Here is a 49,451-nt window from a genome sequence, read left to right on the forward strand (position 1 = left end):
ACATGAACCAGACCCGGTTGGCTTCATCCAGGCACACTTCGATGAAGTGGTTGCCGCTGCCGAGCGTACCGAGGTGCCCGCGGTTGTTGGTGTTGGCCAGTTTCGGGTACTTGTCAGTGATCAATTTGAACCGTGGCTGCAGCCCCGCCCAGGCCTGATCGGCTTGCTGCGGGATCTCATCCCAGGCGCCCTTGTCGCGCCGCGAACGGGTCGAACTGCGGCCATGTGGCACCGCTTGCTCGATAGCGCTGCGCAGACCGAGCAGGTTGTCCGGCAAATCAGCGGCGGTCAGCGACGTACGCGCGGCAATCATGCCGCAGCCGATGTCGACGCCGACCGCTGCCGGAATGATCGCGCCGACTGTCGGGATCACGCTGCCGATGGTCGAGCCCTTGCCCAAGTGCACATCCGGCATGACCGCCAGATGTTTGAAGATGAACGGCATTTTTGCGGTGTTCATCAACTGCTCGCGGGCCTCGTTTTCCACCGGAACGCCTTCGGTCCAGAGTTTGATCGGTTTGCCGTTGGCGACTTCGAGCAATTGGTAAGTGTGATCTTTCATGTCTTTATTCGACTGCGTATTAAAGAAATTTGAGTTGGCCATCTTGACGTCTCGCGGGGTTTTGCTGTTCGTTGCGATAGACATAGCAGCGCCCGTGCCAGGTTTTCAATTCCCCCGAAAAAACTTCATAACTCTCTGTTTTAAATGACCTTTATTATCTATCGACTTTTTGAGTGTTTGAATTGACGACAAACCCTGCGTAGAAAAATTATCATTAGATATCGTTTTTTATCTTTTGAGATAAGCATGCAAAATAGACGTACCGTCGCTATCGGTTTTATCGGAGCCACCCTTGATCGCGTCGGTAAAGGCGCCAATCGCTGGAGCCATTGGCGGCCGAGCGTGGGCCTCTGCCAGCAGCCGGATGTGCTGATCAATCGGCTTGAGCTGATTCACGGCATCGACGCCCGCGACGTCAGTCTCGCCGAGCGGGTGCGCGCCGATATTCAGCAGGTTTCACCGGAAACCGAAGTGCGCCTGCACTCGATGGCGTTGCGCAATCCGTGGGATTTTGAAGAGGTCTACGGCGCGCTGCACGATTTCACCACTGCCTACACGTTCGACACCGAACACGAGGACTACCTCGTCCACATCACCACCGGCACCCACGTCGCGCAGATCTGCTGGTTTCTGTTGACCGAGGCGCGCTACTTGCCCGCTCGCCTGATCCAGACCTCCCCCGCCAAGCGCAAGAGCGAAGACGAACACGCCTGCGGCACCCATGCCCTGATCGACCTCGACCTGTCGCGATACGATCGCATCGCCTCACGCTTTGCCAATAAACGCCTTGAAGGTCTGGCATTTCTGAAGTCCGGCATCGCCACACGCAATGCCGCGTTCAACCGCTCCATCGAGCAGATCGAACGCGTTGCGGTGCGCTCGAAAGCCCCCATGTTGCTGATCGGCCCGACCGGTGCCGGCAAATCCTTTCTGGCTCGACGCATCTACGAACTCAAACGCAACCGCCATCAGATGCAGGGGCGCTTTGTTGAAGTCAACTGCGCCACCCTGCGTGGCGACGGTGCGATGTCGACCTTGTTCGGCCACAGCAAAGGCGCCTTCACCGGCGCACAGAACGCCCGCGACGGTCTGCTGCGTGCGGCCGATGGCGGCATGCTGTTCCTCGATGAAATCGGCGAACTGGGCGCCGACGAGCAGGCGATGCTACTCAAAGCGATTGAAGAAAAACGCTTCTTTCCACTGGGTTCTGACAAGGAGGTGGAGAGCGACTTCCTGATCATCGCCGGCACCCATCGCGACCTGCGCAGCCGGGTCGCTGAAGGCCTGTTTCGCGAAGACTTGTACGCACGCATCAACCTCTGGACGTTCGACCTTCCCGGCCTCGCCGGCCGCCGCGAGGATATCGAGCCGAATATTGATTTCGAGTTGCAGCGACATGCCCGTGAGCATGGGCAATTGGTGCGCTTCAACCTTGAAGCACGCCGCCGCTATCTGGCCTTCGCCAGCTCTAGCGAAGCGGCGTGGCTGGGCAATTTCCGCGAACTGTCTGCGTCGATCACGCGCATGGCAACATTGGCGGATAGCGGGAGAATTGATGAGGCGCAGGTGCAGGAAGAGATTGAGCGGTTGCGTTATGCCTGGGGCCTGACCCAAGCGGGAAGCAACTCAGAAGATTTGCCAGGGAATGAAGAGAGCATGGATCTGTTTGACCGCTTGCAGTTGCGGGCAGTGCTTGAGGTCTGCCGGCAAGCAGACAGCCTGTCAGATGCCGGTCGCCGCTTGTTTGGCATCTCGCGCCTGGCCAAGGCGCAGCCTAATGATGCGGACCGCTTGCGCAAGTACCTGGCCCGGTTCGGGATTGAATGGAGCCAGTTGGCGCCGTAGATCTCTTAGACGTATAACGCCTGGCCACCTTACTTGACCTGATGCCGCTGGTCTGATGTACCGCACCTTCGCCCTGTGAGTTCTTCCAATGCAGTACATCCCCGACCTGGAAGACAACCTCATGAACAAGCGAATGATTGCTATCGGATTGGCAAGCCTGCTTTCACTGTGCCCACTGTTTTCCCTTGCGGCTGAAAAAACAGGCGGCTCCTCAGTTCCAGCCACTGCGATTCCCGGCGTAAACCAAGGCGGATCCGAGTCAAAAGAAGACAAAGCCGACAAGAAAGGCGAGGAAGCATCAGGATCAAATTCCGGTGCCGAAGCACACGAAACACAGAAGGATGCCAACACCTCGAGCGATTCCGCAGATGTTAAAAAACCCAGCCAGTGAACCTCTGCTTTTGGCCGATGAACAGATGGTAGCGCCGAGCCATGAATGCTAACGTTCCCGGCCAACATTCAGGGATGGCGTGCCATGTTCAATCGGTTTCTGGCGACAACGGCAATACTGCTCACTTTCAGCTTTGCAGCACACAGCGCACCCTTGCCCAGCGAATATCTGGAAGAGTGCCAGCGAGTCGAAAATTCGGCCAAAGCCATCATGAAAGCCAGGCAAGGAGGCGTGCCCCTCTCCTCCGTCCTGGAACTGGCCGACAACGCAGGAAAGGAGAGCGAGTATGTGGGTAGTTTGTACAAAGCCTTGATCGGGCAGGCCTACGACATGCCTAGGGAGTCGGACGCGAGGAAGCAGGAGAAGGTGGTGGCTGACTTTCAGCAAACTTTTTATTCGCTTTGCATCGATTCGGCGCAGAAAACGGCGAGTGAAAGAAGCTGACGGGAATGCTCTTCTATAGAGAGCAAAAATCACTGCGCATGAAAAAGCCCAATCTTTTCAGATTGGGCTAAGTCATTGAATTATATGGTCGGGACGGAGTGATTCGAACACTCGACCCCTAGCACCCCATGCTAGTGCGCTACCGGACTGCGCTACGCCCCGACTGGCTTTGCAACTGTTCTTCACCTCGAAGAACGCTCAAGAATATAGCGCAAGCGTTTGAAAACTGGAAGTATTCAAACGCTGCTTTTTATTTCTTGAGAACCACCAGCACATCTTCCAATTCGGCAATCATCTGCCGAATCATCTGCTTGTATTGGGTCGTGTCGTCTTTGGCTTCATCGCCGGACAAGCGCAAGCGTGCGCCGCCGATGGTGAAACCCTGATCGTAAAGGAGCGCGCGGATCTGCCGGATCATCAGCACGTCCTGGCGCTGATAATACCGGCGGTTTCCGCGGCGTTTGACGGGGTTGAGTTGAGGAAACTCCTGCTCCCAATAGCGCAGCACGTGTGGCTTTACGGCACACAGCTCGCTGACTTCACCGATGGTGAAGTAGCGTTTGCCCGGGATGACGGGTAGTTCGTCGTTATGACTTGGTTCCAGCATAAGCCTCAACTCGGGCCTTCAACTTCTGCCCTGGACGAAAGGTGACCACACGGCGAGCCGTGATCGGGATTTCTTCCCCCGTTTTCGGGTTGCGGCCAGGCCGCTGGCGTTTGTCCCGAAGGTCGAAATTGCCGAAACCGGACAATTTGACCTGCTCGTTGTCTTCAAGAGCGTGCCTGATTTCCTCGAAAAACAGTTCTACCAATTCCTTGGCTTCCCGCTTGTTCAGGCCCAGCTCTTCATACAGACGTTCCGCCATCTCAGCTTTCGTCAAAGCCCCCATACGTCACTTCCTTAACGTGGCGTTCAACCTTTGTTCGAGCGAGGTGAGGATATTTTGCGTCGTCGAATTCACCTCATCGTCATTAAGAGTGCGCGATGGATGCTGCCAGGTCAAGCCAACTGCAAGGCTTTTTCTATCAGGATCAATGCCTTTACCCTGATACACGTCAAACAGCCTGAGATCCGTGAGCCATTCGCCTGCATTTTCACGGATTACGTCCAGTACGGCCGCGGACGCGACGTCTTTGTGCGCAATCAGTGCAAGGTCACGACGCACTTCAGGAAAGCGCGACAACTCGTGGAATTTCGGCATTTTACCGAGTGCCACTTCAGCCAGAACCAGCTCGAAAACGAAGACCGGACGGTCCAGACCCAAGGCTTTCGACAATTCCGGGTGAATGGCGCCGATGAAACCGACTTCACGCCCTTCGCGCTCGATGCGCGCGGTTTGACCCGGGTGCAACGCAGGGTGTTTGCCCGGAGCGAAGGTGAACGAATCCAGTGCACCGGCGAAGCCGAGCACCGCTTCCACATCAGCCTTGACGTCGAAGAAATCAACCGTGTCGCGACCTTGCGCCCAACCTTCCGGCAGGCGGCTACCGCAAACCACGCCGGACAGCATCGGCTCTTGCTTCAGGCCTTCGAGCTGACCAACGAAGCGCAGACCGCTTTCGAACAGACGCACGCGATCTTGCTGACGGTTGAGGTTGTGCTGCAGCGCCTTGACCAGACCCGGCCACAGCGACGAGCGCATGGCTGCCATGTCATTAGAGATCGGATTGGCCAGCAACAGCGGCTCGACGCCCGGACTGAACAGTTCGAACTGACGCGGATCGATGAAGCTGTAAGTGATCGCTTCCTGATAACCACGCGCTACCAGCAGGCGGCGCAGTTCCGGCAGATCGCTACGCGCTTCGGCTTTGGCTTGCGGCGCCAGACGCGCTTGCGGGTAACGAACCGGCAGACGGTTGTAGCCGTACAGACGCGCCAGTTCTTCGATCAGATCGACTTCCAGACTGATGTCGAAGCGATGGCTTGGCACTTCTACGCGCCACTGGCCTTCGCCATCGGCAGTAATACCTAGACCCAGGCCGCCGAGCAAACGCTCAACCTGGGCGCAATCCATTTCCATACCCAGCATCTGGGTGATGCGCTGGGAACGCAGAGTGATCGGCGCGATCGACGGCAGATGTTGCTCGCTGAGGGTCTCGATGATCGGGCCGGCTTCGCCGCCAGTGATGTCCAGCAGCAAGCCAGTGGCGCGCTCCATGGCTTCACGGGCCAGTTGCCAGTCGACACCCCGCTCATAGCGGTGCGAAGCGTCGGTGTGCAGACCATAGGAGCGAGCCTTGCCCGCGACAGCGATCTGGTCGAAGAAAGCACTCTCCAGGAAGACGTCGCGAGTGGTTGCAGACACACCGCTATGCTCGCCGCCCATGACACCGGCAATCGCCAGTGCGCGGGTGTGGTCAGCGATCACCAGCGTATCGCTGCGCAGGCTGACTTCTTGGCCGTCGAGCAGTACGAGCTTCTCGCCCTCTTCCGCCATGCGCACGCGGATGCCGCCGTTGATTTCGGCGAGATCGAAGGCGTGCAGCGGCTGACCCAGCTCGAGCATCACGTAGTTGGTGATGTCGACAGCAGCGTCGATGCTGCGCACGTCGGCGCGACGCAGACGTTCCACCATCCACAGCGGCGTTGGCTTGGACAGGTCAACGTTACGGATAACGCGGCCCAGGTAACGCGGGCACGCGGCTGGGGCCAGCACTTCTACCGAACGCACTTCGTCGTGCGCGGCAGGAATGGCCATGACCACCGGACGGGTGACCGGCGCGGCATACAGTGCGCCGACTTCACGGGCCAGACCGGCCAGGGACAGGCAGTCGCCACGGTTCGGGGTCAGGTCGACCTCGATGCTGGCGTCTTCCAGATCCAGGTACACACGGAAGTCTTCGCCCACCGGTGCATCGACCGGCAGTTCCATCAGACCGTCGTTGCCTTCACCGATCTGCAGCTCGGCTTGTGAGCACAGCATGCCGTTCGACTCGACGCCGCGCAGCTTGGCCTTCTTGATCTTGAAGTCGCCCGGCAGCTCAGCGCCGATCATGGCGAACGGAATCTTCAGGCCCGGACGCACGTTTGGCGCACCGCACACGACCTGGAAAGTTTCCGCGCCGTTGCTGACCTGGCACACACGCAGCTTGTCGGCATCAGGGTGTTGCTCGGTGCTCAGCACCTCACCCACCACCACACCACTGAAAACACCGGCGGCCGGGGTCACGCTATCGACCTCAAGGCCCGCCATCGACAGACGAGCAACCAGCTCGTCGCGATTTACCTGCGGGCTAACCCAGCCACGCAGCCATTGTTCACTGAATTTCATCCTGCTCTCCTAAGAATTCGTTACGACTAGCGAAATTGCGCGAGGAACCGCAAGTCGTTGTCGAAGAACAGACGCAAGTCGTTCACGCCGTAACGGAGCATGGCCAGACGCTCGACACCCATGCCGAAAGCAAAACCGGAGAACTCTTCCGGATCAATGCCGGACATGCGCAACACGTTCGGGTGAACCATGCCGCAGCCCATCACTTCCAGCCAGCCAGTCTGCTTGCAGACACGGCAGCCTTTACCGCTGCACATCACGCATTCCATATCGACTTCAGCGGACGGCTCGGTGAACGGGAAGTACGAAGGACGGAAACGTACGGCCAGCTCTTTTTCGAAGAACACCCGCAGGAATTCTTCGATGGTGCCTTTGAGATCGGCAAAATTGATGTCGCGATCAACCAGCAGGCCTTCGACCTGGTGGAACATCGGCGAGTGGGTGATATCGGAGTCGCTGCGATACACGCGGCCCGGGCAGACGATGCGGATCGGCGGCTGTTTCGATTCCATGGTGCGGACCTGTACCGGCGAGGTATGGGTGCGCAGCAGCATGTTGGCGTTGAAATAGAAGGTGTCATGCATCGACCGGGCCGGGTGATGGCCTGGGATGTTGAGCGCTTCAAAGTTGTGATAGTCGTCTTCGACCTCAGGGCCTTCGGCGATGCCGTAGCCGATGCGGGTGAAGAACTGTTCAACACGTTCCAGAGTCCGGGTCACCGGATGCAGACCACCAGAGGTCTGGCCACGGCCCGGCAACGTCACGTCAATGGATTCGGCGGACAGTTTGGCAGCCAGTTCGGCTTCTTCAAACAGAGCCATGCGCGCATTGAGTACGCCTGTGACACGTTCCTTGGCAACGTTGATCAGGGCGCCGACTTGCGGACGCTCTTCTGCCGGCAAATTCCCCAGGGTCTTCATCACCTGAGTCAATTCGCCCTTTTTGCCAAGGTATTGAACCCGGATTTGCTCCAGGGCATTGATATCTTCAGCGCTTTGCACAGCCTCTAGTGCTTGAGAGACCAGCGCATCCAGGTTTTCCATGTACAGACTCCAGATACAAAATAGGGGAAGAGCTTGAAGGCTCTTCCCCTATTTAAGACGTTTACCACCTGGCCCCACGGAAGTGAGGCCGGGTGATTGTCGGGGGTACTTAAGCCAAGGTGGCTTTAGCTTTCTCGACAATCGCAGCAAACACCGCTTTTTCGTTCACTGCCAGATCAGCCAGAACCTTACGGTCGATCTCGATGGACGCTTTTTTCAGGCCAGCGATGAAACGGCTGTAGGACAGACCGTTAACACGAGCACCAGCGTTGATACGAGCGATCCACAGAGCGCGGAACTGACGTTTTTTCTGACGACGGTCACGGTAGGCGTATTGGCCTGCCTTGATTACCGCTTGCTTGGCAACACGGAATACGCGGGAGCGTGCGCCGTAGTAGCCTTTAGCAAGTTTCAGAATTTTTTTGTGACGCTTACGGGCAATGACGCCACGCTTTACACGAGCCATGAGTTACTTCCTCTATTCTTGACTAAATTAACGAAGGCGCAGCATGCGCTCGACTTTTGCCACGTCAGACGGATGCAGCAAGCTGCTACCGCGCAGTTGACGCTTACGCTTGGTCGACATTTTAGTCAGGATGTGGCTCTTGAAAGCGTGCTTGTGCTTGATACCGTTAGCAGTTTTCAGAAACCGCTTAGCAGCACCACTTTTGGTTTTCATTTTTGGCATGTTCGGATACTCCGCATTCAGTTGATAAACATAATCAGAAGGCCTGCCGTGCCCTGTTGATTACTTCTTCTTTTTCGGGGCGATGACCATGATCAGCTGGCGTCCTTCCATCTTAGGATGCTGTTCGACCGAACCGTACTCGAGCAGGTCAGCTTCAACCCGCTTGAGGAGTTCCATCCCCAGCTCCTGGTGGGCCATCTCACGGCCGCGGAATCGCAAGGATACCTTGGCCCTGTCCCCATCACTCAGGAAACGTACCAGGTTGCGCAGTTTTACCTGGTAATCCCCTTCCTCCGTCCCTGGACGAAACTTGATTTCTTTTACCTGAATCTGCTTCTGGTTCTTCTTCGCCGCGGCAACCTGCTTCTTCTTTTCGAAGATCGATTTGCCGTAATCCATCACACGGCAAACCGGTGGGATTGCGTCTGCGGAGATTTCCACCAGATCAAGCTTTGCTTCTTCAGCAATACGAAGCGCTTCATCAATCGAGACGATGCCAATCTGCTCGCCATCAGCGCCAATTAACCGAACCTCGCGTGCCGAGATATTCTCGTTGATCGGGGCTTTCGGTGCAGCTCGTTTATCTTGTCTCATTTCACGCTTAATAATAATTACTCCGAATCTGGGCGACCACGCCGGGAAACCGCTTGCGCGAGAAACTCAGCGAACTGGGCGACGGGCATCGAGCCCAGGTCAGCACCTTCACGAGTACGCACAGCGACAGTCTGCATCTCGACTTCCTTATCTCCGATAACCAAAAGATAGGGAACCTTGAGCAAAGTATGCTCGCGGATTTTAAAGCCGATCTTTTCATTTCTCAAGTCGGACTTGGCACGAAATCCGCTTTCGTTGAGAGTTTTTTCAACTTCTGCAACAAAATCTGCCTGTTTATCAGTGATATTCATGATCACCGCCTGGGTTGGCGCGAGCCACGCAGGGAACGCACCTTCGTAGTGCTCGATCAGAATCCCGACGAAACGCTCGAAGGAACCGAGGATCGCACGGTGCAACATCACTGGGTGTTTGCGGCTGTTGTCTTCAGAGACGTATTCAGCGCCCAAACGGACAGGCAGGTTAAAATCGAGCTGCAGAGTACCACATTGCCAGACCCGACCAAGGCAGTCTTTCAGCGAGAACTCGATCTTCGGACCGTAGAACGCACCTTCACCCGGCTGCAGATCGTACGGCAGGCCCGCAGAATCAAGAGCTGCAGCCAATGCAGCTTCAGCGCGATCCCACAATTCGTCGGAACCGACGCGTTTTTCCGGACGAGTGGACAGTTTCATCTCGACATCGGTAAAGCCGAAGTCACGATAAACGTCCATGGTCAGCTTGATGAATGCGGCGGATTCAGCCTGCATCTGCTCTTCAGTGCAGAAGATGTGGGCGTCATCCTGAGTGAACGCACGCACACGCATGATGCCGTGCAGCGCACCCGATGGCTCGTTACGGTGGCAGGCACCGAACTCGGCCAGACGCATCGGCAGCTCGCGGTAGCTCTTCAGGCCCTGATTGAACACCTGCACGTGGCACGGGCAGTTCATCGGCTTGATCGCGTAGTCGCGGTTTTCCGATTGAGTGGTGAACATGTTGTCGGCGTAGTTGGCCCAGTGACCGGATTTCTCCCACAGGCTGCGATCAACGACTTGCGGCGTCTTGATCTCAAGGTAGCCGTTGTCGCGCTGGATCTTGCGCATGTACTGCTCAAGCACCTGGTACAGAGTCCAGCCGTTCGGGTGCCAGAACACCATGCCCGGGGATTCTTCCTGGGTGTGGAACAGGCCCAGACGCTTGCCGATCTTGCGGTGATCGCGCTTCTCAGCTTCTTCGATGCGTTGGATGTAAGCCGCCAGCTGCTTCTTGTCTGCCCAAGCGGTGCCGTAAACGCGCTGCAATTGCTCGTTCTTGGCGTCGCCGCGCCAGTAGGCACCGGACAGCTTCGTCAGCTTGAAGGATTTCAGGAAACGCGTGTTCGGCACGTGCGGACCGCGGCACATGTCGACGTATTCTTCGTGATAGTACAGACCCATGGCCTGTTCGTTCGGCATGTCCTCGACCAGGCGCAACTTGTAGTCTTCGCCACGAGCCTTGAACACTTCGATCACTTCGGCGCGCGGAGTGACTTTCTTGATGACGTCGTAATCTTTTTCGATCAGCTGTTGCATGCGCTGTTCGATAGCGGCCATGTCGTCCGGAGTGAAAGGACGCTCGAAGGCGATGTCGTAATAGAAGCCTTCGTCGATGACCGGCCCGATGACCATTTTCGCAGTCGGGTACAGCTGCTTGACCGCGTGGCCAACCAGGTGCGCGCAAGAGTGGCGAATGATCTCCAGCCCCTCTTCATCCTTAGGCGTAATGATTTGCAGGGTCGCGTCGCTGCTGATGATGTCGCTGGCGTCGACCAGTTGGCCATTGACCTTGCCGGCCAGTGTGGCTTTGGCCAGACCGGCACCAATGGATGCGGCGACCTCGGCTACGGAAACCGGGTGATCGAATGAACGTTGACTGCCGTCGGGAAGAGTAATAGTTGGCATGGCGCCTCCTCTCCTAGTGGTGACCCCTACCAAAGGTCACGTGGGTTGGGATGAGCCAGTACAAGATCCGATCCAGGCCATTCAATGACGAACGCCTGCCTTACAGCGGCAGGAGCCTTGCGGCCAACCGGAAAACCGAACCAGAGTGACTGGGATTCAAATCGAAAATATTCGCACGTTGACCGCTGCCGGGACTGAAGGTCATCCGGCGCCAGAGAACGCTTGAGCCCGGCATGCTAGCACAGATGAGCGGTCACTTATGCCTCTGTTTGATCAGAAGGCAAATCGTCTGTTTTTATGCCAGAGTGCTGAACTTGATAGGCCTTTCAGCCCTCAGATAACAAGACATTGACCCACAAGGAGCATCCTCGCATGCGTCTGAATACCCTGTTCGCCGTAGTCGCCCCTATCGTTATGCTGCTGCCACTGAGCGCCCACGCCGACTGGCCGAAGGGCGAGCGCGAGAAGTACATGGCGCAGTGCACCCAGGCGGCTACTCCGCAAATTGGTGCCGCCGCGGCCAAATCGCACTGCGCTTGTGGCGCTGATGCCATCAAGTCCTATCCTGCCGCCGATATTCAGGCGCTGATGGACAACAAGGCCACCCCTGAACTGCAGCAGAAAGCGCTGGGCCAAATCGCCAAATGCAAGGCGAATACTCCGGCGAAAAAGTAAGAAAAAAAGCGTCCTGACTCGGCCCAGCGCCCTTGAAAAGGGCTGAATTTGCGTCTTTTCAGACGTTTTATGCAGGTTTTACAGGTTTTTTTATCGTCTTTACGTTCCGCTAAAAGCCTTGTAAACCGGGGCCTTCAGCCGATAAAGGCAGTAAAGAAAACACGACTGATTGGCAAACAGCACGTCCGGGGGGCTACCAAAGCGAACATTTCGACTATGATACCCGGGTGTGCCCAGTTGGCCTGAGCAGCACAGTACTGAAAAATATATGTTTCTTGGAGATACACCATGTCTAATCGCCAAACCGGCACCGTTAAGTGGTTCAACGATGAAAAAGGCTTCGGCTTCATCACTCCTCAAGGTGGCGGTGACGACCTGTTCGTACACTTCAAAGCTATCGAATCCGACGGTTTCAAAAGCCTGAAAGAAGGCCAGACCGTCTCTTTCGTGGCTGAGAAAGGCCAAAAGGGTATGCAAGCTGCACAGGTTCGCCCAGAGTAATTTCTGCGCGCACTAAAAAAACCCCGTCCATGTGACGGGGTTTTTTATGCCTGCAATAAAAGCCTTCGCTAATCAGCCGCAGTTGACACGAGTGATCACCAGGTTGTTGTCGGTGTTCAGATTCAAGCGATCGGAGCGGTACTCAAGCGTGATCATGTCGTTCGGCTTGAGGAAGCGGGCATTTTGCGCCCCGGCTTTGCTGCGCGCCTGCTCCAGAAGCTCTGGCGAAGCTTTCTTGCCAATGGCGAATTCCGCCGCCGATGCTTCACAGCGGCTGTGACCAGCTTCGGTTGCCGCAGATTCCTTTGCCGACTCGCTGGAGGTCGTGCTGCAACCGGCCAGCATGGCAGCGGCCATAAGTGCACCCAGTGTCGCGAACTTCAAAGGCATGAAGCCTCCTTGTTTTCAAAATGGTTAAGCTGAGATCGTGCGACCGCCATTCAAGCGATTGGTTTCACAGCCAAGGCCATCACCAATCACCCTGCCCCACGATCGGAAAAACGCCGAGTGTGCCTGAGGGGCATGCGTCACTTCATCAATCAATCGTGACTGAATATTAAAGGCGCTCAATAGACGTCGATGTAGTCATACGGCGGATTCGGCCAGTTGTCCTTCAGCGCATTGAAAATCTGCATGACCCATACCTCGTCACTGGCCGCGACATTGCCCACGTAGCCCGAGCCCTTGGCCCAGGTTTCCAGGCGAAACAGCAAGCCGTCGATATCCTGCCCACCGGTAACGCCGGAGGAAATGTAAGCGATACCGCCCTTGGTCACGCGCAGCTGCGTGTGTTCGTCATCACTGGCCGAGGCGAGCAACTGGCGCACCGCGTCGAGCGTGAGGCCGTCAGGGGTGTTCAAATCGATCTGCACAGCACAATCCTTGGGAGCCTTAAAAGACCAAGTGTCGCATAGCGTTCCGCTCATGCCTAAGTCGCAGTGCCAAATGCCCGACAAAATGGTTAACTCAAACCCAAGATCTTCCGACTATTCGAGCGCTCTCATGACCACCATCAGCATCGACGCCGCCATTAATGCCAAATGGGCAGACGGACACAGCTCTTACAGCCCGGGAACCACCGAGGAGCTTGCGCTGATTGGTATCGATTTATTGGTCAAAGAGTTGGGCACAGAAGCGGCCAAGCAATTCATCAAACAGATTTTCGAGCGCTACCCGACCGAACAGGTCGAACACGAACACGCAGAGAAAGGGTAAACCCGCAGGCTGGCACCTGCGGGCGAGTGGCTTACTTCAGACGTTTCAGGCGTTCGGTGAGCAAGTCAAAGAAGCCTTGCGCGTCGCCATTTTCCACCCAGAAGGCGTTTTTCGGCGCCTTCAGGCCGTCGTACCAATCGACGATGGTCTGACCGAAAGTCGGCCCTTCACGGCTATCCACCACGACATTCACCGAGCGACCGATGAACAGTTCCGGCTTGAGCAGATACGCCACAACGGTGGCGTCATGCACCGGGCCACCCGGAATACCGTAGTGCTCCATATCGCCTTTGATGTACTCGTTGAGAATGTCGCCGACAATCTTGCTCGCGCTGTTGTTCAGCGCAGCGATCTGTTTCAGGCGCGCATCACTGGTGAGAATCTTGTGGGTCACGTCCAGCGGCAGGTAGGTCAGTTTCACGCCGCTTTTCAGAACCACTTCAGCAGCTTGCGGGTCAGCAAACAGGTTGAATTCCGCCACCGGAGTGATATTGCCACCGTTGAAGTGCGCCCCACCCATGATCACCACTTCCTTGATGCCCTGAACAATTTCAGGCTCCTGGATCAGCGCCAGCGCCAGGTTGGTCTGTGGACCGAGCATGGCGATCGTGATGCTGTGCGGCTTGGCTTTTTTCAGGGTATCGATCAGGTAATTGACCGCATTGCCTTCAGCCAGCCCCTTTTTCGGTTCGTGCACGGTGACACCCGACAGGCCTTCCTTGCCATGGATGTTCTCGGCGTAGATCGGTGTGCGCATCAGCGGCTTCGGCGCGCCAGCATAAACCGGTACGTCCTCGCGCCCTGCCCACTCGCGCGCCAGTCGTGCGTTACGCGAAGTCTTGTCGAGGCGCACGTTGCCGGCCACGGTGGTCAGCGCGCGAATGTTAAGTTCGTCCGGCGAGGCCAGGGCGAACAGCAAGGCGACCACATCGTCGGCACCCGGGTCGGTGTCGATGATCAGGTCGATTTTTTCCGCCGCCTGGGCGCCGGTGGCAGTTATTACGGACAAAAGCAGCAGGCTCCGGATGAATTGATGCAGTTTCTGAGCATAGCGTTGCATGGCGCATTCCTTGTGCTTGTGAAATCAAAAGTTAAAAGGTGACTCCAGCGACCAGCACGATGTTGCAGTACGGCTGGCATTCCCCTGTACGAACAATCGCCCGAGCCTGTCGGCTGAGAACCTTGAATTGCTCGTGACTGAGCAGATCACGACGGCCCAGAGCGCCCTCTTCACTCAACTGCTCCAGGGTATTCAGCGCGGTCGGTTGCTTGTCGAAGATTTCTTTGGCCAATGCATGGCTTTCCACTTGCATCTCGCTGAGCACGACCTTCAGGGTACTGACGAAATCCGGGACACCGTGGGTCAGCGCCAGATCAATCAGCTCGACACCCGGCGGCACTGGCAGCCCGGCATCACCAATGACCACCATGTCGCCATGGCCCAGGGACGCGATCAGCCGCGACAATGCGACGTTGAGCAGAGGAGTCTTTTTCATGCGGGTTTAAAGGCCTGTACGTCGGATAGGGTTGGAATGGACGGCTGTGCGCCGGCGCGGGTTACCGATAACGCGGCGGCGATCTGCCCGAAACGAATCGACTCGGCCTCGGACTTGCCATTGGCCAGCGCAGCGGCGAAACCACCCACGAACGTGTCGCCTGCGGCCGTGGTGTCGACAGCCTTCACTTTGGGCGCCGGGAAATGCTCAAAGCTTTGGCCATTGGCGAACAGCGAGCCTTGCGCACCAAGGGTAATAATGACTTTGCCCGCACCCATGGCGATCAACTGACTGGCTGCACTTTCTGCCGTTTCCTGCGAGTCCACCGGCAAGCCGCTCAACACGGTCGCTTCGCTCTCATTGGGGATCAGGTAGTCGATCGCCGCAAACCAGTCCGCCGGCAGTGGACGACTGGCCGGTGCCGGATTGAGGATGACAATTTTACCCAGCGCGCGCGCACGCTTGAGCGCATGCCCCACCGTGGCATCCGGAATTTCGAGCTGGCAGATGATCACGTCTGCGGCTTGCAGCACCGCATCAAACCGGTCGATCACTGCGGGCGTCATGGCGCCATTGGCGCCGGCGACGATGACAATGGCGTTCTGACTGTTGTCATCGACCACGATCAACGCCACGCCACTGGAGTCATCGACGGTGCTCACTGCCTGGCAATCGATCTGTTCGGCCAACAAGGCGTTGCGTAGTTGCACGCCATAATCGTCGCTGCCAACACAGCCAACCATCGCCACCTGCGCGCCCAAACGCGCTGCGGCCACCGCCTGATTGGCGCCCTTGCCACCGGAAACCGTGGCAAACGAATGACCGATCAACGTTTCGCCGCCGACCGGCAGCCGTGGCGCCCGGGTCACCAGATCCATGTTCAGGCTGCCTATTACCACTACATTTGCTGGCATACATCATTACTCGTCAATTCGGTTTCAGCGGTATTCGGTGAACACGCCGGACAACGGTGCAGTGGATTCGCGCAAGACAATACTCGGGGTCACGATCCGTTGATCAGTGCCCAGGCTCGGCGTGGCAATCCTGCGCAGCAGCACTTCGGCCGCCATCTCGCCCAGTTGCAGGATTGATTGCCCCACCGTGGTGAGTGCCGGGTAGACGTAACGACTCATCTGGATATCGTCGAAACCAATCACCGACAGCTCGCTCGGCACGCGCACATTGCGCTCCGCCGCCGCTCGCAGCACACCAATGCCGATCATGTCGTTACCGGCAAAGATTGCGCTCGGCGGATTGCGCTCGAGCAGAATCGCCGCTGCGTTGTACCCGCCAGTACTGGTGAAATCGCTTTCCAGCATGCGCTCCTGACGGACGTCAACGCCCGCCTCTTTCAGCGCTCGGCAATAGCCGGCCAGACGCATCTGCGCAACGCTGGTGCTGGCCGGGCCGCCGATGGTGGCGATGTCGCGGTGCCCCAACTCAAGCAAGTGCCGGGTCGCGAGGTAAGCGCCGTATTCGTGGTCGATACGCACCAGATCGGCATCGACGCCATCCAGACCTCGGTCGACGATGACCATCGGCGTTTTCACCCCGGCCAACCCCTGCGCCAGACCGCTGTCACCGCCAGCGGAAGCAACGATCAAACCGTCGATGCGTTTCTCCAGCAACACGCGCAAATAGCTGCGCTGCTTGTCGGGATTGTCGTCGGAGTTGCAGAGGATCACGCAATAGCCGTTACGCTCGCAATAATCCTCGATGCCCCGCGCCAACTCGGCGAAATACGGGTTGAGACTGTTGGGCACCAGCAGGCCGATGGTTGCAGTGGTCTTGGCTTTGAGCGAGCGCGCCACCGCACTCGGCACATAGTCGAGGCTCTTGATCGCCGCCTCGACTTTCAACCGCACCTCCCGACTCACCGGCCGGGTGTTGTTCACCACATGCGACACCGTCGTGTAGGAAATCCCCGCGAGGGCTGCCACATCCTTGATCGTTGCCATCTCTTAGCCCCGGCGACTGGCGCGCTGACTGCGATAAGTGTCGAGCACCACCGCGATCACGATGACGGCGCCGGTGATGATTCGTTTGGTCGGCTCAGTCGCACCGATCTGCGCCAGACCTGCCGCCAGGACCGAAATGATCAACACGCCAAAGAATGTGCTGATCACCGAACCACGCCCGCCCATCAGGCTGGTACCGCCGATAACCACAGCTGCGATTACCTGCAACTCCAGACCGGAACCGGCATTCGGGTCAGCGGCTTCCAGACGGGAAATCTGGAACAGCGCAGCGATACCGGCCAGCAGCCCCATCAGGCTGAAGACCAGAATCTTGTAGGGTTTCGGATTGATCCCCGCGAGGCGCACCGCCTCTTCGTTGGTGCCAATGCCGATCAGGTAGCGACCGAATACGGTACGGGTCAACACGGCCTGAGCGATGATAATCACCAGCAAAGCAATGATAAACGATGGCGAGATGCCGAACGCGATCGGGTTCGACAGCCAGGCAAACGAATCACCGATGTACGCGGTGCGCGATCCCGTCATCTGATAAGCCAGACCCCGAGCCATTTCCAGCACGCCCAGGGAGACGATGAACGATGGAATCCGCCACGCCACCGTGATTGAACCGGTCACGGTGCCAGCCAGTGCCGCCACTGCCATGCCGAGCAACGCTGACGGCAACACGCCCCAGCCCCAACCGAGAATGGCGACGCTGACCGTCGAAGCGGCAAGCGCCAATACCGAACCCACCGAAAGGTCGATGCCGCCGATGATCAACACGAAGGTCATGCCGACCGCCAGCACCATCAGATCAGGGATCTGGTTGGCCAGCGTACTGAAGGTGTTATAGGACAGAAAGTGGCTGCTCAAGACCGAGAACAGCGCAATCATCGCCAGCAAGGCGCCGGCCAGGCCCAGATAAGTGCCCAGACCGTAGAAGTTGCCACTACGTTTGCCGGCAGGAGATGCAGTTTTCATGGGAGATCCCTAGGCGCCGCTTCATTGAGCAACGCATCACGTTTTTGGTAGCCGGCGAACGCGGCGGCAAGCAAGTCATCCTGGGTCCAGCTGTCGCGCTCGAAGGTGTCGATCAACCGGCCGGCCGACAACACGCCGATGCGGTCACAGATCAGCATCAACTCACGCAGATCACTGGACACCACCACCAGCGCTTTGCCCTGGCGAGTCAATTCGCCGAGCAAGGCATAAATGTCGAACTTGGCGCCGACGTCGATGCCACGGGTCGGCTCGTCGAACAGCAGCACCGAACAGTCGCGCTCCAGCCATCGGCCGATCACGACCTTCTGCTGGTTGCCACCGGACAACTCTGAAACCAGTTGTGTCGGACTCGAACTGCGGATGCGCATGGCATCGATCTGACGCTGCGCCAAAGCGATCTCGTCGCCATTGTTGACGACACCGCCACTGGAGATTTCCGGCATGTTGCCCAGTGCGATGTTGGCGCTGATCGATTGACTCAGCAGCAGGCCTTCACCTTTGCGGTCTTCGGTAATCAACGCGATACCGTTGCGCACCGCATCGACCGGCGAGCGCACACTGACCACTTTGGCCGGGGAGCCGAGCGCGATGGTGCCGCTGTCGGCAACGTCCGCACCAAAAATCAGTCGCAGCAGTTCTGTGCGCCCTGCCCCGATCAATCCGGAAATCCCGAAGATCTCGCCGGCACGGACTTCGAATGAAACATCGCGCACTTTGTCAGAGCGATTCAAACCCGTGACAGTCAGCGCCGGGGCGCCGATATTGCGCGGGCCCATGTCGATGTGTTCGCCCAGTTCACGACCGACCATCAGCGTAACCAGTTGCTCGCTGTTGTAATTGGCCATCGGCTCGACACAGACCAGATTGCCGTCGCGCAGCACGGCAATGCGCTGTGCGACACGGGCCAGCTCTTCGAGACGGTGGGAAATGTAAATGATCGAAACGCCGCGCGCCTGCAACCGGGTGATCTGCTCGAACAGCATTTCGACTTCACGTGCGGTCAGCATCGCGGTCGGCTCATCGAGAATCAGCACATGGCAATCGCCAATCAGGTTACGGGCAATTTCAACCATCTGCTGATGCCCGATCCCCAACTCGCCGACCAGCGTATCCGGATCAATCGCGTCGAGACCGACTTGCGCCATGGCTTCGATCGCTGCTTTGCGCAGTTGTTTTCGGCTGATCCAGCCGCCGTTGCTTGGCAGGTTGTCGAGAAACAGGTTTTCCGCGACCGACAGTGTCGGCAACAGATTGAGCTCTTGCATGACCATACGCACGCCGAGCTCTTCAGCCTGGGTGCGGCTGCCCGGACGATAGTCCTTGCCCTGGAATTGCATCTGGCCGGTGGTCGGCGTGACCAGTCCGCCAATGATTTTCGACAGGGTACTTTTGCCGGCACCATTCTCGCCGGTCAGCGCCAGCACTTCACCGCGCATCAGCGTCAGATCGATGCCGGTGAGCACCGGTTGCGCATAGGTCTTACCGATACCGCTGACCGAGAGGACAGCGTTCGGGGCGGAAACTGACATAAAAACTCTCCATGCGCTCGCCCGGACGGACGAGCGCCGTTGTGTCGCCAGAAGACTTACTTGGTGACCAGCTCGACCGGTGTTTCGATCACGCCGTTGGCGCCGCTGTCGACTTTCTCGCCCTTGATGATTTTCAGCGCGGTTTCGATGCCGAACACTGCCTGCTTGGCAGCGAACTGGTCAGCCGTGGCCAACACGCGGCCATCCTTCAACATTGGCTTGATGGCGTTGATGTTGTCGTAACCGACCACCTGAACCTGACCGGCCTTGCCAGCGGCACGTACTGCGGAAACGGCGCCGACGGCCATGCTGTCGTTACCGGCCAGCAGTGCTTTGACGTCCGGGTATTCGCTGAGGATCGAAGCGGCAACCTTGTTGCCCTTGTCGATTTCCCAGTCACCTGATTGCAACGAAACGATCTTGATCTGTGCGGCGTCCATCGCATCCTTGAAGCCAGCGGTACGTTGCTGAGCGTTGGTCGTGGTGGACACGCCTTCAATGATGCCGACTTCGTCACCGGCCTTGAGCTGCTTGGCCAGGTACTCACCGACCAGACGCGCGCCTTTGCGATTGTCCGGACCTACGAAGGGCACGCTGATGTTTTTGCTTTTGACGATGGCCGGATCGAGTTGGTTGTCGATGTTGATCACGGTGATACCAGCATCGACGGCTTTCTTGATCACCGGCACCATGGCCTTGGAATCGGAAGGCGCGATCACCAGTGCATTGACCTTGGCCAGGATCATTTGCTCGACGATGCGGGTCTGGCCAGCAGTGTCGGTTTCATCCTTGATGCCATTAGAGATCRGGTCGAAATCGGCGGAGTGTTCTTTCTGGTACGCCTTGGCGCCATCTTCCATGGTCAGGAAGAATTCGTTGGCCAGAGACTTCATGACCAGCGCAACTTTGGGTTTTTCGGCGGATTCGGCGAATGCCGAGGAGACAGGTAGTGCGGCGGCTGTGGCAGCCAGCATAGCGACAGCAAGAAGACGTCCAGCGAATGGCAGCTTCATGGGTTCACTCCGATCTTATGATTATTGTGAGCAACGCTTGCGCTGGCGTAAGCTACTTGGCTATCTGCAGGGCCATAGTGCCCCGAGAGCGCCGCGCAAACGTTTGCGTAGACCGAACTATGCGAATCCCGCCGACATTTGTCAACAATCAGAAATCGGTATTGATTAAAGGACGAATCCGTTGCTTCGTCCCTTGATGCTCAGGCAGTGGTGTTGACCACGTTGCCGCTGGTGGAGCCCTGGGACATTTCCTTGAGCAACGCCGCCGCGACCTCCATGAGTGCGCCGCTGGTCTGCGCGATCTGACCCTGAATGGACATCACCGCCTGCGACTTGGCCTCAGGCGTCGGATAGCTCGCAGCCTGAGCCGCCGCCAGTTGCTGTTGCTGCTCCTGCAGTTGCTTCTGCAACTCTTTCATCCGCTTGAGCAGCATTTTCACGGTGACATTCAGACTGTCGCCGCTGTCCGCGCTATCGGCCTGACTGGCTTCTTGCGCAGGGCCGCCGGTCCTGACCTGGTTGCTCGGCTCTTTTTCAACGCCCAGCGCCTCGTCGGAAGCGTCCGCTTCTGCCTGGTTCATTGCATTGATCGTCGCTGCGGTTTTACCGCCGATGGTGACTGTACCCGGGTTTGAAAAACCGATCGTCAGTGACATGTGAACTCCCTAAAAAAGCGTTTCCCAGAACAACCATCGGCCTCAAGGCCGGTTTCTTTAGTAAAGAATCCCGAGCCGGCAACCGGTTTCATTCGAAAAGAAGCCGTAGTCCCTTTCGGTGAACCGAACGCGAAAGCGTCCATTGTTCGGAAACCCGGATAAACGCTTCGCCCCACCATTTGCAAATCCATAAAATCTTGATGTAAATCATCAAGTTAAACATTTCTCTAAAGCAAAGTAGGGCTGGTACAGATCCTGCTCCCTAGCCTGCACCCCGAGCATTCAGATCGGCTTGGGGCGCATCTAGATGAACCTGCATCAGCACCGTCTCACTACTAGAGAGAAAAATAATGAAATCTGCTTTCAACACTTTGGTTCCGGGCGCTTTGGCCCTTCTCCTACTCCTGCCCACCGCCCTTCAGGCGAAAGAAGTCGAAACCCAGACCAAGCTCGCTAACGTCGTAGTCCTTGCCACCGGCGGCACCATCGCCGGCGCCGGCGCGAGCGCCGCCAACAGCGCCACCTATCAAGCGGCGAAGGTTGGCGTCGAACAATTGATCGCCGGCATTCCCGAGCTGAGCAAACTGGCAAACGTGCGTGGCGAACAAGTCATGCAGATTGCTTCGGAAAGCATCACCAACGAAAACCTGCTGCAACTGGGTCGTCGCGTGGCCGAACTGGCCGATAGCAAAGACGTCGATGGCATCGTCATCACCCACGGCACCGACACCCTGGAAGAAACCGCTTACTTCCTCAACCTGGTAGAAAAAACCGACAAGCCAATCATCGTCGTCGGCTCAATGCGTCCGGGTACCGCGATGTCCGCCGATGGCATGCTCAACCTGTACAACGCCGTGGCCGTGGCCAGCAGCAAAGAAGCGCACGGCAAAGGCGTACTGGTGACCATGAACGATGAAATCCAGTCCGGTCGTGACGTCAGCAAGATGATCAACATCAAGACCGAAGCGTTCAAAAGTGCCTGGGGCCCATTGGGCATGGTGGTTGAAGGCAAATCCTACTGGTTCCGCTTGCCAGCCAAGCGTCACACCATGGATTCGGAATTCGATATCAAAAATATCAAGAGCCTGCCTGACGTAGAAATCGCTTATTCCTACGGCAACGTCAGCGATACTGCCTACAAGGCTCTCGCACAATCCGGTGCCAAGGCGATCATCCATGCCGGCACCGGTAACGGCTCGGTCTCCTCCCGCGTGGTTCCAGCCCTGCAAGCGCTGCGCAAGGATGGCGTGCAAATCATTCGCTCGTCCCACGTAAACGCTGGCGGCTTCGTTCTGCGTAACGCCGAACAACCAGACGACAAATACGACTGGGTTGTCGCTCACGACCTGAACCCGCAGAAAGCCCGCATCCTGGCAATGGTCGCCCTGACCAAAACCAATGACAGCAAAGAGCTGCAACGGATGTTCTGGGAATACTGATGGACTTTCGCCCGGTCAATTCTTGATTGGGCACCCTGCACCACTCGCCTGACGGGCGGGTGGTGCAACGCTCACAAAGCTCTCGCACTTTTCCTACAAAAAACTCGACACGACCTACACCAAAATCCGAAAACCGCTGTCAGAGGATTTTCTTGTATTTTAAGCAGTTGCGAAAATGCTTACAGTTAAATACTGTATGCACGTACAGCTTAATAAGGATAACCTCGTGGCCACCTCCCCTGATGCTCCTGACGCTTACGAACGCATAGGCATGCGCGTTCAGAAAATCATCAATTCCCCCACCGCACAAAAAGCCAAAGCCGCACTGATCTTTCGTCTTCCGGACGAGCCGATGGACGAGTGGGAGCGCCTGCTTGAGGAAATCGACGAGAACGACAACGTCACCCTCGCTTATCGCGACGACGGTGGCGTGCAGATTTTTTGGGTTGTGCCGAAGGAAGATTGATTCAATGAGTGTCCGCTGTTTTGCTTTGCTGTTGTTGTTTTTCGCCATGGGTGCCCAGGCTGGCGCACCCCGCACATTCACCGAAGCCAAGAAGGTCGCCTGGAAACTGTATGCGCCGCAGTCCACAGAGTTTTATTGCGGGTGCAAGTACACTGGCAATAAAGTTGATCTGAAGGCTTGCGGTTACGTACCGCGCAAGAATGCCAAGCGCGCATCACGCATCGAGTGGGAACACATTGTGCCGGCCTGGCAGTTCGGCCATCAGCGCCAATGCTGGCAGGAAGGCGGACGCAAGAACTGCACCCGTTACGACCCGACCTATCAAAAGGCCGAAGCCGATTTGCATAACCTGGTGCCAAGCATTGGCGAGGTCAATGGCGATCGCAGCAACTTCAGCTACGGCTGGTTGCCCGTGCAGTCCGGGCAATACGGTTCGTGCCTGACCCAGGTCGACTTCAAGGCGAAGAAGGTCATGCCCCGCCCGTCGATTCGCGGCATGATCGCCCGCACGTACTTCTACATGAGCAAGCAATACGGCTTGCGCCTGTCGAAGCAGGATCGCCAATTGTATGAAGCGTGGGACAAGACTTACCCGGTGCAGGACTGGGAGCGTCAGCGTAATCAGAGCGTGGCATGCGTGATGGGACGCGGTAATGAGTTTGTCGGCCCAGTGAACATGAAAGCCTGCGGCTGATTGCAGCGCAGACAAAAAAGGCCTCGAACGTGATGTTCGAGGCCTTTTCATTTGCACCTGATTAGCGGCTTTGTTGTGTCGCCAGCAGCCCATCAAACTCAGTGACTCACGAGGTATGCCACGCTCTTTGATCAGGTATCTGCGCAATATTCATGACGGCTGTCGACTCTTCGGCAATCCAGCCGTAAAAGCCGTCAGTGGCGGTGTCGGCGATTTCCTGGAGAATGTTCTTTTCCATGTCGACGTCAGCCAACTCAATCGCTTGCCCCGCTGCTGCCATATCAACTGGCAGAGTCACCGCCCGTTCGTTTACGGCGTGAGCGGATGCTCGACCAGCACCGACTCAACGTTCTGTTTCTTGGCCTTCACCAACGCTGCATCCACTTGCACCTTACGTGCTTCAGCTTCAGCCTGAGAGTTGAACGGACCAATCAGAATTCGCGTTTTGCCGCTGCTGTCCTTGATCACCGTAGGCACGAAGGCGTGCTCGATGAGCCAGCCACTCAGGTCGCTGACAGCCTGTGGCGTTTCACCGCGCACTTCGAGATCCCATTGTGGTGCAGCGGCCGCCGCCGGCGCCGTCACTGCTGCCGACTGTGGTTTTGCTGCGTCTGCATTCTTGCCTTCACCACACCCTGCCAATACCAGTGCCGCGACTACCCAAACCAATTTGCGCACAACGCTTTCCTCGAAATTCTCAAAGCCGCGATCTTATCATTCATAAATACTTCGCGAGCCCCGCAAAATGGGCACAAAACAACGAGATTGATGCTTGCAGCCTCTGTATAGTTACGCCCTGGGAATTAATGCCGCTTCTGCGCGTCAGAAAGAGGCACCCAAACCGTGAGACTTCGCACTAATCTATACGTACACCGACCTCTGCACTGTCTGAATCAGGTGCCCTACAAAGCAATCAAGGAGAAGACCATGCTGATACTCACCCGCAAAGTCGGTGAAAGCATAAACATTGGTGATGACATTACGATCACCATTCTGGGCGTAAGCGGCCAACAGGTCCGCATTGGTATCAATGCTCCGAAAAACGTTGCCGTGCACCGTGAAGAGATTTACCAGCGCATTCAGGCTGGCCTGACCGCCCCGGACAAGCCACAAACTCCCTGAGCCAGATCGCAGTCAGTAGCCAGTCCGTTTACCTTGTGGAATGACTGGCTAGAGATTCACGCGCCGTATTGCCATCCGCTCCCCACTCTGTTGGGCACGGCGCCTGACACGCAAAACCCGACTCCCCTTCCAACCTCTCCCCGCATGCTCTTGCTGCCCGATACTACCTGCCATCCCCGAGGCTGGCTGTCGGACATTTCCGATAGAGCGCAGAGAATTCGCCCTCTAACCGAATGTCACACCACGCGCCATGCCTGTGGCCGCAATCACCATGAGCACCAGCAACAACGCCTCGACATGACTGATTCGCGCGTACAGCTTCGCGCGCCCGGCATCGATTGCTGCGCCGCGTGCGGAAGCGATCCGCCACTTGACCAACGTGATCATCGGGGCGAGCTCTACAATCAGGATCAGCACAAACAGCATCCTCTTCAGATGAAACAGTGGCTGATGAAGATAATAGTCAGTGCCCTTTTCAAAGCCTCCAAAAGCCCGCACTCCCCCTGTCACCAGCAGAATCAATGCAGAGATGCCCCATAGGTTATCGGCCAGCAAAACGCGCCGGGCCTCGCTTGAACCGACAGCAAGGCGATTAAACGCCGTGCCACGCGTCAGCACCGCCCAAAAACCCAAAGCAAATGCCAGCAGATGAACAGCTGCAAGAAACCAATGGACCAGCATCGATACCCCCTCATCGCAGAGTTGAAAATCGGCCAGTCAGTAGTAGTTGAAAAAACCAGGATGTGCCTGCGGGGTGTCGCCAGGCCTTCAGGAGAGATCGAAAGGAAAAATTTCAGCCAGTTGAGGCAAATCGCAGGCAAAAAAAATCCCAAGCAGCTGATGGAAGCTTGGGATTTAAAAATGCATAAACCGTGGTGGTGAACGCGGGACGAATGTTACTTAATCCCACGAACAGTAACAACATTTTTTTGATAACTGGCTGGTTAGTAACACTCGTAACCTGTTCAATATCCACACTTTTTCAAAGGGCGCTGGCGACGAACGGTGAATCGTCAACCAACTGCCTGACCCGACGACGCAGAAATTCGATCAGAGGCGGGAGGCACGACGAGGACTTGCGCACGCCATTCAGCAAGGACCGCTAAACGGTGAAGCACGACGCGCAGTGGATCAACAGGCCTCGCATGGAATTTCGAATGCCCTGAGATCGACTAAACGCGAGGTCCAGCTGGCGCCCTGAGGAGGGTTTTGCAAATCGCAGACAACAAAAAAGGGCCCACCTTTCGGTGAGCCCTTCTAGACCGCCCAGCAGAGCGGATTTTATTTGGTAGGCGCGATTGGACTCGAACCAACGACCCCCACCATGTCAAGGTGGTGCTCTAACCAACTGAGCTACGTGCCTGCTGTGAGGCGGCATTCTACGGAATTCCGGAGGGGTGTCAACACCTTTTTTTCACCTAACCCTATGAATATGCAAAATATTTAATTTCGGCTCGCCGACGCAGATTTTCCGGTGGCTGGCGGAGGTTTTTCAACTCGGGTAGGATCGACGCACTCGTAAAATATATTAAACAGAGGCTGCAGGATGGCGAACACCCCTTACCCAGAGTCTTATTACGCTGCGTCGGCCAATGCCGTACCGCCCCGCCCTGCCTTGCAGGATGATGTGGAGACGGACGTCTGTGTGATCGGCGCCGGGTATACCGGATTGTCCTCAGCGCTGTTCCTGTTGGAGAACGGTTTTCGCGTCACCGTGCTGGAGGCGGCCAAGGTCGGGTTCGGCGCCTCCGGGCGTAATGGCGGGCAGATCGTTAACAGTTATAGCCGTGACATTGATGTGATCGAACGCAGCGTCGGACCGAAGCAGGCGCAACTGCTCGGGCAGATGGCATTCGAAGGCGGCCGGATCATTCGCGAGCGCGTGGCCAAGTACAACATCCAGTGCGACCTGAAGGACGGCGGCGTGTTCGCGGCGCTGACGGCCAAGCAGATGGGCCACCTGGAATCGCAGAAGCGCCTCTGGGAGCGCTTCGGTCATACGCAACTGGAACTGCTCGATCAGCGCCGCATTCGCGAAGTGGTTGCGTGCGATCAGTACGTCGGCGGCATGCTCGACATGAGCGGTGGGCACATCCACCCGCTGAACCTTGCGCTGGGCGAAGCGGCGGCGGTCGAGTCTCTCGGCGGCACGATCCATGAACAGTCACCCGCCGTGCGCATCGAGCGCGGCGCCAACCCGGTGGTGCACACGCCGCAGGGCAAGGTCAGGGCCAAGTTCATCATCGTCGCGGGCAATGCCTACCTCGGTAATCTGGTGCCGGAGCTTGCGGCCAAATCAATGCCGTGCGGCACGCAAGTCATCACCACCGAGCCACTGGGTGACGAGCTGGCGAAAGCGCTGCTGCCGCAGGACTACTGCGTTGAAGACTGCAATTACCTGCTCGACTACTACCGCCTCWCGGGCGACAAGCGCCTGATCTTCGGCGGCGGTGTGGTGTATGGCGCGCGCGACCCGGCGAACATCGAAGCGATCATCCGCCCGAAAATGCTCAAGGCCTTCCCGCAGCTCAAGGATGTGAAGATTGACTACGCCTGGACCGGAAATTTCCTGCTGACCCTGTCGCGCTTGCCACAGGTCGGGCGCCTGGGCGACAACATCTATTATTCGCAGGGTTGCAGCGGCCATGGCGTGACCTACACGCATCTTGCAGGCAAAGTGCTGGCCGAAGCGCTACGCGGTCAGGCCGAGCGCTTTGATGCGTTTGCCGATTTGCCACATTACCCGTTCCCCGGCGGGCAGTTGCTGCGTACGCCATTTGCGGCGTTGGGCGCTTGGTATTACGGCTTGCGCGACAAATTCGGGATGTAAAAAAGGGCCGCTGAACAGCGGCCCTTCTTATTCAACACAGAACGGTTTCAGAGTTGGTCTCGGGCAATCCCGTTACGGATTCGCAAGATATCCGCCAGCACCGCCAAGGCAATTTCCGCTGGCGTCTTGCTGCCGAGGTTAAGACCGATCGGCGCATGAATCCGCGCCAACTCCGCCTCGCCCCAGCCGCCAATTCGACGCAAACGCTCGAAGCGCTTCTGTGACGTCTGCAGCGAGCCCATCACGCCAATGTAGAACGCTTCGGTGCGCACCGCTTCCATCATCGCCAGGTCATCGATACGCGGATCGTGAGTGAGCGCTACGACTGCGGTATCACGATGACAGCCACCGTCAGCAATGAACACCGACGGCAACTGCCGACGAATCTCCACGCCATCCAGCACCACGCCTTCAAGCACCTCGTCGCGCGGATCGCAGAGAATCACCTCAAAACCCAATCCAACGGCAAACTCGGCACACGCCTGCGCCACACTGGAATACCCGGCGAGCAACAAACGCTGCGCCGCGCCGACACGAGCGCGCACCCGATCAATCTCACGCTCGATCCGCGCGCCCTGCTCGCGATCAGCGAACAGACTGCGTGCACCGCTGGCCAGATCGACCTCGCGAATCAAGCGGCGCTGACCGAGCAGCGCCGACTCCAATTCACGCAGATGCGCCTGTACCTCGCAGTCGGCGTCAAATTTCTCTACCAGCACATCGAGAATTCCGCCACAAGGCAGGCTGACCCGCGAGCGCGGATCATCACCCTCGCCGTAACGCACGACGTTGACCGCATCGAGAAACGCACCTTCGGCGACGCGCTCGAGAAAATCCTCCTCGACGCAGCCGCCGGACAGCGAACCGATCCACTGTCCGCCATCGTTCACCGCCAGCAGCGAACCCGGCGCACGCGGTGCCGAACCATAAGTCGTCAGCACGGTGCAGAGCCAGATGCGCTGCCCCGCCACCGACCACTCCAGCGCGCGGCGCACCACTTGTAGATCGAGATGCTGCATGTCAGTGCGCCTTGTGCTCGATGGACGGTGCGTCGGCTTGCAGCTTCTGCACTTCACTCACCGCCAACTCAGCGGATTGACCACCCCAACCTTGACGCAGGTAGTTGAGCAGATCAGTCAGTTGCTCAGGACTGAGCTTGCCAGCGAAGCCCGGCATCGGTTGCATGTGCTCGAACCCGGAAAACTTCTGCTCGCCGATACCATCCTCGATCACGCGCAACAGGTTGCGTGGGTCTTCCAGACGCAACGTGGTATTACCGCGCATGGCCACCGCGATATGCGGCTTGCCTTCGCCACCGACCGCATGGCAACCGGCGCAGACGTTCAGGTATTCCTGCTGGCCGCGCTGGGCGCTGGCGCTGAGTTTCTCGACTGGCACTTCAACGAGGGCTTTGGCTACCGGCGGTTTGTCGCCGAGCAGGAACGTCGCCATCGCCGCCAGATCGGCATCGCTCAGGCCTTGAGTGCTGTTGTGGAACACCGGGAACATCTCGTTGAACATCGTCCCTTGCGCGCTCATGCCGTGCTTGAGGAACGTGCCCAGATCCTGCTCGTTCCAGCCGCGCGCGGCCAGATCAGTGGCCAGCAGGCTCGGTGCCAGATAACCATTGAGGATGCCGCCAGTCAGACGCTTGTCCAGCTGCATTGCGCCCGGCAGGCCGCGCGGTGTGTGGCATTCGCCGCAGTGACCGAGTACTTCGACCATGTACTGGCCGCGCTTCCAGGCTTCGCTTTTGCCTTCGGCCGGCTCCAGTTTCAGGGCCTTGCCGTACATCATGTTCCAGCCGATCAAGCCCGGACGCACATTAAACGGGAAGCTCAGGCTGGTAACCGGGGCTGCGCGCTCGATCGGCTCGATGGTTTTCAGATACGCATGGATCGCATCCGAGTCTTCGCGCGGCATCAGGTGATACGAGGTATACGGCATCGCCGGATACAAATTCGCGCCATCGCGACGCTTGCCTTCAGTCAGCGCCGCGAAGAACTCATCATCGTTGTACAAACCAATGCCGTGCTCTTTGCTCGGGGTAATGTTGGTGCCGTAGATCGTGCCGAAAGGCGACACAATCGGCAGGCCACCAGCGAACGGCGCACCACCGGGTGCAGTGTGGCAAGCCATGCAGTCAGCGGCGCGGGCGAGGTATTCGCCGCGCTTGACCTGATCATCGGCGTGGGCAAACAACACCGGCGCAGCGAGGCCGACCGCCAGGGTCAGGCGAGTCAGAAAAAGCTTCATGCTTAACCCTCCTTGACCAGGCCGAGATCGGTCAGCACGTTGCGGGTAGCGTTGTAGTAACGCACGTACCCGGTGCAACGGCAGACGTGATGGCCGAGGCTGTCCTCGATGACTTGTTCGAGCTTGCTTTGCACGGTCGGCTGGCGCTGCAGCTTCTCGACCAGCACGGTCGCGGCGTTGACGAAACCTGGTGCGCAGTAGCTGCACTGGAAGGCGAACTCGTCGACGAAGCGTTGCTGGATCGGATTCAGCTCGGTGACCTGGCCGCTCTCGTCACGCTTGGCGTGAGACTCGATGGTGCGGACTTTCTTGCCTTCGAAATAGTGCGCGCCGGTGATGCAAGTGCGCACTTCTTCGCTGGTGCCGTCCGGGTTATCGACGATCACCACGCAGGCGTGGCAGATGCCCTGACCGCAGCCCAGGCGCGAACCGGTGAGGTTCTTGTATTCATGCAGGTAGTCGATCATCGGCAGGTCATCAGGGATGTCCACCGGGCCGACGGATTGACCATTGAGGGTCAGTTGAAGCGGACGGTTAGCCATTGAGGGCCTCCTTGATGCGCGCAGCAGTGATTGGCAGGTCGCGAACACGTTTACCGATGGCGTGGGCCACGGCGTTGCCGATGGCACCGACGATCGGGATCATCACCACTTCGGCGATGCCTTTGGACGGATCACTTGGCGACAGTGCCGGCAGAATCTCCGACGTCTGTTTCCACACGGCAACGTGACGCGCCATCGGCAAACGGTAACGGTTGAAGTTCCAGTCACCCTCCCCCGGGCCGCCTTCATACAGCGGCATTTCCTCCATCAAGGCGTGGCCGATGCCCATGGCGATACCACCTTCGAGCTGGCCCTTGACCAGTTCTTCGACCAGCACCCGACCGCACTCGACCCACGAATGGTGGTTGAGCACTTCGACTTCCGCCGAGCCTTTGTTGACCTTCAGTTCGACCAGTGTCGCGACCGGGCTGTAGTAAGTCACGGCAGCGTTGTTCAACTGGACAACCGGGTAATTGATGTTCTGGCGATCCAACAGGTGGAAACCAGCGGTGTTCATCAGCGCCTTCTTCGCCTTCGGCGCGCCATCGCCATATTTCACCGCCAGACCGTCGAGCGGCAGCCGCTCGCGCACGCCGTCGATGCTGTATTCGGCTTCAGCCCAGCTCCAGCGGTTGAATGCGTGAACGGTGGCGCCGGTCACCAGACCACGCTCATGAGCGTGTTTGGCCAGTTCTTCGAAGCTCAACGGTTGCATGCCGTTGGCCGTGAGTTTGCCGTCGACCCAATGCGCATCTTCGCGACGCACCACGTAAGGGTTGGCTTGACCGCCATAAGGACCCTGACGCCAGATTTCCATGGCCGCCGGCCACAAGCCGTTGTTGAACAGCACGCGTGCCGCTTCACGGGTGGCGTGACTGAAGTAGTACGCCGAGTTGGTCGCCGACGAGGCCGAAGCCAGTTTGCCGACCCAGCGCGGGTTGCGCAGCAGGCTGTCCTGCTCGGCCTGACTCATGATGTAAGGGTTGCCGCTGGTGATCAGCTGCATTTCCTTCCACTCGGTTTCGCCAGTCTTCACTTCGTGCGCCGGGCTGCCGAGGAAATCGGCAACCACTAGGGCTTGCGAGGTGGACATGCCGGTGCCGATTTCAATGCCGATGTGGCGCAGAGTGATACGACCGTCAGCCGTGAATTCGATGCTGGCCATCGGCGCTTCAGAACCGGTGCCGAAGTCTTTCTGGCAAATGGCAAAACCGACGCCGTACCAGTTGTCCGGGTCTGCCGCTTCGCGTTGTTTCTTGATCGCGTCGCGGTTTTTCCAGACTTCGTGCACCGAGGCTTTGTCGAGAATTTCATGCAGGCGCAGAGCACCGGCCGGAATCGCGCCCTGGGTGTTTTTCATGCCGGAACGCAGGGCGTTCTTGCGACGCAGATCGATCGCATCGACACCAAGGCGATTGGCGATTTCGTCGACCATCATCTCGGTCGCCGCCATGCTTTGCAGGGTGCCGTAACCGCGCATCGAACCCGCCTCAACACCACGCGAGTGATAGGCGGTGACCTGCAGGTCGTTCTGCGGCATGTAGTAGATCGACTGCGCGGCTGTTGCTCCCACTGCGGCTACGGATGGGCTGTAATTGATCCGGCCGCCACCGTCGACGCTCATTTCGGCACGGAAAATCTTGAAGGTGTAGTCATTCTTGTCCACGGCCAACTGGTAGCGGATGTCGAACGGGTGGCGCTTGATGCCACTCTGGAACTGCTCGTAGCGGTCGTTGGCCAGACGCACCGGCACACCTGCGCCATACAGCGCCGCGAGGGCTGCGTAGTAGACGAAGATGTTGTGGTCTTTGGAACCGTAACCGACGGTGTAACCCGGGTGCATGTTCAGGTTGTCGAGGCCGAAACGCGACGGCGCGATCATCTTCGCGGTTTCGGTCGCTGCCTCCAGCGGGCACTGGGTGGCCACGACGAAATGCAGGGTTTTGGTTTTCGGGTCGTACCAGCCGTTGCCGTTGTCCGGCTCCATGGCGGCCGGCTCGATCGACGGGGTCTTGTAGCGCTCGTCGAACACCAGCCAGTTGTCTGGTGGCGTATCGATCTCTTGCTTCATGCGGTCAGCGTAGAACAGGCCGCGCTCGGTCAGGTTGCCGTGCAGGTTCGGCTGGGAATTCCACACCGGACGACGGTTCTTCAGCATCGGGAACAGGATCGAATCCTTGAGGCTGGCGAATTCGTCTTCGTCGGCCGAGGTCGCGCCGCCGACGCGCACGTAGCGGAAGCTGCCGTAGGGGTCGCCTTCGTAGAACGGCGCTACATTGCCATAGCGGATTGCTTTGTCATTGAATTTGAGTTTGTTCTTGGCCTGGCGGAAACGCTCGAAGTCGTTCCAGATCAGGATTGCCACCGGGTGACCGATGAACATCGGCACTTTGCCTTCTGGCAACAGTGGATCCGGCGCGTGCTCTTCGGGGAAGACGATGCCGTCCTTGTCCAGATCAGCGGCGGTGACAATGCGGTCAGGCTGCAAGTCAGCGCCAAGCCACGACAGGTCGTAGCCGTCGTAGATGCGGTCAGCCTTGATGGTTTTCAGCAGCATGGCGTGGCCTTGCTGTTCAGGCCAGCCCGGCATGTCCTTGGAACGGATGTCGCGAGCAAAGACTTTGCTGCCGCAGACCTTGGACAGTGCATCGTTGCGCTGACGCGCCTTGCCGTTGTTGCCGAGCCATTTCTCGGACGGCACGGTGACGGTGTTTTCCATCAAGGCTGCCAGCGCCTGACTGCTGAGCGGCGTGAGCGTGACGCTCACACCCGCCACCAGCCCGCCCTGGAGGAACGAGCGCCGGGATATTTCACGGTTGGACATGGATCATCCTCTGGGCGGTTATGTGTCCGCCCTTCTGGTTATCTACTGGGGAATCTCGAGTCTTGCAGAAGCCTTTCTTGGCTAAACAAAAGGCGTGATGACAGTGCAAAGCTGACCGAAAGGTTAACTTTAAAGGTTTCTGCGCTCGCAGCAAACAACCAGTTACAAAAATTTGACTAAAGGATCAGAAAATCAATGCGACGTGGCACCGCAGGAGCTCGTTGAACATACCAACGCTCCCACATGGGGATTTGTGTCGAATTCAGAATCAGGGGGAAGGAGCAGAGGGAAAAGCCAAATTTCAGACACAAAAAACCCCGGTCTTTCGACCAGGGTCTTTGCTATCGATTCCGAATCAGCCAACGGCTGTTTTCGGTGCTTCAAGGCGTTCAGTGGTCCTTGGAGCAGATATGGCGCAGCGGACGGGACTCGAACCCGCGACCCCCGGCGTGACAGGCCGGTATTCTAACCGACTGAACTACCGCTGCGTATCGCTTTGAGCTTGCGCTCAAGTAACTCGTTTTGACTGCAAGCTTCGGTGCTTTGCAATCGCGAACCAGACAGGTCTGATTCGTAAAATATGGCGCAGCGGACGGGACTCGAACCCGCGACCCCCGGCGTGACAGGCCGGTATTCTAACCGACTGAACTACCGCTGCGCGTCGGTGCAGGCACTTTCAGCCTACGCTCTTGCTTACGCAAGTCTCTCGGGGAGTGGTGGGTGATGACGGGATCGAACCGCCGACATTCTGCTTGTAAGGCAGACGCTCTCCCAGCTGAGCTAATCACCCGTTTGCATCTCCGAGGCCGCGAAATTTACGCAGGTAGCGAACCTAAGTCAATAGCAGGATTGAAGTTTTTCTGAAAAAGACGAAATTGTTTCGATCCTGCAAGACCGCCTTCGCGAGCAAGCTCGCTTCCACAGGGGATTGCATTCCAAATGCGGGAGCGAGCTTGCTCGCGAAGGCGTCAGTTCATTCAACGCAAATTCAGGCGAAAAAGGCGACCTACTCGCTGTAGATCATCTTTTTCGTCATGCCGCCATCAACGACGAATTCCTGTCCGGTAACAAACCCGGCATTCCTTGACAGCAACCAGGCAACCATCGCCGCCACATCCTCGACCGTCCCTACCCTGCCCGCAGGATGCTGAGCATGGTCGGCATCGGCCAACGGCTCAGCGCGACGCGCAGAAGGATCACGCGCATCAATCCAGCCCGGACTGACCGCGTTGACGCGAATCTCCGGCCCCAGACTGATCGCCAGCGCATGCGTAAGCGCCAGCAAGCCGCCCTTGCTCGCCGCATAAGCCTCGGAGTCCGCTTCCGACTGCCGCGCACGAGTAGAGGCCAGATTGACGATCGAACCGTTGTGCGCACGCAGATACGGCGCACAGTGCTTGGCCAACAGCATCGGCCCACTGAGATTCACCGCCAGCACCCGATTCCAGTAAGCCAGATCGAGGCTTTCCAGTGTGATGTTGTGCGGATCAGCGACCGCCGCGTTGCACACCAGCGCATCGAGACGACCAAACTGACCCAGCACCTCAGCCACACCGAGCGCCACCTGACTTTCCTCGGCAACGTCCATGGCAATGAACCAGGCATTTTCGCCCAACACCTTCGCCACTTTCGAACCGCGCGCCCGATCCAGATCGGTCAACACGACTTGCCAGCCCTCGCTGATCAGCCAGGCAGCGATGCCCAGACCGATACCGCGCGCGGCCCCCGTGACCAGTGCGACGCGGCCATGGGTACCTGCTGTCGGCGTAGACAACTCGATCACAACGCGGCCAGACCGCGCGCCAGGTCGGCTTGCAGGTCGGCGACGTCTTCCAGACCGACCGCGATGCGAATCAGGCTGTCACGGATGCCCGCCGCTTCACGCTCTTGCGGCGCCAGACGGCCGTGAGAGGTGGTGCTCGGGTGCGTGATCGTGGTCTTGCTGTCGCCGAGGTTGGCGGTAATCGAAATCAGTCGGGTCGCATCGATGAAGCGCCAAGCGCCCTCTTTGCCGCCCTTGACCTCAAAGCTTACAACCGCACCGAAACCCTTCTGCTGACGCTGGGCCAGTTCGTGCTGCGGATGGCTCTTGAGACCGGCGTAATGCACCTTCTCAATGCCGTCCTGCTGCTCCAGCCATTCGGCTAGCGCCTGAGCATTCGCGCAGTGCGCCTTCATCCGCAGGTTCAGGGTTTCCAGACCTTTGAGAAAGATCCACGCGTTGAACGGGCTCAGGGTCGGCCCGGCAGTGCGCAGGAAGCCGACGACTTCTTTCATCTGCTCACTGCGACCGGCCACCACACCACCCATGCAACGGCCCTGGCCGTCGATGAACTTGGTCGCCGAGTGCACGACGATGTCTGCGCCCATTTTCAGCGGCTGTTGCAACGCTGGCGTGCAGAAGCAGTTATCGACGACCAGCATCGCGCCTTTGGCGTGAGCAATTTCAGCCAGTGCGGTGATATCGACCAGCTCGGCCAACGGGTTGGAGGGCGACTCGACAAAGAGCAGTTTGGTGTTGGATTTGATTGCCGCATCCCAACCCGACAGGTCGGCCAAAGGCACGTAATCGACTTCCACACCGAAACGCTTGAAGTACTTCTCGAACAGGCTGATGGTCGAACCGAACACGCTGCGCGAAACCAACACATGGTCGCCGGCACTGCACAGGCTCATCACCACCGCCATGATGGCGGCCATGCCGGTTGCGGTCGCAACGGCTTGCTCGGCGCCCTCCAGCGCAGCGATGCGTTCTTCAAACGCGCGCACGGTCGGGTTGGTATAACGCGAGTAAACGTTACCCGGCACTTCCCCGGCGAACCGTGCGGCCGCGTCGGCAGCGGTGCGGAACACATAGCTGGAGGTGAAGAACATCGGATCACCGTGCTCACCTTCCGGCGTACGGTGCTGACCGGCACGTACGGCCAGGGTATCGAACGCTACGCCTTCGAGGTCGCTGTCCAGCCGACCGGCATCCCATTCCTGACTCATGCTGTCACTCCTTGCCGTATTCTCGAAAATTGAAAGTCAGATACAAAACCGGCCCCTCAGGGCCGGTGATAACTCAGTTGTTGTACAGATCGATGATCGCACTGACCGCCTGGGTCTTGACCTTCGAGGCATCGTTGCGTGCCTGCTCGATCTTGTCCAGGTAAGCCTCGTCGACGTCACCGGTAACATACTTGCCGTCGAACACCGCGCAATCGAAATTCTCGATCTTGATCTTGCCGCCGCCAACCGCTTCGATCAAGTCAGGCAGGTCCTGATAGATCAGCCAGTCAGCGCCGATCAGATCCGCCACGTCCTGAGTCGAACGGTTGTGTGCGATCAGTTCGTGCGCGCTTGGCATGTCGATGCCGTAGACGTTCGGGAAGCGTACCGCTGGCGCTGCCGAGCAGAAGTAGACGTTTTTCGCGCCGGCTTCGCGGGCCATCTGGATGATCTGCTTGCACGTGGTGCCGCGCACGATCGAGTCGTCGACCAGCATCACGTTCTTGCCGCGGAATTCCAGCTCGATGGCGTTGAGCTTCTGGCGAACCGACTTCTTGCGAGCCGCCTGGCCCGGCATGATGAAGGTACGACCGATGTAACGGTTCTTGACGAAACCTTCGCGGAACTTCACGCCCAGGTGGTTGGCCAGCTCCAGCGCCGCGGTACGGCTGGTGTCCGGAATCGGGATAACCACATCGATGTCATGCTCTGGACGCTCGCGCAGGATCTTCTCGGCGAGTTTCTCACCCATGCGCAGGCGAGCCTTGTAGACCGACACGCCGTCGATGATCGAGTCCGGACGCGCCAGGTAGACGTGTTCGAAAATGCACGGGGTCAGGGACGGATTGGTCGCGCACTGACGGGTGTGCAGCTTGCCGTCCTCAGTGATGTAGACCGCTTCGCCCGGCGCCAGGTCGCGAATCAGGGTGAAACCGAGCACGTCCAGCGAAACGCTTTCGGAGGCGATCATGTATTCAACGCCTTCGTCAGTGTGACGCTGACCGAACACGATCGGACGAATGCCGTGCGGGTCACGGAAACCGACGATGCCATAACCGGTGACCATCGCCACAACGGCGTAACCGCCAACACAACGGTTGTGCACGTCGGTCACGGCGGCAAACACGTCTTCTTCGGTCGGTTGCAGCTTGCCGCGCTGGGCCAGCTCGTGAGCGAACACGTTGAGCAGCACTTCCGAGTCGGAACTGGTGTTGACGTGACGCAGATCGGATTCGTAGATCTCTTTGGCCAACTGCTCAACGTTGGTCAGGTTACCGTTGTGCGCCAGAGTGATGCCGTAAGGCGAGTTGACGTAAAACGGTTGGGCTTCGGCCGAAGTCGAGCTACCCGCGGTCGGGTAACGGACGTGGCCGATCCCCATGTGGCCGACCAGACGCTGCATGTGACGCTGTTGAAACACGTCACGCACCAGGCCATTGTCCTTGCGCAGGAACAACCGGCCATCATGGCTGGTCACGATACCGGCAGCGTCCTGGCCGCGGTGCTGGAGCACGGTTAGCGCGTCATACAGCGCCTGATTGACGTTCGACTTACCGACGATACCGACGATGCCACACATGCGACGCAACCCCTACTTAATGGATCTGAACTGAACAACACTCACTGAGGCGTTTTCGCCGACGGCAAGAGTTGCTCCTTGAACGGAATATCAGCGGGTACGCTGATTCCGCTGGCAAGCCACTGACTGCTCCACCCGAGAATCAGGTTTTTGGACCAATCAGCGACCAATAGAAATTTTGGTACGAGCTGTGATTCTTTCCACCACCCGTCCTGCTGTACCGGCCCCAGGCTCAACAGCCCGACCGCCACGACCACCAGCAACACGCCACGCGCTGCGCCGAAGGCCATGCCGAGGAATCGATCGGTCCCGGACAACCCGGTGACGCGAACCAACTCGCCGATAAGATAATTGATCATTGCGCCCACGATCAGTGTGGCGACAAACATGATGGCACAGCCCGCGATCACGCGAGCCGATGGGGTTTCGATGTATCCGGCGAGGTACTCGGACAATGAGCCACCGAACATCCAGGCGACGACTCCTGCGATGATCCAGGTCACCAGCGATAATGCTTCCTTGACGAAGCCGCGGCTCAAACTGATCAAAGCGGAGATGGCGATGATTGCAACGATCGCCCAGTCAACCCAGGTAAATGGCACAGTGCAGCCTACAGACGGATAAGGCGGCGCATTTTAGCAGAGCGCATGCCTCTCGGTAAGCTGCGATTGTCAGTGCATTTCAATCGAGGCGATAGTTTTTAACCACGCTCGGGCTGGAAGCGCACGACAAAGCCCTTGAGGTTCTGCTGACGACCCAACAGATCACGCAGACGATCGGCTTCGGCACGCTCGATCAGCGGACCGACAAACACCCGATTCTTGCCATCGGCCGAACGGATATAGGCGTTGTAGCCTTGGCTGCGCAGGGTTTTCTGCAAACTCTCTGCACTGGCGCGACTCGACAGACTGGCCAACTGCACCGACCAGCTCACCGACAGGCCATTGGCATCGACGCGGCTTTGCGTGGTGTCCGGCTTGGTCGAGGACGCAGTGATCGGCTGAGCAGGCGCCGGAATCGGCTTGGCCACCGCCGGCGGCGCAACAGGCTTGGTGATCATGATGGGAGCCGTCGGCGTCGCGGCGACGGGCGCAGCAGGCGCTGTGTCTTCGGCGACTTCTTCATCAGTCGGCACCGGCTCTTGCGGCAAGGCTTGCGGCTCGGGAACAGCCACCGTCTCCATCTGCACTTGCGGCACGACAGGCGCTTGCGGCGCGGCGGGTGCTTCGACGGTCACCTGACGTTGCTCGTCCTGACGGGAAAACAGCATCGGCAGGAAAATCACTGCCAGCGCGACCAGCACCAAAGCGCCAACCATGCGCTGCTTGTACGCTTTATCCAGCAAAGCCATTTGCCGCTTCCTCCGTGGAGCGCCGGGCCAGCCATTCAAGGGCCTCGGCGACACAATAAAATGATCCGAACAACAGAATCTCGTCGTCACTGGTGGCTACTGCGCACTGCCCTTCCAGCGCAGCGGCGACACTGTCGTAAGACGTGACCGACGCACCAAGGTTCTGCAATGCAGCGTTTAATTCAGCCACCGGACGGGCACGCGGAGAATCCAGCGGCGCCACCGCCCAATGCTCGACACTAGCATTCAATTCGCTGACAACACCATCCAGATCCTTGTCGGCCAACAGACCAAACACCGCCAGGCGCTTGCCGACCGGTGGTCGCGAGGCCAGACGACGAGCCAGATACTCGGCGGCATGCGGGTTATGCCCGACATCCAGCAACAGGTTCAGACGCTTGCCGTTCCAATCGAACGAGCGGCGATCCAGTCGACCGACCACACGAGTCGCCTGCAAGGCCGCGACAATCTGCTGCGCATTCCACGGCAAACCGAGCAGCAAGTACGCCTGCAACGCCAACGCGGCGTTCTCCATCGGCAGATCAAGCAGCGGCAAGTCACGCAATTCGACAACCTGACCCCGCGCGTCGGTGCCGCGCCACTGCCAGTGCTGATCGGTGATACCGAGGTCAAAATCACGCCCGCGCAGGAAGAACGGACAAGCCAGTTCACGCGCCTTGTCGAGCAACGGTTGCGGAGGATTCAGATCGCCGCACAGGGCTGGCTTGCCCTGACGGAAAATTCCGGCTTTCTCGAAAGCCACCGATTCGCGGGTGTCGCCCAGATAATCGGCGTGATCGACGCCAATGCTGGTGACCAGTGCGATATCGGCATCGACCACGTTGACCGTGTCCAGCCGCCCGCCCAGCCCGACTTCCAGCACCACCGCATCCAGCCCGGCCTGTTGAAACAGCCAGAACGCCGCGAGGGTGCCCATTTCGAAGTAAGTCAGGGAAGTGTCGCCGCGCCCGGCCTCGACTGCTGCGAAGGCTTCGCACAGCTGCGCGTCAGTGGCTTCGACGCCATTGAGCTGCACCCGCTCGTTGTAACGCAGCAGGTGCGGAGAATTGTAGACACCAACGCTCAGACCCTGCGCCCGCAGCAATGAAGCCACGAATGCGCAGGTCGAACCCTTGCCGTTGGTGCCGGTGACCGTGATCACCCGAGGCGCCGGCTGGCCCAGCCCCATGCGGGACGCTACCTGTTGTGAACGCTCCAGGCCCATGTCGATGGCCGAAGGATGCAACTGCTCAAGGTAGGCGAGCCATTCACCAAGGGTGCGCTCGGTCATAGGCCAGCAGGGACCGGTGGAACCACGATCGGCTCGATTGGCGCGGCGACGAATTTCGGCGTCGGCTTGCCAGTCATTTGTGCCAGCAGGTTACCCAGACGCGGGCGCAGTTCCTGACGGTGGATGATCATGTCGATCGCGCCGTGTTCCAGCAGGAACTCGCTGCGCTGGAAGCCTTCCGGCAGTTTCTCACGCACGGTTTGTTCGATAACGCGCGGACCAGCGAAGCCGATCAGGGCTTTCGGCTCACCGACGATCACGTCGCCAAGCATCGCCAGACTCGCCGAAACACCGCCGTAGACCGGGTCGGTCAGCACGGAGATGAACGGAATGCCTTCTTCACGCAGACGCGCCAGCACTGCCGAGGTCTTGGCCATCTGCATCAGCGAGATCAGCGCTTCCTGCATGCGCGCACCACCGGAGGCGGCAAAGCAGATCATCGGGCAGCGGTTTTCCAGCGCGTAGTTGGCGGCGCGAACGAAGCGCTCACCGACGATGGCGCCCATGGAACCGCCCATGAAGGCGAATTCAAAGGCCGAAACCACCACTGGCATGCCCAGCAAGGTGCCGCTGACGGAGATCAGCGCGTCTTTTTCGCCAGTCTGCTTCTGGGCAGCGGTCAGGCGATCCTTGTACTTCTTGCCGTCGCGGAATTTCAGACGGTCAACCGGCTCCAGATCGGCGCCCAGTTCGTTGCGACCTTCAGCATCGAGGAAGATGTCGATGCGTGCACGCGCGCCGATGCGCATGTGATGGTTGCATTTAGGGCAAACGTCCAGGGTCTTTTCCAGCTCCGGACGATACAGCACCGCCTCGCAAGACGGGCATTTGTGCCACAGACCTTCAGGGACCGAGCTCTTCTTGACCTCGGAACGCATGATCGAAGGGATCAGTTTGTCTACTAACCAGTTGCTCATGCTTTCTTTCTCCAGTACCGGCGGCCCGAACGCTCTGGTTCGCAGCCCCGCGTATGCCCTTCAGCTAAATTCATGTGTGTGGCGATGGTGGTGGAAAGCCACGGTCAGCGCGAAACATGACCTGCGTGCGATCCAGAAACCCTCAGCCGCGCCTGCTTTGTGCAAGTGCATTGATGGACGGCGGCAGACTGCCAGCCGTCACATCAATATGGCGCTTTGCGTACCGCGTTGATGAACGCGCGAATCTTTGCGTGATCCTTGATGCCTTTGCTCACCTCTACCCCACCGCTGACATCTACCGCGTACGGCTTTACCCGAGCCACGGCGTCTGTGACGTTCTCTGGGGTCAAACCACCCGCGAGAATCAACGGTTTGCTCAAACCTTGCGGAATCAATGACCAGTCGAAGGCCTCGCCGGTTCCGCCCGGTACGCCTTCGACATAAGCGTCGAGCAGTACACCGCTGGCGCTCGGATAGGCATCCACCGCTGCGGCAATATCATCACCCGCCTTGACCCGCAACGCCTTGATGTACGGGCGATGCCAGCCTTCGCAATCTTCCGCGACTTCATCACCATGGAACTGCAACAGATCCAGCGGCACGGCATCGAGGATTTCCCCCAACTCGCAGCGGCTGGCGTTGACGAACAGGCCCACGGTGGTCACGAACGGCGGCAATGCCTGAATAATCGCTCGCGCCTGCTGCACCGTGACCGCACGCGGACTCTTGGCATAGAACACGAACCCGATCGCATCCGCCCCGGCCTCAATGGCGGCCAGCGCATCTTCTATGCGGGTAATCCCGCAGATCTTGCTGCGAACGGCTGACATATCGAGAAAAACTCCGAGGCAAAATCCGGGAAAGTCCCGGATGGTAACAAAAGCGTTCAAGGGCGTCAGCCGTCAAGTTCGGAGAAACCCGTAAGGAAATGTGGCCCGATAAAACGCTCGGGCAACGGGAATTCGTCGTGGTACTCGACCTGCACCAGATACAAGCCGTACGGATGCGCCGTAACGCCACCGGAACGGCGCTCGCGACTTTCCAGTACTTCCTTCATCCACTCGACCGGGCGCTCGCCGGCACCAATGGTCATCAGCACACCGGCGATGTTGCGCACCATGTGATGCAGGAACGCGTTGGCGCGTATATCGAGCACGATCATCTTGCCGTGACGGGTCACGCGCAGGTGATGCATCTTCTTGATCGGCGACTTGGCCTGGCACTGGCCAGCGCGGAACGCACTGAAATCGTGGGTGCCGATCAGGTACTGCGCAGCCTCAGCCATGCGCTCGACGTCGAGCGGGCGGTGGTTCCAGGTGATTTCTTCGTTGAGATGCGCCGGGCGGATCTGATCGTTGTAGATCACATAGCGATAACGCCGGGCGATGGCTTTGAAGCGCGCATGAAAATGCGCCGGCATCACCCGCGCCCAACTGACACTGATGTCGTGAGGCAGATTGATATTGGCGCCCATAACCCAAGCTTTCAGCGAACGATCGACGGTCGTATCAAAGTGCACCACTTGCCCGCAGGCATGCACGCCGGCGTCGGTACGTCCGGCGCACTGCAGCGAAACCGGTGAATTGGCGACTTTCGACAGCGCTTTTTCGAGTTCTTCCTGCACCGTCGCCACACCCGTCAACTGACGCTGCCAGCCGCTGTAGCGCGAGCCTTTGTACTCAACGCCCAGCGCGACGCGGTAAAAGCCGTCGGGGGCCATTTCGGCGACCGGGTTATCTATGTTTGCCAAGGTGGGACAGCCTGCTGTTTGTGCAAAGGCGGGCATTATAAGGCTGTGGTTCAGGGATGCCAGAGAGTTCTCTGTCGCCTGTAACACCGCTTTCGCGAGCAAGCTCGCTCCCACAGAGGAAATGCATTCCAAATGTGGGAGCGAGCTTGCTCGCGAAAGCGGTGGATCAGACACCACTGGATCCCGACCAAACAAAAACGGCAGCCTCAATGGGCTGCCGCTTTCGTTTACCGCTGGCCTTACTACAAGCTCGAGAGCATGTCCTTGGCCTCGCCACGTTGTTTCTCGTCACCCTCGGTCAACACTTCGTTGAGGATGTCGCGCGCACCATCGCTGTCGCCCATGTCGATGTAGGCCTGAGCCAGATCGAGCTTGGTCGCCGCTTCGTCGGTGCCGGCGAGGAAGTCGAAATCATCTTCGCCCAGATCATCACCCTTCATTGCATCGGCTTCGGTGAAGGTCGGTTCGGCGATGCTTTGTGACAGGCGATCCAGCTCGGCGTTGACGTCATCCAGCTCAGCCGCGAACGCATCCGGTTCGGCCGCTGGATTGCTGTCCATTTCGTCGGCCAGCGACAGATCGAAATCGGCCGGCAGCTCCAGATCATCTTGTGGCACGTCAGCCACCACTGGCGCCTCGACCGGCGGCAGATCCTTCACGCCTTCGTCCAGGTCCAGCAGGAAGTCATCGTCCGCCAGATCAACCGCTGGAGCTGCCGGCTCGGCACCGAGGTCCAGATCGAGGTCGAAGTCCGACAGATCATCCAGATTCTCTTTGATGTCGGTCTGCTGTTGCAGCACCGATTCGAAGCTCAGGTCGTCGTCCGCCGGGAATTCGTCCAGCTCGACCGGCGCTTCAGGCTCAACCACCGGCGCAGGCTCTACCGGCGTGATGTTGTCGAGATCGTCCAGGCTCAGATCAAACGCGCTGTCGAGGTCGTCTTCCACTGGCGCTGGCGCCGGTGCTTCAGGCTCATCGAGCAGCAGATCCTTGACGTATTGCGCGTCCAGCTCGGCAGCCACGGCGGCAGCGGCCAGACCACTGGCAGCGACGACGGCCATGGCCGGGAAGCGGCTTTTCAGTTCTTCGACCTTGGCGAAGTTGTCGCCGTTGGCCACCAGTTGACGCTCCTGACCGACGAACGCGTCGCGGTCGCCCTGCTGACCGTAGACTTCCATCAGCTTCAGACGCAGATCACTGCGCTGCGGCTCCAGGCTGACGCCCTCTTCGAGCAGCGCGGCAGCCTGATTCAGGCGACCGGCGTTGATATGCGACTGCGCCTTGTCGAGCACGTCATCGGATCGCTCGGCGGCGGGAGCTACCAGCGGCGCGGCAATCGGCTCAGCCATCACGATCGGGGCGACTACCGGAGCCACTACGGGTGCAGGTGCCGGAGTGCTGAGCTTGACGCTCGCCGCCGGGGTTTCCAGACCTTCGAAGCTGCTTTCCGGCAGATCCTGCTCGGCGGAGAAATCTTGCTCTTCCGACAGCGCGCGGGCCATGCGCATGTGTTTCTCGGCCTCTTGCTGTGCTTTGCGGCGACGCGCCAGCAGCAACAACAGGAGCAGCAGAACCACAGCACCGCCGCCCACCAGCCCCAGCAGGATCGGGTTGGTCAGCAGTTCGTTAAAGGTTTTCTCGTCTTCGACCACCGGTTTCGGCGTAACCACTGGCTCGACGACTGGCGTTTCAGCCGGTGGTGCAATGGCGGACTCTGGCGTCGGCGCTGCGTCTGCCGGAGTAGCTGGCGGGGTGGCGGCGAGCTCAGCCGTGATTGCAGGCACCGCCGGTGCGGCAGGATTGGTGGCCGGCGCAGTGCCCGCGCCTTCAGCTTGCAGTTTTGCCAACTGATTGTTCTTCAGCTCGATCAGCTTTTGCAGCTTGTCCAGCTGACTCTGCAGATCGGACATGCGGCTTTTCAGTTCCTCGTTGTCACGACGGGTCGTGTCGAGGCTTTCCTGAGTGACCGCGAGCTTGTTGCTCAGTGCCTTGGCATCACCTGCCGGGCCTTTGCCGCGCGCCTTGGCGCTCTCAGCGGAGACCAGGCTCAGATTGTCCTGGGCGTTCTGTGCTGCACCGGTGTTACCGCGACCACGGTTGGTCGCATCGAGCTGCTGCTGACCAGTGCCCGGTTTGGCCACATAACGACGACCCTGACGCCAGGCTTCATTCTGCGCAGCGACTTCGGCAATCGCTTTCGACTGCGGCAATGCCGTGCTTTGCACCGCATCCGGCAGACGCAACACCTGGCCGGTTTTCAGACGGTTGATATTGCCGCCGATGAACGCATCCGGGTTCAGCGCTTGAATGGCGAGCATGGTCTGTTGCACCGAGCCGCCGGTACGCGCCTTCGCAGCGATTTCCCAGAGGGTATCGCGCGGCGTGGTGGTGTATTGCGTCGGGTGCGTGGCGCCAGTGGTCGGCGCGGCGATGGTCTGCGACGGCGTTGGTTGTGCGGCGGYGTCAGCGGTCTGTGGCGAGAACTTCGACGGATCCAGCAGCACGCTGTAATCGCGCAGCAGACGGCCGTTCGGCCACATCACCTGCACGAGGAATTTGACCATCGGCTCCGACAGCGGCTTGCTCGACGTTACGCGCAGCACGCTTTTGCCGCTGGCGTTGAGCACCGGGGTAAAGGTCAGATCGTTGAGGAAGGCCTGGCGGTCGACGCCGGCCTTGGCAAAATCTTCAGGTGAAGCCAGGCTCGGCACCACTTCGGCAGCGGTGAGATCCTTGACGTCGAGCAGCTCGATTTCAGCCACCAGCGGCTGGTTCAGGGTCGACTTCAGGGTCAGCTCCCCGAGCCCGAGGGCATGCGCCATACCGGAGGACAGCGCCGAGGCGGCCGCTATTGCTAACACCAGTTTGCGAACTTGAACCATAGCCTCATCCTTTGTTTGAACGTTCCTCGGCCAGCGAGAAGATGTTGAATACCGCTGCCGTAAGGCATTGCGCGCGACGACGACAGATGTCGCGCGCGATCATTTCTTTGATGCCCCGGAAAGTCCCGGAGGGTGACACGTTATCAAGCAATCTGGGCAAGCATAGCGCTCACCTAGAATCAGTCGACAAATTGTTGCCAAGTATCTTTTACAGCAGGTCTTTTATCAACAATTCAGCCACCTGCACAGCGTTAAGGGCCGCGCCTTTGCGTACGTTATCTGACGTCAGCCACAGATTTAGTTCCGCCGGATCGTCGACACCGCTGCGCACGCGACCGACATAGACAACATCCTGCCCTACCGCGTCACCGACTGCAGTCGGGTAATCACCGGCCTCGACCAGCTCGATACCCGGCGCATCTTCGAGTGCAGCGTTGACTTTTGCCAGGTCGACAGCCGACGTTGACTGCAAGGTCACGCTAAGGCTATCGCCAAAAAACACCGGGGCTTGAACGCAAGTTGCGGAAATCTTTAATAAAGGTTTGGCCAGCACCTGACGCAACTCGCGCACCAGACGTTTTTCCAGCAGCGTATGGCCCTGCGCGTCGGGCGTGCCGACCTGAGCCAGCAGGTTGAAGGCCATCTGCCGATCAAAGAACGTCGGCTCCAATGGACGCATGTTCAGCAGCTCGGCGGTCTGCCGCGCCAGCTCGGTCACGGCCTCGCGCCCCTGGGCGGAAACGGCCAGATTGGCGGTGACGTTGACATATTGCAGGTCAAGCAGATCAAGCAGTGGCGCCAGCACCACGGCGAGCGATGTGGCCGACGGGCTTGGGCTGCTGATCTGAAACGGCGCTTTCAAACCAGCGAGCACTTCGGCGTTGGCTTCGGGTACTACTTGCGGCGCCTGATCGGCCGGCAGCGCGCCGGACAAGTCGATCAGCGAGCAACCGGCGGCGTGGGCACGGGCGGCGTAGCTCAGGGTAATCGCCGGGCCTGCGGCGAAAAACACCAGTTTGACCTTGCTGAAATCGAACTCGTCGACTTCGCGAACGCGCACGTTCTTGTTGCGGTACAGCACCGAGCTGCCGGCGGATTCGCTGCTCGCCAGCAGGTGCAGGGTGCCGACCGGGAAGTCGCGTTCTTCGAGAATCTGTACGAGGGTTTCGCCGACAGTACCGGTGGCGCCGATCACGGCAATATCTAGGGTCTGGGTCATGGTGCGAGCCTCTGGCGAAACGGGGGGAGCGGCACTTTACCGGGTGACTGGCGCACAGGCAATTTCTGCCCACCCAGATCATTCCCACGCTCTGCGTGGGAATGCCGCATCGGACGCTCTGCGTTCGGCTTGTAAAGGGACGCGGAGCGTCCCGGGATGCATTCCCACGCAGAGCGTGGGAACGATCGGCATAAAAAAACCCGCACCTCTTTCAAGGCACGGGTTCTTTCATTACTTCAAGCAATCAACGCTCAAGCAAAATCCGCAGCATGCGACGCAGCGGTTCGGCCGCGCCCCACAGTAGTTGGTCGCCGACGGTGAAGGCACCGACGAACTGCGAACCCATGTTCAGCTTGCGCAGACGACCCACCGGCACATTCAGGGTGCCGGTAACCTTGGTCGGGCTCAGCTCCTGCATGCTGATCTCGCGCTGGTTTGGCACCAGTTTGACCCAAGGGTTGTGCTGGCTGATCAGCCCTTCGATATCGGCGATCGGCACGTCTTTGTTCAGCTTGATGGTCAGCGCCTGGCTGTGGCAACGCATGGCGCCGATGCGCACGCAGATGCCGTCGACCGGGATCGGGCTCTTGAAGCGGCCGAGGATCTTGTTGGTCTCGGCCTGGGCCTTCCACTCTTCGCGGCTCTGGCCGTTCGGCAGTTCCTTGTCGATCCACGGGATCAGGCTACCAGCCAGCGGTACGCCGAAGTTTTCGGTCGGGTACGCTTCGCTGCGCATGGCATCGGCCACGCGACGGTCGATGTCGAGGATCGCACTGGCCGGATCAGCCAGTTGATCGGCGACAGCGGCGTGGGTCGCGCCCATTTGCTTGATCAGTTCACGCATGTTCTGCGCGCCGGCACCGGAGGCCGCCTGATAGGTCATGGCGCTCATCCACTCGACCAGACCGGCTTCGAACAGACCGCCCAGGCCCATCAGCATCAGGCTGACGGTGCAGTTGCCGCCGATGTAGTTCTTGGTGCCCGCGTCGAGCTGCTGGTCGATGACCTTGCGGTTGACCGGATCGAGAATGATCACCGCGTCATCGTTCATGCGCAGGCTCGAGGCCGCGTCGATCCAGTAACCCTGCCAGCCGGCTTCGCGCAGCTTGGGGAACACTTCGCTGGTGTAGTCGCCGCCCTGGCAGGTCAGGATCACGTCGAGGGTCTTCAGCTCGTCAATGCTGTAAGCATCCTTGAGCGGAGCAATGTCCTTGCCCACGGACGGGCCTTGGCCACCGACGTTGGACGTGGTGAAAAACACCGGCTCGATTAGATCGAAATCCTGCTCTTCCAGCATCCGCTGCATGAGCACGGAACCGACCATCCCGCGCCAACCGATCAGACCTACACGTTTCATCGCAACTACACCTTCTTGAAAAGTGGGCCGCTGCTTTGTATTGAATTTCGCAGCGGGCCCGAGAGATTACAGATTCCGCAGCGCGGCGACTACTGCGTCGCCCATTTCCTGCGTACCGACTTTGCTGCAACCGGCCGAATAGATGTCGCCAGTACGCAGCCCTTGATCAAGGACAACGCTGACAGCTTTTTCGATAGCATCAGCCGCGTCGTGCAGATTGAAGCTGTAACGCAGCATCATCGACACCGACAGAATGGTTGCCAACGGGTTGGCGATGCCTTTGCCAGCGATGTCCGGCGCCGAACCGTGGCACGGCTCGTACATGCCCTTGTTGTTGGAGTCCAGCGAGGCCGACGGCAGCATGCCGATGGAACCGGTGAGCATCGACGCTTCGTCGGAAAGGATGTCGCCGAACATGTTGTCGGTGACGATCACGTCGAACTGCTTCGGCGCGCGCACCAGTTGCATGGCGGCGTTGTCGACGTACATGTGGCTCAGTTCGACTTCCGGGTAATCCTTGGCCACTTGCTCGACCACTTCACGCCACAGTTGGCTGGACGCCAGCACGTTGGCCTTGTCCACCGAGCAGAGCTTTTTGCCACGGACCATGGCCATGTCGAAACCGACACGGGCGATGCGGCGGATTTCGCTTTCGCTGTATGGCAGCGTGTCGTAGGACTGACGCTCGCCGTTTTCCAGGGTACGGGTGCCGCGTGGCGCGCCGAAGTAGATGCCGCCGGTCAGTTCACGGACGATGAGGATGTCCAGGCCAGCAACGATTTCCGGCTTCAGGCTCGAAGCATCGGCCAGTTGCGGGTACAGAATCGCCGGACGCAGGTTGCCGAACAGGCCCAGTTGCGCACGGATTTTCAGCAGGCCACGCTCGGGGCGGATGTCGCGCTCGATGGTGTCCCATTTCGGGCCACCGACGGCGCCCAGCAACACGGCGTCCGCAGCGCGAGCGCGGTCGAGGGTTTCATCGGCCAGCGGCACGCCGTGCTTGTCGATGGCGGCGCCACCGATCACGTCATGGCTCAGCTCGAAGCCCAGGCTGTATTTGTCGTTGGCCAACTCCAGCACCTTGACCGCTTCGGCCATGATTTCCGGACCAATACCG

Annotated in this window: 50 protein-coding genes and 5 tRNA genes; 11 read left to right on the forward strand and 44 right to left on the reverse strand. The window is 58.8% G+C overall.

Annotated elements, in window-relative coordinates:
* The coding region (locus AC1DVF_RS21040; RefSeq protein WP_477783088.1) for an RtcB family protein at positions 1 to 562 on the reverse strand (562 nt) is incomplete at its 3' end.
* A gap of 246 nt (positions 563 to 808) precedes the next feature.
* Between AC1DVF_RS21040 and rtcR the strand changes: the two genes are divergently transcribed.
* The 3 genes from rtcR to AC1DVF_RS21055 all read left to right on the forward strand — a co-directional run bounded on the left by rtcR (position 809) and on the right by AC1DVF_RS21055 (position 3,242).
* Positions 809 to 2,407: an RNA repair transcriptional activator RtcR gene (gene rtcR, locus AC1DVF_RS21045; RefSeq protein ID WP_477783089.1), complete on the forward strand. Its 1,599-nt coding sequence runs from the start codon at positions 809 to 811 to the stop codon at positions 2,405 to 2,407.
* 121 nt (positions 2,408 to 2,528) lie between these two features.
* Positions 2,529 to 2,798 (forward strand): hypothetical protein, encoded by a 270-nt coding sequence (locus AC1DVF_RS21050; RefSeq protein ID WP_095047771.1) that lies wholly within the window; start codon positions 2,529 to 2,531, stop codon positions 2,796 to 2,798.
* Between the two features lie 84 nt (positions 2,799 to 2,882).
* On the forward strand, positions 2,883 to 3,242 hold the full coding sequence (locus tag AC1DVF_RS21055; RefSeq protein ID WP_093439384.1) for a hypothetical protein: 360 nt from the start codon (positions 2,883 to 2,885) through the stop codon (positions 3,240 to 3,242).
* Between the two features lie 85 nt (positions 3,243 to 3,327).
* Here AC1DVF_RS21055 and AC1DVF_RS21060 read toward each other — a convergent pair.
* From AC1DVF_RS21060 to thrS, 9 genes are all read right to left on the reverse strand, one after another.
* A tRNA-Pro gene (locus tag AC1DVF_RS21060) sits at positions 3,328 to 3,404 on the reverse strand.
* An 88-nt stretch (positions 3,405 to 3,492) separates the two neighbouring features.
* Positions 3,493 to 3,849, reverse strand: a complete 357-nt coding sequence (locus AC1DVF_RS21065) for a MerR family transcriptional regulator (RefSeq protein WP_003179985.1) — start codon at positions 3,847 to 3,849, stop codon at positions 3,493 to 3,495.
* Positions 3,830 to 4,132: an integration host factor subunit alpha gene (ihfA, locus tag AC1DVF_RS21070; RefSeq protein ID WP_002553164.1), complete on the reverse strand. Its 303-nt coding sequence runs from the start codon at positions 4,130 to 4,132 to the stop codon at positions 3,830 to 3,832. The genes AC1DVF_RS21065 and ihfA overlap by 20 nt, the downstream gene beginning before the upstream one ends.
* Positions 4,133 to 4,135: 3 nt before the next feature.
* Entirely contained in the window at positions 4,136 to 6,514 is a 2,379-nt protein-coding gene (gene pheT / locus AC1DVF_RS21075) for a phenylalanine--tRNA ligase subunit beta (RefSeq protein ID WP_477783090.1), read from the reverse strand.
* Positions 6,515 to 6,540: 26 nt separating this feature from the next.
* Positions 6,541 to 7,557, reverse strand: coding sequence for a phenylalanine--tRNA ligase subunit alpha (pheS, locus tag AC1DVF_RS21080; RefSeq protein ID WP_003226365.1), 1,017 nt, complete (start codon positions 7,555 to 7,557; stop codon positions 6,541 to 6,543).
* A gap of 109 nt (positions 7,558 to 7,666) precedes the next feature.
* Positions 7,667 to 8,023, reverse strand: a complete 357-nt coding sequence (rplT, locus tag AC1DVF_RS21085) for a 50S ribosomal protein L20 (RefSeq protein ID WP_007913489.1) — start codon at positions 8,021 to 8,023, stop codon at positions 7,667 to 7,669.
* Positions 8,024 to 8,050: 27 nt separating this feature from the next.
* Positions 8,051 to 8,245 carry a 50S ribosomal protein L35 gene (rpmI, locus tag AC1DVF_RS21090; protein WP_002553160.1) on the reverse strand — a complete coding sequence of 65 codons (195 nt, stop codon included), beginning with the start codon at positions 8,243 to 8,245 and terminating at the stop codon, positions 8,051 to 8,053.
* Between the two features lie 60 nt (positions 8,246 to 8,305).
* Positions 8,306 to 8,857, reverse strand: a complete 552-nt coding sequence (gene infC / locus AC1DVF_RS21095) for a translation initiation factor IF-3 (protein ID WP_171057393.1) — start codon at positions 8,855 to 8,857, stop codon at positions 8,306 to 8,308.
* On the reverse strand, positions 8,857 to 10,779 hold the full coding sequence (thrS, locus tag AC1DVF_RS21100; protein WP_007913488.1) for a threonine--tRNA ligase: 1,923 nt from the start codon (positions 10,777 to 10,779) through the stop codon (positions 8,857 to 8,859). Before thrS ends, infC begins: the two co-directional genes overlap by 1 nt.
* Before the next feature lie 372 nt (positions 10,780 to 11,151).
* Here thrS and AC1DVF_RS21105 point away from each other — a divergent pair, with 372 nt between their 5' ends.
* A complete protein-coding gene (locus AC1DVF_RS21105) occupies positions 11,152 to 11,454 on the forward strand; it encodes a hypothetical protein (RefSeq protein ID WP_093432157.1) in 303 nt (100 codons plus the stop codon).
* Between the two features lie 288 nt (positions 11,455 to 11,742).
* Entirely contained in the window at positions 11,743 to 11,955 is a 213-nt protein-coding gene (locus tag AC1DVF_RS21110) for a cold-shock protein (protein WP_003179963.1), read from the forward strand.
* 72 nt (positions 11,956 to 12,027) lie between these two features.
* On the opposite strand, the gene AC1DVF_RS21115 is transcribed toward AC1DVF_RS21110, so the two are convergent.
* Together AC1DVF_RS21115 and AC1DVF_RS21120 are read right to left on the reverse strand one after the other, a co-directional pair.
* Complete coding sequence (locus tag AC1DVF_RS21115; protein ID WP_093432154.1) at positions 12,028 to 12,345, reverse strand: I78 family peptidase inhibitor; 318 nt, start codon at positions 12,343 to 12,345, stop codon at positions 12,028 to 12,030.
* Between the two features lie 176 nt (positions 12,346 to 12,521).
* The gene (locus AC1DVF_RS21120) at positions 12,522 to 12,827 is read right to left on the reverse strand and encodes a hypothetical protein (RefSeq protein ID WP_007913485.1); all 306 of its coding nucleotides are present in this window, start codon (positions 12,825 to 12,827) and stop codon (positions 12,522 to 12,524) included.
* A 130-nt stretch (positions 12,828 to 12,957) separates the two neighbouring features.
* Between AC1DVF_RS21120 and AC1DVF_RS21125 the strand changes: the two genes are divergently transcribed.
* Positions 12,958 to 13,170 (forward strand): hypothetical protein, encoded by a 213-nt coding sequence (locus AC1DVF_RS21125; protein WP_093432151.1) that lies wholly within the window; start codon positions 12,958 to 12,960, stop codon positions 13,168 to 13,170.
* Positions 13,171 to 13,201: 31 nt separating this feature from the next.
* On the opposite strand, the gene AC1DVF_RS21130 is transcribed toward AC1DVF_RS21125, so the two are convergent.
* From AC1DVF_RS21130 to AC1DVF_RS21165, 8 genes are all read right to left on the reverse strand, one after another.
* Entirely contained in the window at positions 13,202 to 14,230 is a 1,029-nt protein-coding gene (locus AC1DVF_RS21130; RefSeq protein ID WP_477783091.1) for a nucleoside hydrolase, read from the reverse strand.
* 31 nt (positions 14,231 to 14,261) lie between these two features.
* Positions 14,262 to 14,666, reverse strand: coding sequence for a D-ribose pyranase (gene rbsD, locus AC1DVF_RS21135; RefSeq protein ID WP_414926907.1), 405 nt, complete (start codon positions 14,664 to 14,666; stop codon positions 14,262 to 14,264).
* Positions 14,663 to 15,580 (reverse strand): ribokinase, encoded by a 918-nt coding sequence (rbsK, locus tag AC1DVF_RS21140; protein ID WP_477783092.1) that lies wholly within the window; start codon positions 15,578 to 15,580, stop codon positions 14,663 to 14,665. Before rbsK ends, rbsD begins: the two co-directional genes overlap by 4 nt.
* Positions 15,581 to 15,604: 24 nt before the next feature.
* Positions 15,605 to 16,624 carry a LacI family DNA-binding transcriptional regulator gene (locus AC1DVF_RS21145; protein WP_186624928.1) on the reverse strand — a complete coding sequence of 340 codons (1,020 nt, stop codon included), beginning with the start codon at positions 16,622 to 16,624 and terminating at the stop codon, positions 15,605 to 15,607.
* A 3-nt stretch (positions 16,625 to 16,627) separates the two neighbouring features.
* A complete protein-coding gene (locus AC1DVF_RS21150; protein ID WP_007913478.1) occupies positions 16,628 to 17,605 on the reverse strand; it encodes an ABC transporter permease in 978 nt (325 codons plus the stop codon).
* Positions 17,602 to 19,155 (reverse strand): sugar ABC transporter ATP-binding protein, encoded by a 1,554-nt coding sequence (locus AC1DVF_RS21155; RefSeq protein WP_093432137.1) that lies wholly within the window; start codon positions 19,153 to 19,155, stop codon positions 17,602 to 17,604. The genes AC1DVF_RS21150 and AC1DVF_RS21155 overlap by 4 nt, the downstream gene beginning before the upstream one ends.
* 56 nt (positions 19,156 to 19,211) lie before the next feature.
* The gene (locus AC1DVF_RS21160) at positions 19,212 to 20,168 is read right to left on the reverse strand and encodes a substrate-binding domain-containing protein (RefSeq protein ID WP_477783093.1); all 957 of its coding nucleotides are present in this window, start codon (positions 20,166 to 20,168) and stop codon (positions 19,212 to 19,214) included.
* A 200-nt stretch (positions 20,169 to 20,368) separates the two neighbouring features.
* Complete coding sequence (locus AC1DVF_RS21165; RefSeq protein ID WP_093432134.1) at positions 20,369 to 20,824, reverse strand: hypothetical protein; 456 nt, start codon at positions 20,822 to 20,824, stop codon at positions 20,369 to 20,371.
* A 350-nt stretch (positions 20,825 to 21,174) separates the two neighbouring features.
* Here AC1DVF_RS21165 and AC1DVF_RS21170 point away from each other — a divergent pair, with 350 nt between their 5' ends.
* The 3 genes from AC1DVF_RS21170 (at position 21,175) to AC1DVF_RS21180 (ending at position 23,423) form a co-directional block, all read left to right on the forward strand.
* Entirely contained in the window at positions 21,175 to 22,263 is a 1,089-nt protein-coding gene (locus AC1DVF_RS21170; protein WP_034152752.1) for an asparaginase, read from the forward strand.
* A gap of 196 nt (positions 22,264 to 22,459) precedes the next feature.
* Positions 22,460 to 22,729, forward strand: coding sequence for a DUF1654 domain-containing protein (locus tag AC1DVF_RS21175; RefSeq protein WP_371748305.1), 270 nt, complete (start codon positions 22,460 to 22,462; stop codon positions 22,727 to 22,729).
* 4 nt (positions 22,730 to 22,733) lie between these two features.
* The gene (locus AC1DVF_RS21180; protein ID WP_093432123.1) at positions 22,734 to 23,423 is read left to right on the forward strand and encodes an endonuclease; all 690 of its coding nucleotides are present in this window, start codon (positions 22,734 to 22,736) and stop codon (positions 23,421 to 23,423) included.
* 106 nt (positions 23,424 to 23,529) lie between these two features.
* Here AC1DVF_RS21180 and AC1DVF_RS21185 read toward each other — a convergent pair whose 3' ends face one another.
* Complete coding sequence (locus AC1DVF_RS21185) at positions 23,530 to 23,721, reverse strand: hypothetical protein (protein WP_460090350.1); 192 nt, start codon at positions 23,719 to 23,721, stop codon at positions 23,530 to 23,532.
* Positions 23,722 to 23,732: 11 nt separating this feature from the next.
* On the reverse strand, positions 23,733 to 24,101 hold the full coding sequence (locus tag AC1DVF_RS21190) for a penicillin-binding protein activator LpoB (RefSeq protein WP_093432120.1): 369 nt from the start codon (positions 24,099 to 24,101) through the stop codon (positions 23,733 to 23,735).
* 249 nt (positions 24,102 to 24,350) lie between these two features.
* Between AC1DVF_RS21190 and csrA the strand changes: the two genes are divergently transcribed.
* Positions 24,351 to 24,545: a carbon storage regulator CsrA gene (gene csrA, locus AC1DVF_RS21195; RefSeq protein WP_003179932.1), complete on the forward strand. Its 195-nt coding sequence runs from the start codon at positions 24,351 to 24,353 to the stop codon at positions 24,543 to 24,545.
* Positions 24,546 to 24,770: 225 nt separating this feature from the next.
* Here csrA and AC1DVF_RS21200 read toward each other — a convergent pair whose 3' ends face one another.
* Both AC1DVF_RS21200 and AC1DVF_RS21205 read right to left on the reverse strand, forming a co-directional pair.
* Positions 24,771 to 25,226 carry a DUF2214 family protein gene (locus AC1DVF_RS21200; protein ID WP_477783094.1) on the reverse strand — a complete coding sequence of 152 codons (456 nt, stop codon included), beginning with the start codon at positions 25,224 to 25,226 and terminating at the stop codon, positions 24,771 to 24,773.
* A 605-nt stretch (positions 25,227 to 25,831) separates the two neighbouring features.
* Positions 25,832 to 25,908 (reverse strand) — tRNA-Val (locus tag AC1DVF_RS21205).
* Positions 25,909 to 26,091: 183 nt separating this feature from the next.
* Here AC1DVF_RS21205 and AC1DVF_RS21210 point away from each other — a divergent pair.
* Positions 26,092 to 27,375, forward strand: coding sequence for an NAD(P)/FAD-dependent oxidoreductase (locus AC1DVF_RS21210; RefSeq protein ID WP_477783095.1), 1,284 nt, complete (start codon positions 26,092 to 26,094; stop codon positions 27,373 to 27,375).
* A gap of 47 nt (positions 27,376 to 27,422) precedes the next feature.
* Here AC1DVF_RS21210 and AC1DVF_RS21215 read toward each other — a convergent pair whose 3' ends face one another.
* The 20 genes from AC1DVF_RS21215 to leuB all read right to left on the reverse strand — a co-directional run.
* Positions 27,423 to 28,394, reverse strand: coding sequence for an XdhC family protein (locus AC1DVF_RS21215; RefSeq protein WP_460090347.1), 972 nt, complete (start codon positions 28,392 to 28,394; stop codon positions 27,423 to 27,425).
* Between the two features lies 1 nt (position 28,395).
* Positions 28,396 to 29,631 carry a c-type cytochrome gene (locus tag AC1DVF_RS21220; RefSeq protein WP_476334681.1) on the reverse strand — a complete coding sequence of 412 codons (1,236 nt, stop codon included), beginning with the start codon at positions 29,629 to 29,631 and terminating at the stop codon, positions 28,396 to 28,398.
* Positions 29,632 to 29,633: 2 nt separating this feature from the next.
* Positions 29,634 to 30,173: a (2Fe-2S)-binding protein gene (locus AC1DVF_RS21225; RefSeq protein ID WP_038369461.1), complete on the reverse strand. Its 540-nt coding sequence runs from the start codon at positions 30,171 to 30,173 to the stop codon at positions 29,634 to 29,636.
* Positions 30,166 to 32,997 carry a xanthine dehydrogenase family protein molybdopterin-binding subunit gene (locus AC1DVF_RS21230; protein WP_460090344.1) on the reverse strand — a complete coding sequence of 944 codons (2,832 nt, stop codon included), beginning with the start codon at positions 32,995 to 32,997 and terminating at the stop codon, positions 30,166 to 30,168. The genes AC1DVF_RS21225 and AC1DVF_RS21230 overlap by 8 nt, the downstream gene beginning before the upstream one ends.
* Positions 32,998 to 33,408: 411 nt before the next feature.
* Positions 33,409 to 33,485, reverse strand: a tRNA-Asp gene (locus AC1DVF_RS21235).
* A gap of 93 nt (positions 33,486 to 33,578) precedes the next feature.
* Positions 33,579 to 33,655, reverse strand: a tRNA-Asp gene (locus tag AC1DVF_RS21240).
* A gap of 56 nt (positions 33,656 to 33,711) precedes the next feature.
* Positions 33,712 to 33,787, reverse strand: a tRNA-Val gene (locus AC1DVF_RS21245).
* Positions 33,788 to 34,003: 216 nt separating this feature from the next.
* Positions 34,004 to 34,780: an SDR family oxidoreductase gene (locus AC1DVF_RS21250; protein WP_093432102.1), complete on the reverse strand. Its 777-nt coding sequence runs from the start codon at positions 34,778 to 34,780 to the stop codon at positions 34,004 to 34,006.
* A complete protein-coding gene (locus tag AC1DVF_RS21255; protein WP_093432099.1) occupies positions 34,777 to 35,988 on the reverse strand; it encodes an O-succinylhomoserine sulfhydrylase in 1,212 nt (403 codons plus the stop codon). The genes AC1DVF_RS21250 and AC1DVF_RS21255 overlap by 4 nt, the downstream gene beginning before the upstream one ends.
* Before the next feature lie 73 nt (positions 35,989 to 36,061).
* Positions 36,062 to 37,567, reverse strand: coding sequence for an amidophosphoribosyltransferase (gene purF / locus AC1DVF_RS21260; protein ID WP_016984539.1), 1,506 nt, complete (start codon positions 37,565 to 37,567; stop codon positions 36,062 to 36,064).
* A gap of 41 nt (positions 37,568 to 37,608) precedes the next feature.
* The gene (locus tag AC1DVF_RS21265; protein ID WP_007913461.1) at positions 37,609 to 38,169 is read right to left on the reverse strand and encodes a CvpA family protein; all 561 of its coding nucleotides are present in this window, start codon (positions 38,167 to 38,169) and stop codon (positions 37,609 to 37,611) included.
* Positions 38,170 to 38,267: 98 nt separating this feature from the next.
* On the reverse strand, positions 38,268 to 38,918 hold the full coding sequence (locus AC1DVF_RS21270; protein ID WP_093432096.1) for an SPOR domain-containing protein: 651 nt from the start codon (positions 38,916 to 38,918) through the stop codon (positions 38,268 to 38,270).
* Entirely contained in the window at positions 38,902 to 40,209 is a 1,308-nt protein-coding gene (gene folC, locus AC1DVF_RS21275; RefSeq protein WP_320337337.1) for a bifunctional tetrahydrofolate synthase/dihydrofolate synthase, read from the reverse strand. Before folC ends, AC1DVF_RS21270 begins: the two co-directional genes overlap by 17 nt.
* Positions 40,206 to 41,126, reverse strand: a complete 921-nt coding sequence (gene accD, locus AC1DVF_RS21280) for an acetyl-CoA carboxylase, carboxyltransferase subunit beta (RefSeq protein WP_007913458.1) — start codon at positions 41,124 to 41,126, stop codon at positions 40,206 to 40,208. Before accD ends, folC begins: the two co-directional genes overlap by 4 nt.
* 203 nt (positions 41,127 to 41,329) lie before the next feature.
* Complete coding sequence (locus tag AC1DVF_RS21285) at positions 41,330 to 41,956, reverse strand: phosphoribosylanthranilate isomerase (RefSeq protein WP_477783096.1); 627 nt, start codon at positions 41,954 to 41,956, stop codon at positions 41,330 to 41,332.
* A gap of 65 nt (positions 41,957 to 42,021) precedes the next feature.
* Complete coding sequence (gene truA / locus AC1DVF_RS21290; RefSeq protein ID WP_034152768.1) at positions 42,022 to 42,846, reverse strand: tRNA pseudouridine(38-40) synthase TruA; 825 nt, start codon at positions 42,844 to 42,846, stop codon at positions 42,022 to 42,024.
* A gap of 272 nt (positions 42,847 to 43,118) precedes the next feature.
* On the reverse strand, positions 43,119 to 45,758 hold the full coding sequence (locus AC1DVF_RS21295; protein WP_477783097.1) for a motility hub landmark protein FimV: 2,640 nt from the start codon (positions 45,756 to 45,758) through the stop codon (positions 43,119 to 43,121).
* A 208-nt stretch (positions 45,759 to 45,966) separates the two neighbouring features.
* Complete coding sequence (locus AC1DVF_RS21300; RefSeq protein WP_093432083.1) at positions 45,967 to 46,977, reverse strand: aspartate-semialdehyde dehydrogenase; 1,011 nt, start codon at positions 46,975 to 46,977, stop codon at positions 45,967 to 45,969.
* Between the two features lie 244 nt (positions 46,978 to 47,221).
* Complete coding sequence (asd, locus tag AC1DVF_RS21305) at positions 47,222 to 48,334, reverse strand: aspartate-semialdehyde dehydrogenase (RefSeq protein WP_007913448.1); 1,113 nt, start codon at positions 48,332 to 48,334, stop codon at positions 47,222 to 47,224.
* 66 nt (positions 48,335 to 48,400) lie between these two features.
* The coding region (leuB, locus tag AC1DVF_RS21310) for a 3-isopropylmalate dehydrogenase (RefSeq protein ID WP_477783098.1) at positions 48,401 to 49,451 on the reverse strand (1,051 nt) is incomplete at its 5' end.

It is taken from the genome of Pseudomonas sp. P4_D7 (assembly GCF_056401755.1).

Coding starts and splice junctions, on each gene's coding strand:
- rtcR (WP_477783089.1), top strand. CDS start 809: ATGCAAAATAGACGTACCGTCGCTATCGGTTTTATCGGAGCCACCCTT.
- AC1DVF_RS21050 (WP_095047771.1), top strand. CDS start 2,529: ATGAACAAGCGAATGATTGCTATCGGATTGGCAAGCCTGCTTTCACTG.
- AC1DVF_RS21055 (WP_093439384.1), top strand. CDS start 2,883: ATGTTCAATCGGTTTCTGGCGACAACGGCAATACTGCTCACTTTCAGC.
- AC1DVF_RS21065 (WP_003179985.1), bottom strand. CDS start 3,849: ATGCTGGAACCAAGTCATAACGACGAACTACCCGTCATCCCGGGCAAA.
- ihfA (WP_002553164.1), bottom strand. CDS start 4,132: ATGGGGGCTTTGACGAAAGCTGAGATGGCGGAACGTCTGTATGAAGAG.
- pheT (WP_477783090.1), bottom strand. CDS start 6,514: ATGAAATTCAGTGAACAATGGCTGCGTGGCTGGGTTAGCCCGCAGGTA.
- pheS (WP_003226365.1), bottom strand. CDS start 7,557: ATGGAAAACCTGGATGCGCTGGTCTCTCAAGCACTAGAGGCTGTGCAA.
- rplT (WP_007913489.1), bottom strand. CDS start 8,023: ATGGCTCGTGTAAAGCGTGGCGTCATTGCCCGTAAGCGTCACAAAAAA.
- rpmI (WP_002553160.1), bottom strand. CDS start 8,245: ATGCCAAAAATGAAAACCAAAAGTGGTGCTGCTAAGCGGTTTCTGAAA.
- thrS (WP_007913488.1), bottom strand. CDS start 10,779: ATGCCAACTATTACTCTTCCCGACGGCAGTCAACGTTCATTCGATCAC.
- AC1DVF_RS21105 (WP_093432157.1), top strand. CDS start 11,152: ATGCGTCTGAATACCCTGTTCGCCGTAGTCGCCCCTATCGTTATGCTG.
- AC1DVF_RS21110 (WP_003179963.1), top strand. CDS start 11,743: ATGTCTAATCGCCAAACCGGCACCGTTAAGTGGTTCAACGATGAAAAA.
- AC1DVF_RS21115 (WP_093432154.1), bottom strand. CDS start 12,345: ATGCCTTTGAAGTTCGCGACACTGGGTGCACTTATGGCCGCTGCCATG.
- AC1DVF_RS21125 (WP_093432151.1), top strand. CDS start 12,958: ATGACCACCATCAGCATCGACGCCGCCATTAATGCCAAATGGGCAGAC.
- AC1DVF_RS21130 (WP_477783091.1), bottom strand. CDS start 14,230: ATGCAACGCTATGCTCAGAAACTGCATCAATTCATCCGGAGCCTGCTG.
- rbsD (WP_414926907.1), bottom strand. CDS start 14,666: ATGAAAAAGACTCCTCTGCTCAACGTCGCATTGTCGCGGCTGATCGCG.
- rbsK (WP_477783092.1), bottom strand. CDS start 15,580: ATGCCAGCAAATGTAGTGGTAATAGGCAGCCTGAACATGGATCTGGTG.
- AC1DVF_RS21145 (WP_186624928.1), bottom strand. CDS start 16,624: ATGGCAACGATCAAGGATGTGGCAGCCCTCGCGGGGATTTCCTACACG.
- AC1DVF_RS21150 (WP_007913478.1), bottom strand. CDS start 17,605: ATGAAAACTGCATCTCCTGCCGGCAAACGTAGTGGCAACTTCTACGGT.
- AC1DVF_RS21155 (WP_093432137.1), bottom strand. CDS start 19,155: ATGTCAGTTTCCGCCCCGAACGCTGTCCTCTCGGTCAGCGGTATCGGT.
- AC1DVF_RS21165 (WP_093432134.1), bottom strand. CDS start 20,824: ATGTCACTGACGATCGGTTTTTCAAACCCGGGTACAGTCACCATCGGC.
- AC1DVF_RS21170 (WP_034152752.1), top strand. CDS start 21,175: ATGAAATCTGCTTTCAACACTTTGGTTCCGGGCGCTTTGGCCCTTCTC.
- AC1DVF_RS21175 (WP_371748305.1), top strand. CDS start 22,460: ATGCACGTACAGCTTAATAAGGATAACCTCGTGGCCACCTCCCCTGAT.
- AC1DVF_RS21180 (WP_093432123.1), top strand. CDS start 22,734: ATGAGTGTCCGCTGTTTTGCTTTGCTGTTGTTGTTTTTCGCCATGGGT.
- csrA (WP_003179932.1), top strand. CDS start 24,351: ATGCTGATACTCACCCGCAAAGTCGGTGAAAGCATAAACATTGGTGAT.
- AC1DVF_RS21200 (WP_477783094.1), bottom strand. CDS start 25,226: ATGCTGGTCCATTGGTTTCTTGCAGCTGTTCATCTGCTGGCATTTGCT.
- AC1DVF_RS21215 (WP_460090347.1), bottom strand. CDS start 28,394: ATGCAGCATCTCGATCTACAAGTGGTGCGCCGCGCGCTGGAGTGGTCG.
- AC1DVF_RS21220 (WP_476334681.1), bottom strand. CDS start 29,631: ATGAAGCTTTTTCTGACTCGCCTGACCCTGGCGGTCGGCCTCGCTGCG.
- AC1DVF_RS21225 (WP_038369461.1), bottom strand. CDS start 30,173: ATGGCTAACCGTCCGCTTCAACTGACCCTCAATGGTCAATCCGTCGGC.
- AC1DVF_RS21230 (WP_460090344.1), bottom strand. CDS start 32,997: ATGTCCAACCGTGAAATATCCCGGCGCTCGTTCCTCCAGGGCGGGCTG.
- AC1DVF_RS21255 (WP_093432099.1), bottom strand. CDS start 35,988: ATGAGTCAGGAATGGGATGCCGGTCGGCTGGACAGCGACCTCGAAGGC.
- purF (WP_016984539.1), bottom strand. CDS start 37,567: ATGTGTGGCATCGTCGGTATCGTCGGTAAGTCGAACGTCAATCAGGCG.
- AC1DVF_RS21270 (WP_093432096.1), bottom strand. CDS start 38,918: ATGGCTTTGCTGGATAAAGCGTACAAGCAGCGCATGGTTGGCGCTTTG.
- folC (WP_320337337.1), bottom strand. CDS start 40,209: ATGACCGAGCGCACCCTTGGTGAATGGCTCGCCTACCTTGAGCAGTTG.
- accD (WP_007913458.1), bottom strand. CDS start 41,126: ATGAGCAACTGGTTAGTAGACAAACTGATCCCTTCGATCATGCGTTCC.
- AC1DVF_RS21285 (WP_477783096.1), bottom strand. CDS start 41,956: ATGTCAGCCGTTCGCAGCAAGATCTGCGGGATTACCCGCATAGAAGAT.
- truA (WP_034152768.1), bottom strand. CDS start 42,846: ATGGCCCCCGACGGCTTTTACCGCGTCGCGCTGGGCGTTGAGTACAAA.
- AC1DVF_RS21300 (WP_093432083.1), bottom strand. CDS start 46,977: ATGACCCAGACCCTAGATATTGCCGTGATCGGCGCCACCGGTACTGTC.
- asd (WP_007913448.1), bottom strand. CDS start 48,334: ATGAAACGTGTAGGTCTGATCGGTTGGCGCGGGATGGTCGGTTCCGTG.